Raw genomic sequence first — 54,809 nt, 5'->3', positions numbered from 1 at the left:
GCCCGCCGGTGGCGGCTACCAGGGCGCTCCCGTGGGTGGCGGGCACCAGGCCCCGCCCGTCCAGGGCGGCTACCAGAACGCGCCTGTGGCCGGTGGGCACCAGAATCCGCCTGTGGTCGGTGGCGGGCACCAGAACCCGCCCGTCTCCGGTGGCTACCAGGCTCCGCCCGCCGTTGGCGGCTACGAGGCCCCGCCCGTCTCCGGCGGCTACCAGGCCCCGCCCGCCGTTGGCGGCTACGAGGCCCCGCCCGTCGCCGGTGGCTACCAGAACCCGCCTGCCGGTGGCGGTCACCAGCCCCCGCCCGCCGCAGGCGGCTACGCTCAGCCGCCCGTCGGTGCCGGCTACCCCGACCAGCCCGCCGACGACGGCTACGACTACCCGCACGACTCGCACGACCCCCACGACCCGCCGAACCACCGGGGCCGGCACGCTCGTCGCTGAGCCGGCGGGCCGCAGGCCTGGGTGGCACGCTCGCCGTTGAACCAGCCGGCCGCAGGCCTGCATGGCACGCTCGCCGCTGAAGCGGCCGGCCCCCTTCCCCCCGCCCGTCAGGGCGCACGGCAGTCCCACGGCTCTCCGCCGCAGGGGCTGCCGTTTCGCATGGGTGGCCGTTTCGCTGGGGGCCGTTTTCTCTTGGGCGGCCCCCGTTGCGCACCCCTACGGGGCATCAGGCATGGTGGCACTGAGCAGGACGGTGCGTGAGGGCCTGACGAGGAGCGTGTGGTGGCGGATCGGCAGCGGGGTGGCGGCGGACCGGACCCGGTGGACGACCCGGCCGAGGACCGCAAGCCGCGGTCCGACGAGGCGCACAGCGCCTTCACCCCGCCGCTGGGCGTGCCGCTGCCGCCCCCGCCGGAGGAAGAGCACCCGACGTCGGAGTTCGCGCTGCCGCAGGGCGTCGCTCCGGAGCCCGAGGGTGAGCCCGAGGGGTCGGCCTTCACCCGGCCGGGGGGCGCCCCGGCCCCGGCGCCCGTACCGGCCGCGTACCCCGCCTTCACCCCGCCGCACGGCATACCCAAGGTCAGCCTCGTCAAGGAGGCGCCCTGGCAGGACCGGATGCGGACCATGCTGCGCATGCCGCTCGCCGAGCGGCCCGTGCCCGACCGTCCCGTCCGTCAGGAGGAGGAGACGGGGCCGGCCGTCCCGCGCGTGCTCGACCTGACGCTGCGCATCGGCGAGCTGCTGCTCGCCGGCGGCGAGGGGGCCGAGGACGTGGAGACCGCGATGCTGGGCGTGGCGCACGCCTACGGGCTCGGGCGCTGCGAGCCGACCGTGACGTTCACCCTGCTGACCGTCAGCTATCAGGCGTCGCTCGTCGACGATCCGGTCACCGCGCACCGTACGGTACGGCGCCGGGGCACGGACTACACCCGCCTGAACGCCGTCTACCGGCTCGTCCACGACGTCGCCTCGCAGGGGCTGACCCTTGAGGAGGCGTACGGCCGGCTGGCCGAGATCCGCCGCAACCGGCACCCGTACCCCGGCTGGGCGCTGACGCTGGCCTCCGGGGTGCTCGCGGGCGCGGCGAGCATGCTGGTCGGTGGCGGGACGGTGGTCTTCGTGGCGGCCGCGGTCGGTGCGATGCTCGGCGACCGGCTGGCGTGGCTGGCGGCCGGGCGCGGGCTGCCGGAGTTCTACCAGTTCGTGGCGGCCGCGCTGCCGCCGGCGGCGATGGGCGTGGCGCTGAGCCGCACGTACCCCGACATCCAGGCGTCCGCCGTGATCACCGGTGGGCTGTTCGCGCTGATCCCCGGGCGGGCGCTGGTGGCGGGCGTGCAGGACGGGCTGACCGGCTTCTACATCACGGCGGCCGCGCGGTTGCTGGAGGTCGGCTACCTCATCGTGGGCATCGTCTGCGGCGTGCTGGTGGTCCTCTACGGGGGTGTGCACGTCGGCGGCGGGACGCTGAACCCGGAGGCGGCGTTGCAGCACCGGGAGCGGCCGGTCATCCAGATCATCGCGGCCATGCTGCTGGCGTTCGCGTTCGCCCTGCTGCTGCAACAGGAACGACACACCGTATGGGTGACCACGCTGAACGGCGGGGTCGCCTGGGTGATCTACGGGGCGCTGGCCGACACGGTGGGGGCCGACCCGGTGCCCGCCACGGCGGTGGCGGCCGGGCTCGTGGGCCTCTTCGGGCAGCTGCTGGCGCGCTACCGGCACGTCTCTGCGCTGCCGTACATCACGGCGGCCATCGGGCCGCTGCTGCCGGGTAGCGCGGTCTACTTCGCGCTGCTCAACTTCGCGAAGAACGAGCTGAACACCGGCATCTCCAGCCTCACCAAGGCGGCGGCCCTGGCGCTGGCGATCGCCATCGGGGTGAACCTGGGCTCGGAGATGGCCCGGCTCTTCCTCAAGGTACCCGGCGCGGGGGCCGGGCGGCGGGCGGCCAAGCGGACGCGCGGTTTCTAGCCCCGCGCGTCCACTCGGCGCGTCAGCGCGTCAGGCTCAGTGGTGCGAGCCGCCGGCGGCCTCGAGGCGCTTGTAGGAGGCCTCGATCTCGGCCTCGGCCTCGGCGCGGCCGACCCAGTCGGCACCCTCGACGGACTTGCCCGGCTCCAGGTCCTTGTAGACCTCGAAGAAGTGCTGGATCTCGAGGCGGTCGAACTCCGACACGTGGTGGATGTCGCGGAGGTGCTCGACGCGCGGGTCGTTCGCCGGGACGCAGAGCAGCTTGTCGTCGCCGCCGGCCTCGTCCGTCATGCGGAACATGCCGATGGCGCGGCACTTGATGAGGCAGCCGGGGAAGGTCGGCTCGTCCAGAATGACCAGCGCGTCCAGCGGGTCGCCGTCCTCGCCGAGGGTGTTCTCGACGAAGCCGTAGTCGGCCGGGTAGGAGGTCGAGGTGAAGAGTCGGCGGTCCAGACGGATGCGACCGGTCTCGTGGTCCACCTCGTACTTGTTCCGCGAACCCTTCGGGATCTCGATGGTGACGTCGAACTCCACGGGTGGCTCCTTCATGATCAACACATACGTCTGGTGATTAAGTGTCCCCCACGCAGGTGTGTGGTGGCGAAAGGGGCTGGTCCGTCGTGCCTGAAGCCGGACGCTGGCAGGTCGGCCGCTGGCGGGACATGCCCGTGGCGCGGCGTCGGACCGTACGGTTCACCGCCGCGTCCGCCGTGGCCGGCGTGGTCGCCGCGAGCGTCGCGGTGGCGGCCGCCGGGCCCTGGGACGGAGGTCAGCGTAAGGCCGAACGGGCCAGGGCCGCCGCCGGGCTCCACTCCGGGGGTGACGGTGCCGGGCGCGCGGGCGCGGTCACGGCACCGCCGGTGCTGGGCGCGCTGCGGGCCGCCGCCGCGGCCCGGGGCGGCGAGGGCCGCGACGGCCTCGCCGGTGAGCTGGAGCCGCTGTTGCGGGACCCGGCGCTGGGGTCGGAGCCGTCGGCGTCCGTCATCGACGCCGCCACCGGCGAGCAGTTGTACGGGGCCGGGGAGGACACCGCGTACACGCCGGCTTCGACGATCAAGATCGTCACGGCGGCGGCCGCGCTCGCCGCGCTCGGGCCCGAGCACCGCGTCGAGACCACGGTGATGGCGGGGCCGGACGGGATCGTGCTGGTCGGCGGGGGAGACCCCACGCTCACGGCACGGCCGGCGAAGGCCGGGGGCGGCGGGCCGCGCCCCGCCTCGCTCGCCGACCTGGCCGACGCGACGGTCCACGCGCTCAAGGCGCGCGGTACGAGCCGGACGAAGCTCTTCTACGACGTGTCGCGCTACGCCGGACCGGTGACGCACCCCATCGGCCTCAACAACGACAACATCGCCCCCGTCAGTCCGCTCATGGTCGACGAGGGCAGGCTCGACGACTCCGACCGCGGCCCCGCCGACCGCAGCGCCGAACCGGCCGCGGACGCCGCCCGGACCTTCGCCGACCTGCTGCGCGACCGGGGCGTGGAGACCGACGGCGAACCGGTCGAGGGCCGGGCGCCCGGCGGCGCGGCACGGCTCGCCGCCGTCGCGTCGCCGCCGCTCGCCGACCTCGTCGAGCGGGCGCTCACCAACAGCGACAACGACATCGCCGAGGCGCTGGCGCGCCAGACCGCGCTCGCCTCCGGCCAACCGGCGAGCTTCGAGGGCGCGGCCCGTGCCGTCACCGACCGGCTGGCCGGGCTGGGGCTGCCGATGGCGGGCGTACGCATCGCCGACGGCAGCGGGCTGGACCGCGCCGACCAGGTGTCGGCCCGCTTCCTCGCCCGGCTGCTGGCCCGCAGCGCGGACGCGTCCGCGCCGCGGCTGCGGCCCGTGCTGACCGGGTTGCCGGTGGCGGGCTTCAGCGGGACGCTGCGGGACCGCTACCCGCGGGAGAGCGCGGGGCGGGCGACCGTGCGGGCCAAGACGGGCACGCTGACCGGGGTGAACACGCTGGCCGGGACGGCGGTGACGCGGGGTGGGCGGCTGGTGGTCTTCGCGTTCATGGCGTCGGGAACGACGGACGCCGATGCGGCGCAGCGGGCGCTGGACCGGCTGGCGGCGGCGGTGACGACGCTTCAGTGAGGGCGGTGGTGCGGCCCGGTGGTCCGGTTGTGCCCACCCTCCCCCAGCTACCGCTGGGAGGTGCCCCCAGCCCTGCGGAACGATTGCCCACAACCGGGAGCGGCGCGTGCCCACAACCGGGCTGCGGCCGTGCCCGCGACCGGGCGCCATTTCAGCCCGTCCGGCGTTTGAGGACCGGGGTTCGGGGCGGAGCCCCGGTGCGGGGCCGACTGCGGCCGGAAGCCCTCTACGGGAGCTGTGCGCAGCACGTACGGTGAAGGCATGACGAGCGTCGGTGGCACGGAGATGGTCGACTGGAAGCTCGCGGTCGCGACAGCGACCCGGCTCGTACGGCCGGGGCCCGAGGTGAGCCGGGACGAGGCGCGGCAGGTGGTGGCGGAGCTGCGCCGGCACGCCAGGGCGTCGGAGGGGCATGTGCGGGGGTTCACCCGCATGGGGGCGGACCCGGGGGAGGCGAACGGCACGCCGGTGCTGATCGTCGACCGGGCCGGGTGGGTCGAGGCCAATGTCGCCGGGTTCCGGGCGGTGCTGGGGCCGCTGCTGGCGAAGATGCAGGACCGCCGGTCGGGGCTGCCGGGCGGCTCGGTGCTGGGGACGGTCGGCGGCAAGGTGACCGGCGTGGAGCTGGGGATGCTGTTGTCGTTCCTGGCGTCCCGGGTGCTGGGCCAGTACGAGACGTTCGCCCCGGTCTCGCGGGGGCGGCTGCTGCTGGTGGCGCCGAACATCGTGCACGTCGAGCGGGAGCTGGACGTGGATCCGCACGACTTCCGTCTGTGGGTGTGCCTGCACGAGGAGACGCACCGTACGCAGTTCACGGCGGTGCCCTGGCTGCGGGACCACCTGGAGGGGGAGATCCAGACCTTCCTGAGCGAGACGGAGGTGGACCCGGCGACCCTGCTGGAGCGGGTGCGGGAGGCCGCGCAGTCGCTGGCCGGGGGGCGTCCGCCGGAGGAGGGGCGCAGCATCGTGGAGCTGGTGCAGACGCCGGCGCAGCGGGAGGTGCTGGCCCGGCTGACGGCGGTGATGTCGCTGTTGGAGGGGCACGCGGATTATGTGATGGACGGGGTGGGCCCGCACGTGGTGCCGTCCGTGGCCGAGATCCGGGAGAAGTTCCAGAAGCGCCGGGCCAGCGGCGCCGGCCGGTTGGACGCGGCGCTGCGCAGGCTGCTGGGTCTGGACGCGAAGCTGCGGCAGTACCGTGATGGCGAGCGGTTCGTCCGGGCCGTGGTCGACGAGGTCGGCATGGAGGGCTTCAACCGGGTGTGGACGTCGCCGAACACCCTGCCCACCAAGGCCGAGATCGCCAAACCGGCGGACTGGGTCGCACGGGTGCACGGCCGGACCGAGGGGTGACCCGGGTTCGCGCCACGCCGGATGAACGCTCCCGCTATCACCCGTCCGAGGGACCGTGTGCCAAGGGTGGGCGTGCGATGCTCGGGTAAAGGCTCGTCTCTGTCACCATCGACGCACACAGCGTGACGGAAGCGGGCTGATACTCGGAGTCGGCAGGCCCCGGGACCGTCTCCGGCACCCCCCTTCGAATGGAACGATTGGACACACGGACATGGGTCCACACCCCGCGGTCGCGGCGATACGCCTGGCGGTCCGCCGCGTTCTCCACGACGTTCTCACCCTCGCTCCGCCCGCATCCGTCCCCAGCGCGGCCGGCGACCGCCCGCCGCTCGTCCTCGTCGCCTGCTCCGGCGGCGCCGACTCCATGGCCCTCGCCTCCGCCCTCGCCTTCGAGGGCCCCCGCCTCGGGGTCAGGGCCGGTGGTGTGACGGTGGACCACGGCCTGCAGCCGGGTTCCGACCTGCGCGCCGCCGAGGTCGTCAACCGCCTCACCGCCTTCGGTCTCGATCCCGTGGAGGCCGTGCGCGTCGACGTCGGCCGCGAGGGCGGTCCCGAGGCCGCCGCCCGGGACGCCCGCTACGCCGCCCTGGACGCCGTCGCCGACCGGCACGGCGCCGCCGCGATCCTCCTCGGCCACACCCGTGACGACCAGGCGGAGACGGTGCTGCTCGGGCTCGCCCGCGGCTCCGGGATCCGCTCGCTGTCCGGCATGGCCACCGCCTCCGGCGCCGGCGGCCGCTACCGCCGCCCCTTCCTCGGCCTGGACCGCCAGACCGCGCGCAAGGCCTGCATGGTCCAGTCCCTGCCCGTCTGGGACGACCCGCACAACGCCGACCCCGCCTACACCCGCTCCCGGGTCCGCCACGAAGCCCTGCCCGTCCTGGAGAAGGCGCTGGGCAAGGGCGTGGTCGAGGCCCTCGCCCGGACCGCGCAGCTCTCCCGCGACGACGCCGACGCCCTCGACTCCTGGGCCGCCGCCGTGGAGCCCTCCGTCCGTGACGACGCGGGCGACCTGGAGGTCGCCAAGCTCTACGCCCTGCCGCCCGCCGTCCGCCGCCGGGTGCTGCGCCGCGCGGCCATCGAGGCGGGCTCCCCGGCCGGTTCCCTCTTCGCCCGGCATCTGGAGGAGGTCGACCGCCTGATCACCGGCTGGCGCGGTCAGGGGGCGATCAACCTGCCCGGGCGCGTCGCGGTCCGCAGGCAGGGTGGCAGACTGGTCCTCCGGCAATCGTGAACGAGCGAGAGTGGCGCGGGTGGACGACAAGGACATGGGCACCGACCTGAAGTCGGTGCTCATCACCAAGGAAGAGATCGACGCGAAGCTGGCCGAGCTGGCGGCGAAGATCGACGCGGAGTACGCGGGCAAGGACCTTCTCATTATCGGCGTCCTCAAGGGCGCCGTGATGGTGATGGCGGACCTGGCGCGTGCGCTGTCCAACCCCGTCACCATGGACTGGATGGCCGTGTCGTCGTACGGCGCGGGCACCCAGTCCTCGGGTGTGGTCCGGATTCTCAAGGACCTGGACACCGACATCAAGGGCAAGCACGTCCTGATCGTCGAGGACATCATCGACTCGGGCCTGACGCTGTCCTGGCTGCTGTCGAACCTGGGCTCGCGCGAGCCGGCGTCGCTCAATGTCGTGACGCTGCTGCGCAAGCCGGAGGCGGCCAAGGTCGCGATCGACGTGAAGTGGGTCGGCTTCGACATTCCGAACGAGTTCGTCGTCGGTTATGGTCTCGACTTCGCGGAGAAGTACCGCAATCTGCCCTTCGTGGGCACGCTCGCGCCGCACGTCTACGGCGGCTGAGTTCATCCCCGGCCCCGGGAGACGGGGCCGTCCGGCGGGCGGGAACCGATATCGGCTTCCCGCCGTTGGAGCAGGGGAGGGCGGGTGTGTTGACCGTCCTTGGCGGCGTCGGGTGACAATGCTGGGGTACCGTCCGAAGGTCAGTCTTTTCAATCTTTATCAAGGTCGAGTACGACACCGCACGCACAGGCACCCCGTCCGGGGGTGACCGTGCCTCACTGTGGCAGGAGGGACGGGGCGCGAGCGCCCCGTATGGATGGACGTGAAGCGCTACTTCCGTGGGCCGGTCATGTGGATCGTGCTGGCCGTCCTCGCCGTGGTCGTGTTGATGCAGGTCGTCGGCTCGTCCGGCGGCTACAAGTCGGTGGACACCAGCCAGGTCGTACACGCGATCGACAAGAACCAGGTGAAGTCGGCCGAGCTGACCACCGGCGACGAGAACAAGATCAAGGTCGAGCTCAAGAGCGGCGTCAAGATCAAGGGCTCGAGCAAGGTCCAGGCGAACTACATCGGCGACCAGGGCGTCGAGATCTCCAAGGATCTCCAGGCCAAGGCCGATGACGACGACACGAGCACGCTGCCCGACGGGTACAACGTCTCGACGTCGAAGCAGAACCCGTTCCTCGGTGTCCTGCTCTCGCTGCTGCCCTTCGTTCTGATCGTCGTCGTGTTCCTGTTCCTGATGAACCAGATGCAGGGCGGCGGCTCCCGAGTGATGAACTTCGGGAAGTCGAAGGCCAAGCTGATCACCAAGGACACGCCGAAGACGACGTTCGCCGATGTGGCGGGCTCGGACGAGGCCGTCGAGGAGCTCCACGAGATCAAGGAGTTCCTCCAGGAGCCGGCGAAGTTCCAGGCCGTCGGCGCCAAGATCCCCAAGGGTGTGCTGCTGTACGGCCCGCCCGGTACGGGCAAGACGCTGCTCGCGCGCGCCGTCGCAGGCGAGGCGGGCGTGCCGTTCTACTCGATCTCCGGCTCCGACTTCGTCGAGATGTTCGTGGGTGTCGGTGCCTCCCGGGTCCGTGACCTCTTCGAGCAGGCCAAGGCCAACGCGCCGGCCATCGTCTTCGTCGACGAGATCGACGCCGTCGGCCGCCACCGCGGCGCCGGCCTGGGCGGCGGTCACGACGAGCGCGAGCAGACGCTGAACCAGCTGCTCGTCGAGATGGACGGCTTCGACGTCAAGGGCGGCGTCATCCTGATCGCCGCCACCAACCGCCCGGACATCCTCGACCCGGCGCTGCTGCGCCCGGGCCGTTTCGACCGGCAGATCGCCGTCGACCGTCCGGACATGCAGGGCCGTCTGGAGATCCTCAAGGTCCACCAGAAGGGCAAGCCGGTCGCGCCCGACGTCGACCTGGCCGCCGTCGCCCGCCGCACCCCCGGCTTCACGGGTGCCGATCTGTCGAACGTCCTGAACGAGGCCGCCCTGCTGACGGCCCGCAGCGACCGCAAGCTGATCGACAACCACATGCTGGACGAGGCGATCGACCGTGTCGTGGCCGGACCGCAGAAGCGGACCCGGATCATGAGCGACAAGGAGAAGAAGATCACCGCGTACCACGAGGGCGGACACGCCCTGGTCGCGGCGGCCTCCCCGAACTCTGACCCGGTCCACAAGATCACGATCCTGTCCCGGGGCCGCGCGCTCGGCTACACCATGGTCCTCCCCGACGAGGACAAGTACTCCACCACGCGCAACGAGATGCTCGACCAGCTGGCCTACATGCTGGGCGGCCGCGCGGCCGAGGAGCTGGTCTTCCACGACCCGACCACGGGCGCCGCGAACGACATCGAGAAGGCCACCGCCACGGCCCGCGCGATGGTGACGCAGTACGGCATGACCGAGCGCCTGGGCGCGATCAAGTTCGGCTCCGACAATTCCGAGCCGTTCCTGGGCCGCGAGATGGCGCACCAGCGCGACTACTCCGAAGAGGTCGCCGCGCTGGTCGACGAAGAGGTCAAGAAGCTCATCGAGACCGCGCACAACGAGGCGTGGGAGATCCTCGTCGAGAACCGCGACATCCTCGACAACCTCGTTCTGGCCCTCCTGGAGAAGGAGACGCTGAACAAGGAGGAGATCGCCGAGATCTTCAAGCACGTCGTGAAGCGCCCGGCCCGCCCCGCGTGGACCGGCTCCTCGCGCCGTACGCCCTCCAGCCGCCCGCCGGTGCTCTCCCCCAAGGAGCTCGCGCCGACCAACAACACGGCGGCCGGCAACGGCTCCGCCGCCTCGGCCGACTCCCTCGACCTGTCGAAGGACGTGCCGGGCACTCCGGAGGCCTGACACCCCTCCCACCAGCGGATACCGGCCCCGCACAGGGCCCGGAATGGATGCCGCGCCCCCCAGGTTCTAGCCTTGGGGGCGCGGCATCGCGCATTTCCGACCCGCCGGCCGGACGGACGCGCCGCCGACGCACGAGTGAACCGAGAGAACGAGGCAAGCCCATGACCGACCCGGTGACGCTGGACGCCGAGGGCTCCATCGGCGTGTTCGACGAGAAGCGGGCCGAGAACGCCGTCCGCGAGCTGCTGCTGGCCGTCGGCGAGGACCCGGACCGGGAAGGCCTGCGGGAGACCCCGGCGCGGGTGGCGCGGGCGTACAAGGAGATATTCGCCGGCCTGTGGCAGGAGCCCCAGGACGTGCTGACCACGACCTTCGACCTGGGCCACGACGAGATGGTGCTGGTCCGCGACATCGAGGTGTACAGCACCTGCGAGCACCACCTGGTCCCGTTCCACGGCGTGGCCCACGTCGGCTACATCCCCTCCACCACCGGGAAGATCACCGGCCTGTCGAAGCTGGCCCGGCTGGTGGACGTCTACGCCCGCCGTCCGCAGGTGCAGGAGCGGCTGACGACCCAGATCGCGGACTCCCTGATGGAGATCCTGGAGCCGCGCGGCGTGGTCGTGGTCATCGAGTGCGAGCACATGTGCATGTCCATGCGCGGTATCCGCAAGCCGGGCGCCAAGACGCTGACCTCCGCCGTGCGCGGTCAGCTGCGCGACCCCGCCACGCGGGCCGAGGCCATGAGCCTCATCATGGCGCGCTGAGAGAGGGCTCGGTGAGCGTGCCGGCCCGGGCACGGGAAAGGGCCCGCACGACGGCGGGCCCCGGGGGTGCGGTGGCGGCTAGGCGCTCAGCCGGCTGCTCATCCACTTCAGGGTGGGGTTCAGCTCGCGGCGCCAGGTGTTGAAGTTGTGCCCGCCGCTCTCCAGGATGATCGAGGAGACCCGGGTGGGGGACTTCGCGGCCATGTCGATGAACTTCAGGGTGTCCTTGTAGTTGTGCTCGCCCTTCTTGCTGGAGGTCACCAGCAGCGAGACGGGCGGCAGCTCCTTGTTCTTCAGCCGCCACAGCAGGTCGTTGTCCCGCTCCAGCGCCTTGCTGCCGCCGAAGAGGGAACCGGTGGTGGCGTCCTGCGGGGCCTTGTAGTAGCCGGACAGGGAGGCGGCGGCGGAGTACGCGTCGGGGTGGCGCATGGCGAACTTCAGGGCGCAGTAGCCGCCGGTGGAGTCGCCGATGATGCCCCAGTTCTTCGCCTGGGTACCGACGCGGTAGTGCTCGGAGACGGCCTTGCGCAGGTCCTTCGTGAAGAAGGTCTCGGTCTGGGGGCCGTTGGGTATGTCGATGCACTCGGTGTCGCGCGGCGGCGCGACGGTGGGCCGCATCATCACGAGGATGGTGGGCTGCATCTTCTTGTCCTTGGCCAGCTTGTGGGCGCGGACCGGGTAGTCCAGGCCCTTGACCAGGGCCTCGGCGGTGCCCGGGTAGCCGGTCAGGGCGACGGAGGCCGGAAAGTTCTTGTTCGCGTACTGCGGCTGGAAGTACTCCGGCGGCAGGTAGACGTAGGCCGGGCTGGTGATCTTCGACTCGGGGCCGACGATGTTGATCTTCTCGATCTTGCCGCCGACCCGGGGGACGTCACCGCGCGGGACCTTGACGGCCTGGGCGCTGACCACCTGGACGCGCTTGGCGCCGGCGCTGTGGTCGACGACCACGCCCTCGTTCTTGACCTGGCCGAAGAGGTCGGCCCAGGAGCCGTAGAAGCCGAAGGACTGGTTCGCCCACAGGCCGATCGCGGCGAACAGCGACAGCTGTGTGGCCAGCATCATGCCCACGCGGGCCAGGACGGACCCGACGCCCTTCTTGCCCAGCCGGGGCCAGAGCCAGATGGTCAACGCGAAGAGGACTATCGCAGCCACGATGGCCAGTAGCAGTACTGGCATGCTGGTGAGACCCATGAGGTGCTTTCTGCCGAGGCGACCCGGCGCCGAGTCGCGGAATGGTTACTTCTTTCCGGGCTCGGCCCCCCACGGAACCTCAACCCCGAAACCGTCGTCCTACAGGGCGCACATTGTCCGGGCGCTGCCGCCGAACGGCGCAGGTCCACTCGACATGGACGACGGGAAGAGATGTCTGTCAGGGTAGATGCCAAAAAGTCCGATGGGGTTCCTTCGGGGCCCAAGTGGCTGTCGGGGCTTGCGCGTATCGCCAAGGGACCCAAGCCGGAGAACGTTCCGGCCGTCGTGGGCACGGTCGCTGCCCTCATCGGACTCGCCGACATCGCCGCCGGCGTCATCCCCCGGTTCCGCTGGAGCAAGGTCCACTCCCTCGCCGAGGTGCTGCCCGGCACCGTGACCCAGCTGGCCGCGGCGGGCTCCATCATCGTCGGCATCCTGCTGCTCATGATCGCTCATGGCCTCAAGCGGGCCAAGAAGCGGACCTGGCTCATCGCCGTGGTGCTGCTGCCCATCGGTGCCGCGGCCCAGCTGATCTACCGCCACTCCTTCCCCGGAGCGGTGCTCTCGCTGCTGCTCTTCATCTACCTGGTGGCGCACAGCAAGTCCTTCTACGCGCTGCCGGACCCGCGCAGCCGCTGGAAGGCGCTGGCCAACTTCGTCCTGATGGGTGCCTTCAGCTTCGGCCTCGGCTGGGTGATCGTCGGCTCGCACCCCAAGCAGATGGTCGGCGACCCGCCGGTCCTGGAGCAGATCGAGCACGTCATCTGGGGCCTCTTCGGCTTCGAGGGCTCCATCCGCTACACCGGTGGCGTCGACTACACCGTCGGCTACTCCCTGGGCGCCCTCGGTCTGCTGACCGTGGCCACCACCGCCTACCTGGCCTTCCTCCCCGCCTACCCGGCGCCCGTGCTCACCGAGCAGGACGAGGACAAGCTGCGCGAGCTGCTGGCCAAGCACGGTGAGCGCGACTCGCTGGGCCACTTCGCGCTGCGCCGCGACAAGAGCGTCGTCTTCTCCCCCTCCGGCAAGGCCGCCGTCTCGTACCGCGTGGTCTCCGGCGTGATGCTCGCCAGCGGTGACCCGATCGGCGACGTCGAGGCCTGGCCGGGCGCCATCGAGAAGTTCATGGAGCTGGCCAAGCGCCACTCCTGGACCCCCGCCGTCGCCGGCTGCAGCGAGACCGGTGGCGAGGTGTGGACCCGCGAGACCGGTCTGGACGCCCTGGAGATGGGCGACGAGGCCATCGTCGACGTGGCCGACTTCAGCCTGACCGGCCGCTCCATGCGCAACGTCCGCCAGATGGTCAAGCGCATCGAGCGCAACGGCTACAGCACCAAGGTGCGCCGCGTCGGGGACCTGAACGCCGAGGAGCTGGAGGCCGTCCAGAAGGCCGCCAACGCCTGGCGCGACACCGAGGACGAGCGCGGCTTCTCCATGGCCCTGGGCCGCATCGGTGACCCCAAGGACCTGGACGCGATCATCGCGACCGCCCACAAGGACCCGGAGGAGGGCGAGGACCTCCCCTTCGGCGACCTCCGCGCCATGCAGCACTACGTGCCGTGGGGCAAGGACGGCAGCTCGCTGGAGCTCATGCGCCGCGACCGCAGCGCCGACCCGGGCATGAACGAGCTGCTGATCGTCGCCTTCCTGCAGGCCGCCCCCGAGCTGAAGATCAAGCGCCTGTCGCTGAACTTCGCGTTCTTCCGCTCCGCCCTGGAGCGCGGCGGCAAGCTGGGCGCCGGCCCGGTCGTGCGCATCCAGCGCGCGGTGCTGATCTTCCTCTCGCGCTGGTTCCAGATCGAGTCGCTGTACAAGTTCAACGAGAAGTTCCGCCCCCGCTGGGAGCCGCGCTTCATCGTCTTCCCGACCAGCCGCGACCTGCCCCGCATCGGCTTCGCGATGATGCAGGCCGAGGGCTTCCTGGAGCTGCCCCGCCTGCTGCGCCGCCGCCCGCAGGAGCAGCAGCCCGAGATGGCCGAGGAGACCAACCTCTCCGAGCAGGAGGTCACGCGCGCCGCGTGATCCCGGCGCGCGCCCGCTGACCGCGTGGCGCGCACGGCGACGACAGGCCCTCCCGGACCCTTCCGGGAGGGCCTTCGCGCTGCCGGGGCCCGTACCGACCCGGCGGACACCCCCTAGGCTGGTCGGTATGAGTACGTTGCGCGGCCGTATCGGGCCGGTGGGACTGCCCGCGTGGGACCGGTGTGCGGTGATGGGCGTCGTGAACGTCACCCCCGACTCGTTCTCCGACGGCGGGCACTGGTTCGACACCGCCCTCGCCGTCAAGCACGGCCTGGAGCTCGTCGCCGCCGGCGCCGACCTGGTCGACGTGGGCGGGGAGTCCACCCGCCCGGGCGCGGTCCGCGTGGACGAGGACGAGGAGCTGCGCCGGGTGATCCCGGTGGTCCGCGAGCTGGCCGGCGAGGGCGTGGTGGTGTCGGTGGACACCATGCGCGCCTCGGTCGCCGAGGCCGCCGTCACGGCGGGCGCGGTGCTGGTCAACGACGTCAGCGGCGGTCTGGCCGACCCGGCGATGGTGCCCGTGGTGGCGGCCGCCGGGGTGCCCTTCGTGGTCATGCACTGGCGCGGCTTCAGCGCCGACATGAACAGCCGCGCGGTCTACGGCCCCGATGTGACCGGCGAGGTCGCCGGCGAGCTGCGGCGGCGGATCGAGGACGTGGTCGACGGCGGCATCGCCCCGGACCGGCTGGTCGTCGACCCCGGCCTGGGCTTCGCCAAGAACGCCGAGCACGACCTGGCCCTGGTGGCGGGGATGGCCCGCCTCCGCCGCGAGCTGGAGCTGCCCATGCTGGTCGCCGCCTCCCGCAAGCGCTTCCTGGGCCGGGTGCTGGCCGGCCCCGAGGCCGACCCCCCGCCCGCCCGGGAGCGGGACGCCGCCACGGCCGCCGTGTCGGTCCTCGCGGCCCGCGAGGGCGCCTGGGCGGTACGGGTGCACGAGGTGCGGGCCAGCGCGGACGCCGTACGGGTCGTCCGGGCCGTCGAGGCGGCCGCCGAGGGGGCCGAGTGAGCGCCGCCCGTACGGACAGCGAGCGGGTCGAGCGGGCGAACACGGCCCTGTACGAGGCGGTCGAGCGCGGGGACACCGCGGCCATGGACCGGCTGTGGCTGAACGACCCGGACACCGACGTCTCGTGCGTCCACCCCGGCTGGCCGGTGCTGCGCGGGCGGAGCGAGGTGCTGCGCTCGTACGCGCTGATCATGGCCAGCACGGACTACATCCAGTTCTTCCTGACCGACGTCGAGGTGTCGGTCCAGGGCGACACCGCCTTGGTGACCTGTACGGAGAACATCCTCAGCGGCGCCCCCGCGGAGAACGAGGGCGAGCTGGGCCCGCTGGTGGGCCAGCTGGTGGTGGCCACGAACGTCTTCCGGCGGGACGGCGACGAGTGGAAGGTCTGGTCGCACCACGGGTCGCCGGTGCTGGCGGGGCGCGAGGACGAGGACGAGGAGGACGAGGAGTCCGGCCCGGCCGAGCCGACGGGCTGATCCCTCGGGCTGATCCCTCGGGCTGATTCCGTGGGCTGATCCGACCGGGTGACCGGCTGGTGCGACACGCCGGCGTGAAGGGTATGTGACCACTCGTTCGAGCTGCTTGCGGCCCGGGTAGGGGTGGATCGCGGGGCTCCGGGTAAGCGCGGCGGGAGCCCGTCCGCACCGCCGGGACGCGCTGCCCGGGGCCCCCGTGGGCGGGCCCTGTCGGTGCTCGCAGGTAGATTCGAGTGTGGGCGACCCGGTCGGAGGCCGGGTCCGGGCGCCGCGCCGGCCAGGGCCGGTGCGCTCTCCCACCGGCCCATACCGACAACCAGCAGGAGTGATTCGTGTGGATCGTGTCGCGCTGCGCGGCTTGAAGGCTCGCGGCCACCACGGGGTTTTCCCCCGGGAACGCGAAGAGGGCCAGACCTTCATCGTGGACCTCGTGCTGAGCCTGGACACGCGGGCTGCCGCGGCCGACGACGACCTCGCGAAGACCGTGCACTACGGCATCGTGGCGGAGGAGGTCGTGGGCATCGTCGAGGGCGAGCCGGTCGACCTCATCGAGACGCTCGCGGAGCGGATCGCCCAGCAGTGCCTCAAGCACGACGCCGTGCGCGAGGTCGAGGTCGTGGTCCACAAGCCCGACGCCCCGATCACCGTCCCGTTCGACGATGTGACCATCACCATCACCCGGAGCCGAGTATGAGCAGCAGCGACCCGACCGTGCAGCCGGTGCCCGCCTCCGTCGTGGAGCGGGTGGACGCGGCCGACGTGACCCTGAGCAACCCCAAGCGCGCCGTGATCTCCATCGGCAGCAATCTGGGCAACCGCCTGGAGATCCTCCAGGGCGCGGTCGACGCGCTGGAGGACACGCCCGGCCTGCGGGTCAAGGCGGTCTCCCCGGTCTACGAGACCGAGCCCTGGGGCGTCGAGGCGGGCTCCCAGCCGTCGTACTTCAACGCGGTGGTGCTGGTGAAGACCACCCTGCCGCCGGACTCCCTGCTGGAGCGCGGGCACGCGATCGAGGAGGCCTTCGAGCGGGTGCGCGAGCAGCGCTGGGGCGCCCGCACGCTGGACGTGGACATCGTCGCGTACCAGGACGTCGTCTCCGACGACCCGGTGCTCACGCTGCCGCACCCGAGGGCGCACGAGCGTGCCTTCGTGCTCGTGCCGTGGTACGACGTGGACCCGGAGGCCGAGGTTCCGGGCCGGGGTCCGGTGGTGGAGCTGCTGGCCGAGATCGGCAGCGCCGGTGTGGAGCCCCGGGCCGACCTGGAACTCCGGCTGCCCGAGTAACCGTTCGGTGGGTGGAGTGCAGGGCGAGGGAGAACGACGATGAGGGGCGACGGCTCGGTGAAGCAACTGCGGATCGGATTGCTGGCCGGGCTGTTCGCCGTGGCCGGGGTGCTGTCCTGGGCCGGGGCCCGGCTGTGGGACTCCTTCGGCACGCTGCCGAGCGTGCCGGTGGCGGCGCCCATCGTGCTGGCGGTCATCGCCGTCGTCCTCTTCGCGACGGCCCTGTCGCTGCGGGCCCGGCTGCGCGCCCAGCGCGAGCGACGGCCCGGCGCGAAGGGCGTCGACCCGCTGCTCGCGGCCCGCGCGGTGGTCTTCGGCCAGGCCAGTGCCCTGGTCGCGGCCCTGGTGGCGGGCATGTACGGCGGCGTGGGCGTCTTCCACGCCCTCGCCGACCTGGACGTCCCCGTCCACCGGGATCAGGCCATCTACGCCGGTGCCGCCGTCCTGGCGGCCGCCGGTGTGGTGGCCGCCGCATTCTTCATGGAGCGCGTCTGCAAGCTCCCGGAGGACGAGGACGAGGGCGGCGCCCGGGCGTAGAGCGCCTAGAAGCCCGAGACCGTCTCCACGTCCGCGTCCCGGCGCAGGCCGCCGCGCGCGTCGGCGTCGATCGACCGCCGCAGCGCCTCGTGCAGCTTCGCCGGGGTCAGCACGCCCATGAAGCGGTCGCCCCCCTCCCCGTCCAGCACCGCGATCCACCCGGCGTCGTGCTGGAGCATCGTGCTGAACGCCGTCTTCAGTGACGCGCCCAGCGGCAGCCAGGCGTCCATGCGCCGCGCCCGCTCCCGCACCCGGCCGCCGGGACCGCCGCCGGCGACGGCGTCGGCCGAGACCCAGCCGTGGAGGCGGCCCGAGTCGTCCAGGACCACGGCCCAGCGCGCGTCGTCGGCCGCGAGCCGGTCCGCCGCCGAGGACAGCGGGTCGTCCAGGCGGACCACCGGCGGCTGTTCCAGGTCGCCGGCCTCGATCGGGGTCACCGACAGCCGCTTCAGGCCCCGGTCGGCCCCCACGAAGTCGGCGACGTAGGGCGTGGCGGGGGCGCCCAGCACGGCCGCCGGCGCGTCGAACTGTTCGATGCGCCCGTTCCCGTAGACCGCGATGCGGTCCCCGAGGCGGACGGCCTCCTCGATGTCGTGGGTGACGAACAGCACGGTCTTGCGCACCTGCGACTGGAGCCGCAGGAACTCGTTCTGCAGGCGCTCGCGCACCACGGGGTCGACCGCGCCGAACGGTTCGTCCATCAGGAGGACGGGCGGGTCGGCGGCGAGCGCGCGGGCCACGCCGACGCGCTGGCGCTGACCGCCCGACAGCTGGTGGGGGTAGCGGTCGCCGTGGACGGACGGGTCGAGGCCCACGAGGTCCAGCAGTTCGGCGGCCCGGGCGCGGGCGCGTTTGCGCTGCCAGCCCAGCAGGTGCGGGACGGTGGCCGTGTTGTCGAGCACCGTCTTGTGGGGGAAGAGCCCGACCTGCTGGATGACGTAGCCGATGCGGCGGCGCAGCTGGACCGGGTCGACGGCCGAGATGTCCTCGCCGTCGACCAGGATGCGGCCCTCGGTGGGCTCGATGAGCCGGTTGACCATCTTCATCGTGGTGGTCTTGCCGCAGCCCGACGGTCCGACGAGCGTGACCAGCTCGCCCTCCGCCACCTCGAAGGACAGGTCGTCCACCGCGGTGGTGCCGTCGGCGTAGCGCTTGGTGACATGCTCGAAACGGATCATGGCTCCCCATTGTGGCCGTACTCCCGCTCGAACACATGGTGCCGTCATGCACCGGCCGGAGGCGAATGTCAGTGCACCGGGTTAGGGTCGCCAGTGACAGACCGTGAAGGCCGAGGGGGAGGTGAGGCACGGATGGCGGACCGCAACTGCTTGATCGCCAATGACTGGGTCTGCGGCGAGTACGTGCGCACGCGCGGCCAGGAGCTGACGGACGCGACCCTTCAGCACATCGGCATCACCCTGGCCTCGGTCGCCATAGGACTGCTCGTGGCCTTCCCGCTGGCCCTGCTGGCCCGCCGGTGGCGGCGCGTGGCGGGGCCCGTCCTCGGCATGACCACGATCCTCTACACCGTGCCCTCGCTGGCCATGTTCTCGCTGCTGGTGCCCGTGTTCGGGCTGTCGGCCGCGGTCGTGGTCACGGGCCTGGTGCTCTATTCGCTGACGATCCTCGTGCGGAACATCCTGGCGGGCCTCGCGGCGGTGCCGACGGAGGCCCGGGAGGCCGCGCGCGGCATGGGGTACGGCCCGGTGCGCCTGCTGTTCGGGGTCGAACTGCCGCTGGCGCTGCCCGCCCTGATGGCCGGTCTGCGGATCGCCACGGTCTCGACCGTCTCGCTGACCACGGTCGGCGCGATCATCGGCTACGGCGGCCTGGGCAATCTCGTCTACGAAGGCATGCGCAGCTACTTCAAGGCCCAGGTGCTCACCGCTTCGGTGCTGTGCGTGGTGCTGGCCGTCCTCGCCGACCTCGGGCTGCTGCTGGTGCAGCGGCTCCTGACGCCCTGGACGCGCTCACCGCGCCGGACGGCCGCGCGGCGCCCGGCGGCCGGACGGCCCGCGGCCGGAGAGGCGGTGGCGTGATGGGTGTCGTCGAGCGGACGTGGGACTGGCTGGCGACGGCGTCCCACTGGAGCGGCACGGACGGCGTGTGGCACCGGCTGGGGGAGCACCTCTTCCTGACCGTGGTCTGCCTGCTGGTGTCGTGCGCGATCGCCCTGCCCGTCGCGGTGGTGCTGGGGCATCTGGGCAAGGGCGGCGCCCTCGCGGTGAACATCGCGAACGCCGGGCGGGCGGTGCCGACCTTCGCCGTGCTGGTGCTGTTGCTGCTCAGCCCCCTGGGGACGTACGGCTCCTGGCCCACCGTCATCGCGCTGGTCCTCTTCGCGATACCCCCGCTGCTGACGAACGCCTACGTGGGGATGCGCGGGGTCGACCGGGACATGGTCGAGGCCGCCCGGGGGATGGGCATGACGGGCACCCAGGTCGTCGCCCGGGTCGAGCTCCCGCTGGCCTTCCCGCTGATCGTCACCGGCGTACGGTCCGCCGCCGTGCAGGTGGTGGCGACGACCACGCTCGCCGCGCTGCCCGGCGGCGGCGGTCTGGGCCGGATCATCACGGCCGGCTTCCGGCTCACCGACACCGCGCAGGTGGTCGCCGGAGCGCTGCTGGTGGCGGTGCTCGCGCTGCTCGTCGAGGGCGGCTTCGTGCTGCTCCAGCGGTTTCTGGACCCGGTGCGCGGGCATGTGACGTCTGTTCAAGATCGACTCGCCTGAGCGTGAGCCCGATCCACCCGACTGGATGGAGAAACCGTATGGCCAGGACCTCGCGCCGGACCCGGACGGCCCGCGCCCTGCCGGCGGCGGTCGCCGTGGCCGCCCTGACGGCGGGGCTCGCCGGGTGCGGCGGCGACAGCCTGGAGAAGTCGGGCGGCGGGGCGGGGGGCGCCGGGAAGCAGGGGCGGGATTCCCTGGTCATCGGCTCCGCCTCCTTCACGGAATCGAAGATTCTTGCGGAGATATACGCGCTGCTGCTCAAGGACGCCGGATATTCCACGACGATCAAGACGGCGGACGCCCGAGAGCTCTATGAACCGGAGCTGGAGAAGGGCGAGATCGACGTCGTTCCGGAGTACGCCGCCACGCTCACCGAATTCCTGAACAAGAAGAAGAACGGCAAGGACGCACCCCAGATCGCCTCCGCCGATGCCGAGGCCACGGTGAAGGCCCTGCGCGAACTCGCCGGGCCGCGCGGTCTGAAGGTGCTCGACCCGGGCCGCGCCGTCGACCAGAACGCCTTCGCGGTGACCGCCGACTTCGCCAAGGAACACCAGCTCAAGACCCTTTCCGACCTGGGCGGATCCGGGCAGTCGGTCAGGATCGCGGCCGGCGACGAATGCGGCCAGCGGCCCTTCTGCAAGCCCGGTCTGGAGAAGACCTACGGCATCAAGGTCAGCGGTATCGACCCGCTGGAGGTCGGCAGCACCCAGGCCAAGCAGGCGGTCAAGGAAGGCAAGGACCAGCTCCTGCTGACGACCACCACGGACGCCACCCTCGGACAGTTCGGACTCGTTCTCCTGGAGGACGACAAGAAGCTCCAGAACTCCGACAACGTCCTCCCGGTCGTGAATGCGAAGAAGGCCGGCTCGCAGAAGATCGCCAATGCCCTCGGGAGGCTCACCCGGGTGCTGACCACGGCCGATCTCACCGAACTCAACAAGAAGGTCGACGCGGAGCGCCTCAAGCCCGCCGATGTGGCCGCCCGCTACGTCAAGGAGAAGGGCCTTCTGGCGAAGTGACCGCGTAGGGGAGAAGTAAGATCAAGGGAAGAGTTTGGTGGTCGGCTCCCACATGAGTGGCGACGCACGGTAAGTTTCAGGCCATGCCACGAGGACGCCACCGCCATTCCGCACCCCTGCACCGGCTTCTTCCTCCGTTGGCGGTCGCCGCGACATCCGTCGCCTGCGCCGCCGGCGCCCTGGTGGTGGGGGAGACCCTTGTCGTCCGCGGCCTCGCCGTGGCCGCGGCGGCCGCCACCGTCGTCGGCTCGGTGATGATGCGCCGCTGGGACCGCGCGGCCGGCAAGCGCGTCGCGCAGCTCACCGCCGCCCGCACGCGCGAGGAGTGGAAGACCGAGGAGCGCGTCGCCGAGCTGGAGACGGACCTCGAGGAGACCCGGCTCGCGCGCACCCGCCTGGCGTCCAGGCTGCGCGTCAAGCGCGCCGAGCTCGCCCGCCTCCGCACCGAGCACGCCGACCTGCTGCGCCGCTACGCCGCCGCCGAGACCGGCCGCGCCAGCGCGCTGGAGGGCCGCCGCCTGCTGGAGAAGGACAAGACCGCTCCCGGGAAGCCTGGGAAGACGGCCGCTCCCGCCCTGGAGGCGGGCCGCTCCGACCGTACGGACGCCACCGACGCCACCGACGCCGCCGCGCCGGGCATCGAGGCGGCCCTGTACCGCCAGGCCGCCGACGCGCTGCGCGACCTCGGGCGCCGGGCCGCCGCGGAGCCGGCCGCCGACCGGCCCGCGACCGCCGCGCCGCGGCCGGCCACGGCGGACGCGCCCAAGGCCGCTCCCGCCGGTCCCGACGCCGGTCCCGCGAAGTCCGCTCCCGTGAAGAGCGGTCAGCCCGTGAAGGCCGGTGAGTCCGTGCCGCCCACCGGGGCCGCGGGAGCCGCCTCCCCCGCGAGCGCCCTCACGCCCGCGCGTCCCGTCGCGCCCGCGCCCGCGCCCGGTCCCGCGCAGCCGGCGGCGTCCACCGCCGCGCTGCCCCCCGCGCGACGCCCGGCGTCCCGCGCCCAGGGCGGCTTCGACTTCTTCGGAAACGCCAAGAAGCCGGCCGCGAAGCCGGTCGAGGAGGAGGACCTCGCGGACGTCGTCGGCGAGGAGGTCCTCGCCGGCGCGCGGGAGGCCGGGGCTGCCGGCCTCGAGGACGCCGTCGACACCGATGACGTCACCGAGGACGCCATCGAGGACGTCATCGACCTGACCGCCCACGACGAGACCGAGCAGATCGACCTCGCCGAGCTCCGCAGCGCCATCTCCTAGGGCGTGCCCTAGAGGGTGTCGGCGGGTGTCGTCAAGGGGCCGAACGGTCCTGTCCGGCAGGTCCGTTCGGGACCCGTGATGACCAGGTAAAAAGACTGTTTGGCACAGCCACATACCTGCCCACCTTCTGGTAAAAATCCCCCTGGGGGGCTGGGTCGCCACGTTCCCCGGAGCCGGGGGGCAGGGGGGCTGAGCCCATGAAACTTTCGCAATTAGCCGCCTTCGTGACGGTGACGGACACGGGGAGCTTCACCAAGGCGGCCCGTGTCCTGGGGGTCACCCAGTCGGCCGTCAGCCATGCCATCGCGGGCCTGGAGGCGGAGATCGGCGTGGGCATCATGAAACGGGACCGGGGCGGTGTCGACCTCACCGACGCCGGTCGCCGCATCATCGAGCACGCCCGTACGGTGCTGGCCCACACGGACCGCATACGGCGGGAGGCGGTGGCCGCGCCCGACAGCGTCACCGGGAAGATCACCGTCGGGACGAGCCAGAGCTTCTCCCTCCAGCTCCTGCCCCAGCTCCTCTCCCGGCTGCGCACGTGCTTCCCGCGCCTGGAGATCGAGCTCCGCGAGGGCAACGACCAGAAGATCGCCGAGCTGCTGCACGAGCGGGCGATCGACGTCGGCATCGTGACCCTCCCCAAGAGCAACCTCCGCACCTACCCCCTGCTCAAGGACGAGATGTGCGTGGTGCTGCACCACGAGCATCCGCTGGCGCAGCACGCGAGCCTGCCGGTCTGGCGCCTCGCCGAGGAGAACCTGATGCTGCCCGCCGACGGGGTGGAGCCGACGCTCCGCCTGCTGTTCGAGGCCGCCGGGGCCCGGTTGAAGGTCGCCTACCGCATCCACGACCCGCAGGTGCTGCTGTCGCTGGTGGCCGAGGGGCTGGGCGCGACGGTGCTGCCGTCGCTGGCGCTGCCGGCGGGCCGGCCCGACCTGAGGGCGATCCCCTTCGAGCCCTCCGTCGAGCGGCACCTCGCCATCGGGGTGCCGCGCACCCCCGAGGAGTCGTCGCCGGCCGTCGCCGCGTTCGTGGCGGCCGCGCAGCAGCTCGCCCGCACCGGCCGCTGGCACGAGCGCGGCGGACCGGAGCGGCCCGAGCACGGGCAGGAACCCGGACACGGGCCCGGACCGGAGCACGCGGCGGCCTGAAGCACCGGCCGCCCGCCCCGGAGCACCGGCGCCCGGCCCGAACCACCGGGCCGCCACGTACGGGAGCGCCCGCCCCGCGAGGACGCGGGACGGGCGCGGCGGGCGCGGGGCGGGCCCGCGCCGGGCGGCTCAGTCGCCGACGCGGCCGCGGATGCCGTCGACCCAGCGGTCGGAGAAGCGGTCGGCGGCGGCCTCGTCCCGGAAGGCGTAGGTCTTCAGCAGCCAGCGCTGCCGGGCCCGCTCCGGGTCGTTGATCTCCATCTTGTCGCGGCTGTGGAGGCCGTCCTGGTTGGCGAAGGTGAACAGGTCGCCGTCCAGCACACGGTGGCGCGTCTTGTGGGCCTTGATCAGGGCGTCCTTGAGGGCGAGGAGCGCGTCCTTGGCCTTCTCCGGGGAGCCCTCGGCGACGGTGGTGCTGGTGTCGAGGTAGCGGATGGTGTGCTGGTTCTCCAGGATCGCGTGGACGCCGGAGTCCGTCAGGTCGCCGTTGTTGTCGCGCGAGAGCACGTCGAACGGCGTGATGAACCACGGCTCGCGCAGCGACGCCTGCTCCTCCTCGGTGAGGTGCTTGAGGAGGTCGCGGCCATCGACGAAGCCGGTGTAGATGTAGTCGCCCTCCGGGCAGCGCATGCCGAGCAGGGTGATGAAGTCGGCGCGGACCGGGTGGGCGGTGCGGTCGTTGTGGAAGACGAGCTCGCTGTCGCTGAAGCCGGTCTGCTTGCCGCTGTAGCGGTTGATGGCGATGACGTCGGTGAAGAAGTCGCCGTTGAAGCGGGTGGCGTAGGACAGCAGCGGGGTGCCGACGAGCTGCGCGAAGAGCTCCAGGAAGATCTCGCCGGTGAACGTCTTCTTCTTGGCGTGCTTGTCCACGATCGGGTCGTCGAGGTCGAGGACCGGGATCTCCCGGTCCACCGGGCAGTTGCGCAGGGCGTGCGCCTGGGTCACGCCGGTCGCGCGGTCCTCGCGGATGCGGGCGCACACCTGCTGGAAGAAGGCGGGCACCTCGCCGCGGTCGACGACGTCGCGCACGGCGCGGGAGAACGAGGGGTAGTCCTCGTAGGGGTGCTTCGCGACCGAGTCCAGGACCGCGTAGAGCTCGTCACGTTCGGCGTCGGTGAAGACGTGGACGGGTTCCATGATGCGTATTCGCTTTCCGTGAAAGGGCCTGCGGGGCAGGAGGCGAGGTGGGTCAGAGGGCGGCGACGGTGCGGGGCAGCGCGGGACGGCGGCCGCGCTCGAAGGCGGCGATCTCGTCCTCGTGCCGCAGGGTCGCGGCGATCAGGTCGTCCCCGGACAGCAGCCGGGCGCGGACGTCGGGGTCGAGGTCGAAGGGCTGGGTGAGGTCGCCGCAGCGCACTTCCAGGCGCTCGAGGTCGACGGTGACCCCGACGGCCGGGTCGGCCTCCACGAGCTCCCACAGGCGCTCGACGACCGCCTCCGGGGCCACGACGGTGAGCAGGCCGTTGAGCAGGGAGTTGCCGCGGAAGATGTCGCCGTAGCGGGGGGCGATCACGGCCCGGAAGCCGTAGTCCTTCAGCGCCCAGACCGCGTACTCGCGCGAGGAGCCGGTGCCGAAGTCGTTGCCCGCGATCAGGACGGTCGCGCCCCGGTGGGCGGGCTGTTCGAGGACGAACGACGGGTCCTCGCGCCAGTCCGCGAACAGCGCGTCGGCGTGCCCGGTCCGGCTGGCGCTGACGCAGAAGCGCGCCGGGATGATCTGGTCGGTGTCGACGTCGCTGCGGCGCAGCGGGACCGCCGTGCCGGTGTGGACGGTGAACTTCTCCATGTGCTCGGACCTCACAAGTCGGCGGGAGCGGCGAGGCGGCCGGCCACGGCGGTGGCGGCGGCGACCGGCGGCGAGACGATGTGGGTCCGCGACCCCTTGCCCTGCCGGCCCTCGAAATTACGGTTGTTGGTGGACGCGGCCCGCTGGCCGGGCAGCAGCCGGTCCTCGTTGACCGCCGCGCACATCGAGCAGCCCGCGCCGGCCCGGAAGTCGGCGCCGGCCTCGGCGAAGATCCGGTCCAGGCCCTCGTCCACCGCCTGCCGCCGCACCCGGGCGGAGCCCGGCACGATCATCATGTGGAGGCCGTCGGCGACCTTGCGGCCCTTGAGGACCTCGGCGGCGGCCCGGAGGTCCTCGATGCGGCCGTTGGTGCACGAGCCGAGGAAGACGGTGTCGATGGCCACGTCGCGCAGCGGGGTGCCGGGCGTGAGGTCCATGTACGCGAGGGCGTGCTCGGCGGCCGTCCGCTCGGTCTCGTCGGCGAAGTCGCCGGCGTGCGGCACCACCGCGTCCAGCGGGACGGACTGGGCGGGGTTGGTGCCCCAGGAGACGTACGGGGTGATGGCGTCCGCGTCGAGGGTGACCACCTTGTCGAAGACGGCGTCCTCGTCGGAGCGCAGCGTCCGCCAGTGGGCGACCTCCTCGTCCCAGGCGGCGCCCTCGGGCATGCCGGGCCGCTCCTTCAGGTACGCGAAGGTGGTGTCGTCGGCGGCGATCAGGCCGGCCCGCGAACCGGCCTCGACCGACATGTTGCACAGCGTCATGCGCGCCTCCATCGAGAGCGCGGTGACGGCCTCGCCGCGGTACTCGATGATGTGGCCCTGGCCGCCCGCGGTACCGATCCGCGCGATGAGGGCCAGGATCAGGTCCTTGGCCGTGACGCCCGGCGCGAGGGTGCCGGTGATCTCGACCAGCATGCTCTTCAGCCGCCGCATCGGCAGCGTCTGGGTGGCCAGCACATGCTCGACCTGGCTGGCGCCGATGCCGAAGGCCAGGGCGCCGAACGCGCCGAGTGTCGTGGTGTGCGAGTCGCAGCAGACGATCGTCATACCGGGCCGGGTCAGGCCCAGTTCGGGGCCGATGACGTGCACGATGCCCTGGTCGGGGTCGCCGAGGCGGTGCAGCGGGATGCCGAACTCGGCGCAGTTCGCCCGCATCAGCCGGGCCTGCTCGCGGCCGAGCGGGTCCTTGATCATGCGGTCGAGGGCGAGGGTGGGGGTGTTGTGGTCCTCGGTGCCGAGGGTGAGGTCGGGCCTGCGCACCGTGCGTCCCGCCGCCCGCAGGGCGTCGAACGCCTGGGGCGTGTTGACCTCGTGCAGGAGCTGGAGGTCGATGTACAGCAGGTCGTCGCCGCCCTCCGACCGCCGTACGACGTGCGCGTCCCACAGCTTCTGCGCCAGTGTCGAGCCCATGGACTGCCTGCTCCTCGTGTCGATCGTGTGCGATGTCGTTCGGGTGCGATGCCGGTGATACGGGTGGCTCAGCGGCGCTTTGCGAGGGCGGTGCCCATGCGGTGCAGCGCCTCCTCGATCACGTCCCGGGAGGTCGCGAAGGCGAGCCGGACGTGGCCCTCGCCGCCGGGGCCGAAGGCCGACCCGGGGGTCACCGCGACGCCCGTCTCGGCCAGCAGCCACTCGGCGAACGCGGCGGAGGTGTCGAATCCGGTGCCCCGGACGTCGGCGAAGGCGTAGAAGGCGCCCTCGGGCACGGCGCAGCTGACGCCCGGCAGGGCGTCGAGGCCCTCGGCGATCAGCGCGGCGCGCGCCGCGTACTCGTCCGCCATGGCCCGGACGTCGTCCTGGGGGCCGGTGAGCGCGGCGACGGCGCCGCGCTGGACGAAGGAGCCGGCGCAGCCGACGGTGTGCTGCTGGGTCTTGAGGAGCTCGCCGATGACGTCGGACGGGCCGCTGACCCAGCCGAGCCGCCAGCCGGTCATGGCGTAGCCCTTGGAGAAGCCGTTGACGGTGAGGGTGCGGTCGCCGCAGCCGGGGACGGCGGCGAGGCTGAGGTGCCGGCCGGTGCCGTGGACGATCTTCTCGTAGATCTCGTCGGCGATGACGAAGAGGTCGTGCGCCTCGGCGAACTCCGCGATCGCGTGCGCCTCCTCGGGGCTGAGGACGCGGCCGGTGGGGTTGTTCGGCGAGTTGACCAGGACGGCCTTGGTGCGGTCGGTGGCGTGCCGCTCCAGCACCTCGCGGGTGATGCGGAAGCCGTCCGCCGGGCTCAGCTCGGCGGCGACCGCGCGGGCGCCGGCCAGGCGGGCCATGGAGTCGTAGCTGACCCAGCTGGGCGTGGGGACGACCATCTCGTCGCCCGGGTCCAGGACGCTCAGCACGGAGATGAAGAGGGCGTGTTTCGCCGACGGCGTGACAATGATGTCGCGGGCCGGGTCGGCGATGATTCCGTTGTCCTTCTCCAGTTTCGCGGAAATCGCCGAAAGGAGTTCGGGAATTCCGCGGCTGGGGGTGTAGTGGGTGAATCCGTCGCGCAGTGCCGTCGTGGCCCCGGCCGTGATGTGCGCCGGAGTGTCGAAGTCGGGCTCGCCGCCGCCGAGGTCGAGCACCCGGACGCCTTCGGCGCGCAGCTTCTGGACGAGGTCGAAAATCGCGAAGGTTGCGGATTTCTCTATTCCGGTGACCCGGGCCGCCGCGGTGCGGCGCCTCACCGGGCGTCCTTCGCGTCCGTGCCGAGCGCCTCGGCCACGGTGGTGACCGTCGCGGTGCGCGCCAGGACCTTCAGGGCCGCCGCGTGGAGGTCGTCGTCCGAGGTGGCGGTGGCGTCCTCCAGGACCTCGACGAGGTAGTCGCGGTCGTGCGCCTCGCGGGCGGTGGACAGCACCACCAGGTCGGTGGTCACACCCGTGAGCAGCAGGGTGTTCACGTTCCACGCCCGCAGGAGGTTGTCCAGGGCGGTGCCGTGGAAGGGGCTCAGCCGGTGCTTGGCCACGACCGGTTCGCCGGCCTCCGGCTTCAGCGCGTCGTGCACCTGGGTGCCCCACGAGCCGAGGACGATCCGGCCGTCCTCGCGGGCCTCCTTGAAGACGGGGGAGTTCTCGGGGAACTCGGCGTAGTCCGGCGAGAAGCCCACGACGACGTACGCCACCGGGACGCCCTGGGCGCGGGCCAGCGCGATGGCCTCCGCGGCCCGGTCGATGACGCCTCGGCGGGTGACCTGCTCCAGATAGCCGTCGCCCGCGTACTTTCCGTCGGGATGCACGATCTCGTTGATGAGGTCCATCACCAGAAGAGCCGGGCGCCGTTCCATTCTTTTCCTCCCCTAGGGCGGTCGCGGTGGCCACACCATAAACCAGGAAGTCGCCGCCCAGCTACTTTCGAAAATGCATGAGAAAGATTCATGGCAAGCATGAACGGACCCCCGTTGAACAGGGCGTACGGGCGTCCCTAAGCTCTCCCTGGCATGGCGTGGAATCTCCGCATGCAGAATTATTCCGCCGGGATTTATTGACGAAATATGAACCGGCGGCAATTCCGAGGGACACGAGAGACAGGGTCTTGATGTACTCCGTTGCTGACCGCACTGCCAGGACTGTCGTCGAAGCAGGCCCGCTCGGGGCCGAGGAGCCCTACCGGATCGCGGTGGTCGGCAGCGGCCCACGGGGGCTGTCCGTTCTGGAGCGGTTGGCGGCCAGACTCGCCGAGGGGCCCGCCGAGCGGGAGGTGCACCTCCACCTCATCGACGCGACGCACATGGGCACGGGCCGGGTCTGGGACGCGAACCAGCCGGAGTGGTTCCTGATGAACACCGTGGCGGACGAGGTCTCCTCGTTCTCCGGCCCCCCGGACGGCGGCCCCACCCGGCCCGGCGCCGGCCCGTCCCTCGCCCAGTGGTGGGCCGCGACCGACCCCGCCTACCCGGGACCCAACGGCTACGCCTCGCGTGCCCTCCACGGCCGCTACATGCTCCACGTGCTGGAGGCCATCGAGGCCGGCCTGCCGTCGCACGTCACGCTGCACCGGACCGTGGGCACGGTCGAGGACCTCGAACCCCTCGCCGAGGGCGGCGGCTTCCGGCTGACGATGGCGGACGGCACGGAGCTCACCGCCGACCGGGCCGTCCTGGTCACCGGGCACGCCCGCCCCGAGCTGACGGGCCACCAGAAGGAGCTCGCCACCTTCGCCGCCGACCGCTCCGGCCTGCGCTACATCGCCGGCGACTCGGCCGCCGACATGCCACTGGACACCCTGCCGGCCGGCTCCATGGTGGGCGTCATCGGCCTCGGCCTGTCCTTCTACGACGTCATGGCCGCGCTCACCCTGGGCCGCGGCGGGCGGTTCGAGGAGACGGGGGACGGGCGGACGCTGCGCTACATCCCCAGCGGTGAGGAGCCCCTGCTGGTGGCCGGCTCCCGCAGCGGCATGCCGCTGCCGGCCCGCGGCCGCAATCAGAAGGACGCCAACCACGTCTACACGACGGTCCTGTGCACCGACGAGCGCGTCCGGGCCGGCCGCCCGGCGGGCGTCCCCCTCGACTTCCGGGCCGACGTCCTGCCCTGGCTCCAGGCCGAGGCCGAACTCGTCTACTACGCCACCGCGCTGCGCGTGCGGAAGGGCGCCGAGGTGGCCGACGAGTTCGTCGCGGAGGCCGCGGCCGCCGCGACGGCCGGGGTGCCGGACGTCCTCGGCATCGCCGACCGGTACGGCGTCACCGACCTGCCTGTCCTGGACCTGGACCGGATCGCCCGGCCGTTCGAGGGGCAGGAGTACACCGGCCCGGACGACTTCACCGAGGCCGTCCTGGCCGCCGTCCGGGCGGACCTCGACGAGGCGGAGCGCGGCAACGTCGACTCCCCGCTCAAGGCCGCGCTGGACGTCCTGCGCGACACCCGCGCCCTCGTCCGGGGATTCGTCGACTTCGCCGGCCTGACCCCCGCCTCGCACCGCGACGACTTCATCGGCTGGTACGCGCACCGCGCCGCCTTCCTGGCCGCCGGCCCGCCCCGGTCCCGGCTGCGCCAGGTGGCCGCGCTGGTCGACTGCGGCCTGCTGCGCCTGGTGGGACCGCACGCGCGGTTCGAGGGCGACGCCGCCACCGGGCGGTTCGTGCTCTCCTCGCCGCAGGTGGCCGGCTCCGAGGTGCCCGTCGACAGCGTGATCGACGCCCGCGTCCCCACCCCCGACCTGTACCGCGACCCCGCGCCGCTGACCCGCCGGCTCATCGAGCGGGGGCTGTGGACCGGCTTCGTCAATGGCACCGGCCCCGACGCGTTCGACACCGGCGGCGTCGCCGTGACCGGCAGCCCGTACCACCCGCTGGGCCGCGACGGGCGACCTGAGACCGGCCTGTACGTCCTGGGCATCCCGACCGAGCACACCCGCTGGTTCATGCAGGGCGGCAGCAGCCGGCCCGGCTTCTGGACCGACTTCGTGCGCGACGCCGACGCGATCGCCGCCGACGCCCTGGCCGGGGTCCCGGCCGTCACCGGGCGCTGAGTCCTCCCCCCGTTGTTCCACGGCCCGCCGCCGATGGCGCCGGCGGGCCGTCGCACGCACCGCTCCTCCCTTATCCGTTCTTCGAGTTCTACGAGTAGGGACGATATGCAGCACACTTCCGAGGCCCGCAGAATCTCCTTCTTCGACACCACGCTGCGCGACGGAGAGCAGGCCCCCGGCAACGCGATGACCCCCCAGCAGAAGCTGGACGTCGCCCTGCGCATCGAGGCACTGGGCGTCGACTACATCGAGGCGGGCTTCCCGGCCTCCTCCTCCAGCGAGTTCCGGGCCACGCAGCTGATCTCCCAGAACCTCACCACCGCCAGGTTCACGACCTTCTGCCGAGCCGTCCGCCAGGACATCGCGACGGCCGTGGAGGCCGGCGGCACCGCCAACCACCAGGTCCAGATCATGGCCACCGGCAGTGACATGCACCTGGAGCACAAGCGGGGCATCACCCGCGAGGAGGCCGTCGCCGAGGTCGTCGACTCCGTCCACTACGCCCGCTCGCTGGGTGTGGAGTCCGTCTCCATCGGCATCGAGGACGCCAGCCGGGGCGAGCACGACCTGCTCCGCGCCATCACCGAGCGTTCGATCGAGGCGGGCGCCACCTGCTTCGTCGTCGCGGACACCTCGGGCTGCAACACCCCGGAGCAGTACGCCGACCTCATCCGCGCCTTCCGCTCCTGGGCCCCGGCGCCGATCCGGATCGCCACCCACTGCCACGAGGACTTCGGCCTCTCCACCGCCAACGCGCTGGCCGGCCTGCGCGCCGGGGCCGACGAGGTCCAGGCCACGCTGGGCGGCATCGGCGAGCGCGCCGGCAACACCGCCCTGGAGGAGATCGCCGCCCTCCTCGCCTACAAGCGCGACGACATCGGCCTCTACAGCGACATCGACCTCGAGTCCATGTACGAGGCCTACACCGCGCTGCGCCGGGTGATCCGCCTGGAGGAGCCGCGCAACAAGGCGATCTTCGGCACCTACGCGTTCGGCACCGCGGCCGGCATCCACCAGCAGGGCCTCCTGCGCAACCCGGCCACGTACGAGTACGTCGAGCCGGCCCGCTTCGGCCGTCAGCGCTCGCTCCTGATCGGGCGTCACTCCGGCCGCGCGGTACTCCGCCACCTGCTGGAGCAGCTGGGCCTGGAGGTCACCGAGGAGCGGCTGTCCGAGCTGTACCGGGTGCACATCTTCGAGCGCGTGGGCGGCGACTGCGAGGACATCGAGGTCCTCAAGGAGCGCCTGGCCAAGGAGCTGACCACGCCCGAGGGCGCCAAGGACGGCGAGCCCGCCCTCGTCTGACGCGGCCGCACATCCGGAAAGCGCCGGCCCCCGCGACCTGCCGCGGGGGCCGGCGTCGTCACGCCGCCGTCGTCAGGCCGAAGGTGCCCTCCAGGCCCCGCTCGCCGGCGTCCGTGAGGTGGACGACGCGCGGGCTCGCCCCGTAGCGGAGCCAGTCCAGGTCGAACAGCCGGGCCGTGATGGCCGCGCCGAGGCCGCCCGCGAGGTGGTGCTGGTGCTCGCTCCAGTCGACGCAGTAGCGGATGCTCGGCCGGCGCTTGGGCAGGTCGTCGGGGTCCACGCCGAACGCCAGCAGCTCGGCGCGCCCGGTGTCCGTCACCCGGTAGGCGACGTCGTGACCGTACGCCGACGGCCGGTCCCGGACCGCGGACGCGGGGACGTGGGAGCCGTCGTGGCCCGCCAGCAGCTCCCGTTCGAGCAGGGCGCGCATCAGGGCGACGCCGAGCTGCCCGGCGAGATGGTCGTAGCAGGTACGGGCGCGGTGGAGCGCGTTGGCGACGCTGCTCTCGCGCAGCGAGGTCACCGGCAGCGGCGGGGCGATGAGCGCGAGCGCCTCCAGGGCGGCGCTGACCTCGGGCCCGGTCAGCCGGAAGTAGCGGTGGCGGCCGTCCCGCACGGCGGTGACGAGCCCGCCGTCCATGAGCTTGTTGAGGTGGGCGCTGACGGTCGGCGCGCTGACCCCCGCCTCGGTGGCGAGCGCGCTCGCGGGCAGCGCCCGCCCGTCGCAGAGCGCCTTGAGGATGCGGGCACGGGAGGGATCGGCGATGAGGGTGGCGGCCCGGGCGACATCGGTCTGCCGGTTGAGCCGGTCGCCGGCGCGGTCGTGGGTGGCGGTGCGCATGGCCCCACCGTATCGCGCCCACACTTCGACGGCTGACGAAGCGTCCGGGATCGAGACTGGGCGCATGACCATGACCACGGGGTCCAGCACGGACCCGCGGCAGGGCCCCGCGGTGACTCCGGCGCCCGAACGCCCGCCCCTCGCCCTCATTCCCCTCATCGCGCTGAGCCTCGGCTACTTCCTGGTGATGCTGGACGTCACCGTGGTGACCGTGGCCGTGCCGGACATCCGCGACTCGCTGGACGCCGGGACGGCCGCGATCCAGTGGATCGTCGACGGCTACAGCACCGTCTTCGCCGGCCTGCTGCTGCTCGGCGGCGGCCTGGGCGACCGGCTGGGGTACCGCAGGATGTTCCTGTGGGGTCTGGCCGTCTTCACCGCCGCCTCGATCGGCTGCGGCCTCGCCTCCACGACCGAGGTGCTGGTCGTGGGCCGGCTGGCGCAGGGCGCGGGCGCCGCGTTCCTCGTGCCCGCCTCCCTCGCGCTGCTCCAGGCCACCTACCCGGACCGGGCCGTCCGGGCCCGCGCGATCGCCATCTGGGGCGCCGTCGCCTCGATCGCCTTCGGTGCCGGTCCCGTCGTCGGCGGTCTGCTGATCGCCGGTCTGGACTGGCGGGCGGTCTTCTGGCTGAACCTGCCCGTCGGCGCGCTCGCCGTCTTCCTCACCCTGCGCCACGTACCGGCCCCGGCGGCCCGGCCCGCGGCCGGCCGGATGGACCCGGCCGGTCAGATCCTCGGCGTCCTGGGCCTGATCGCCCTGGCCGGCGCGCTCAACGAGGCCGGCTCGGCCGGCTGGACGGCCCCCTCGGTGCTGACCGCCGCCGCCGTCGGCGTGGCCGCCCTCGTCGTCTTCATCCTCGTCGAGCGCCGGCTGGAGGCCGGGCTGGAGAAGAACCCCGAGGCCCGCCGGCCGCTGCTGCGGCCCTCCCTCTTCCGCCGCGGCGCGTTCTCCGCGACGGCCCTCGTCGGCCTGCTGATCAGCCTCGGCTACTACGGCATGCTCTTCCTCTCCACCCTCTACTTCCAGCAGGAGCGCGGCTACGACCCGCTGCGCACCGGCCTCGCGCTGCTGCCCTCGGTGTGCATGGGCCTCATCGCCGCCCCGGTCTTCAGCCGGGTCGCCGCCCGCACCGGCCCGTACGTCCCCATGACCTGCGGCCTCTTCCTCGGTGCGGCGGGCTTCCTCGGCTGGCTCCTCGCCGGCTCGGACACCCCCTACCCGGTGCTGCTCTTCGCGCTCGTCGCCACGGGCCTCGGCCAGACCATGACGGCGCTGGCGTCCACCGCCGCGATCATCGAGTCGGCGCCCGCCGACGGCGCGGGCGTGGCCTCGGCCGTCTTCAACGTCTCCCGCCAGGTGGGCAGCGCCGTCGGCGTCGCCCTCTTCGGCACCCTGGTCGCCACCGCCGACCACCTCACCGACGGCCTCCACCTGTCCGCGGTGCTCGCCGCCGCCGCGTTCCTCACCGGAGGACTGCTCGCCATCGTCGCCCGGCGCAAGAACGCCGCGGCCCGCGAGGCCTGACGGCCGGGTCGCTCACTTCCCCCACCCCACACCCCACACCCCACACACCCCACGCAGCACCCCGCAGACCCACCACCCGATCAAGGAGATCACCATGTCGGCTTCCGTGCGGGCCACCGAGACCGCCACCGAGCGCCACGTCACCGTGCTGCGCGGCCTGCTCTCCGCCGAGGGTCGCGAGGCCCTCGAGTGGGAGACCTGGGCCGAGCCGGGCCGCTCCGGCGTGGACGTCCACCGGATCTACGCCACCGAGGGGCCGCAGCCGGCCACCGCCCTGCTCACCCGGATGCACCCCGGGGCCCACGGCGACCTCCACGAGCACCTCGGCTACGAGCTGGTGTTCGTCCTGGAGGGCGAGCTGATCAATGACAACGGCGACCGCTACACCACCGGCGACCTGATCGTCGAGCGGCCCGGCAGCGTCCACCGGGTCAGCACCGGGACCGGCTGCGTCCTCCTCGGGGTGCGCGAGGCCCCGACCGTGCCGCGGTCCTGACGAGCCGGGCGGGTCGCGTGGCACCGTTCCCCCGACCGGCGCGTCCCGTCCTTCCCGGCCCCGCCCCGTCCGGAACCCCCGCTGGACGGGGCCGGGGCGTGTCCTCGGCCGTGCGCCGACTACTTGTCGACTACTTGTCTGCTACTTGTCGATGTCGCCGACGACGAAGAACAGCGAGCCCAGGATCGCGACCATGTCGGCGACGAGCGTCCCCGGCAGCAGCTCGGTCAGGGCCTGGATGTTGTTGAAGGACGCGGAGCGCAGCTTGAGCCGGTAGGGCGTCTTCTCGCCCTTGGAGACCAGGTAGTAACCGTTGAGGCCCAGCGGGTTCTCGGTCCACACATAGGTCGAGCCCTCGGGCGCCTTGAGGACCTTGGGGAGCCGCTGGTTGATCGGGCCCGGCGGGAGCTCGGCCATCCGGTCCAGGCAGGCGTCCGCCAGGTCCAGCGCGTTGTGCGTCTGGTCCAGCAGGCACTCGAACCGGGCCAGGCAGTCGCCCTCCTCGCGGGTGACGACCTTGAGGGTGTCGCCCAGCTCGCCGTAGGCCAGGTACGGCTCGTCGCGGCGCAGGTCGAAGTCGACGCCGGAGGCGCGGGCGATCGGGCCGCTCACCCCGTAGGCGTGCACGGCCTCGCGGGACAGGACGCCGACGCCGCGCGTCCGGCCCCGGAAGATCTCGTTCCCGAGCACCAGCCGGTCGTAGACGTCCATCCGCGAGCGCACCTGGGCCACCGCGTGGCGGGCCCGGCCGAGCCAGCCCGCGGGCAGGTCCTCCTTGAGGCCGCCCACCCGGTTGAACATGTAGTGCATCCGGCCGCCGGAGAGCTCCTCCATGACCGCCTGCAGCTCCTCGCGCTCGTGGAACGCGTGGAAGACGGGGGTGATGCCGCCGAGCTCCAGCGGGTAGGAGCCGAGGAACATCAGGTGGTTGAGCACCCGGTTCAGCTCGGCCAGCAGGGTGCGCGTCCACACCGCCCGCTCGGGGACCTCCATGCCGAGCATCCGCTCGACGGCCATGACGACGCCCAGCTCGTTGGAGAATGCCGACAGCCAGTCGTGGCGGTTGGCCAGCATGACGATCTGCCGGTAGTCGCGGGCCTCGAAGAGCTTCTCCGCGCCCCGGTGCATATAGCCGATGACCGGTTCGGCCCGCTGGACCCGCTCGCCGTCCAGGACGAGGCGCAGCCGCAGCACTCCATGGGTGGAGGGGTGCTGAGGCCCGATGTTGAGCACCATGTCCGTGCTCTCCGCCGCGCCGCCGATGCCGACTGTCGTCTCCGTCATGGGGTCCATCATGGGGCCAGTTTCTCAGCCCGCCGCCGGGTCCCCGGCCGCCCCCTCGCCCGGGGCGCCGCCCAGCAGCCCCGCGCAGGCCCCGCCGACCGGCTGCACGAGCCAGCCGAAGGAGCCCAGGCCGCCGGGGGACGTCAGCTCGGCCGCCTCGCCGGCCGCGCCCAGCGCCCGTACGTACCCGGCCGGGTCGCTCGACGCGAGCGCGAGGGGCGGCCGGGTGCCCTCCACGCCCAGGGCGTGGAGGGCGTCGCGCTGGGTGAGCACCCTTCCGCCGGGCAGCGCCGCCGCGTCCAGTGCCACGTGCGCGGTGATGTCGCAGGACCCGTCGGGCACCGGCCGCACCTCGCGGCCGCCGCGGAAGCCGGTGAGGGTGCCGAACGGGGGACGGGCCGCGCGCTCGTGGGCGTAGTCCACGGCCACCGCCAGCCCGGCGCGCAGCCCGCCGGCCGCCCGGGCCCAGGCGGTGTCGCGCGGGTGGCCGATCTCCGCGCGGGAGCCGGGCGGGCCGCCCTCCAGCGGCCACCAGCGGGCCAGCCACGCGGCGTCCTCGCCGCCGACCGGGTCGCCCGGCAGCTCCTCGCCGTCGGGCAGGACCAGCACCTGGCGGGGGACGCCCGCGCCGTCGGTCTCGGCGACGTCCACCGGCACGTTGTCCAGCCACTCGTTGGCGAACAGCAGCCCCTCGACACCCTCCGGCGGCGCGTCCAGCCAGGTGACGCGCGGATCCAGGCCGGGCGGGCGGTCCGCGAGCTCCACGGCGTACGGGCGCAGCCGCCCGGCGAGCTCCGGCGGGCACTGAGCGAGCACCCCGGCCGTCAGCTCGCCCCGGCCGGCCCCGACATCGGTGAACGCCAGCTCCGCCGGGTGGCCGAGCGCGGCGTCCACCCGGCGCAGCAGCTCCACTACGGCCCCGGCGAAGAGCGGGGAGGCGTGGACGGACGTACGGAAGTGGCCCGCGGGGCCCTCGGGGCGGCGGTAGAAGCCGCCGGGGCCGTAGAGGGCGGCCTCGGTGGCCTCCCGCCAGGTTCTCGTTCCGTTGGTTCCGCTCGCCATGTGCACACGGTATGCCGGGGAGGCGGCGGGAGGCCCTCCACCTTGGGGAGTAGACGGGAAGCGGTCGGATCGATCGCCGGGCTGACCCCGGTGCCGACCCGGCGTGCCTACGCTGGGTGACGTGCACCGCCTCTACGACTTTCTCCGCAGGCACCCGACAGGTGTGGACAGCTTCTGGGCTCTCCTGCTCCTCGGGTTCAGCGGCCTGACCGTGGCCGAGGAGGTCGGGGGCCACAGCCACCGGGCCGCGGCAGCCGTCTGCGCGCTGGCCATGTCCGCGGTGGTCGCCCTGCGGCGGCGGTGGCCCGAGAAGATGCTGCTGCTGGCGACGGCGGCCGGGCTGCTCCAGCTGGCGGCGAACGTGGGTCCCAACATCTGGGACTTCGCCATGATGGTGATCATCTATACGGTGGCGTCCGGCAACACCCGCTGGGCATCGCGCTACGCCCTCATCGGCGGTGCGCTGGCCCCCGTGATCGCCTCGACCCGCTGGCCCGACCCGATCGACACCTCGCCGGGCCGGACCGTCGTCACCATCGCCTTCCTGACCGTCCCCTTCCTCCTCGCCTGGGTGCTGGGCGACTCCATCCGCACCCGCCGCGCCTACTGGGCCCAGCTGGAGGAGCGCGCCACCCGCCTGGAGAAGGAGCGCGAGCAGCAGGCGCAGATCGCGGTCACCGCCGAGCGCGCCCGCATCGCCCGCGAACTCCACGACGTCGTCGCGCACAACGTCTCGGTGATGGTGGTCCAGGCCGACGGCGCCGCCTACGTCCTGGACTCCTCGCCCGACCAGGCCAAACAGGCCCTGGAGACGATCTCCGGCACGGGTCGCCAGGCTCTGGCCGAGATGCGGCGGCTGCTCGGCGTCCTGCGCACGGACGACAGCGCCGAGACCGGCGAGTACGTCCCCCAGCCCGACGTCGAGCAGATCGGCGAACTGGTGGAGCAGGTGCGCGGCGCGGGCCTGTCGGTCGACTTCCGGGTCGAGGGCTCACCGCGCCCGCTGCCCAGCGGCGTGGAGCTGACCGCCTACCGCATCGTCCAGGAAGCGCTGACCAACACCCGCAAGCACGGCGGCCCCGACGCGGGCGCCAGCGTGCGGCTCACCTACTTCGACGACGGGCTGGGCCTGCTCGTCGAGGACGACGGCCGGGGCGCGCAGCACGAGCTCTACGAATCGGGCGGCGCGGACGGCATGGGGCACGGCCTGATCGGGATGCGCGAGCGCGTCGGCATGGTCGGGGGCACGCTGGACGCGGGGCCCCGGCCGGGCGGCGGCTTCCGCATCAGCGTCCTGCTGCCGGCCAGGTCGGGCCGCTGAACGACTCCGTAGGCTGATCACGCCGCTCACTCCGACCCGCTCACCCCGACCGTCCCCGCCCGCTCCCTTCACCTGTCTTGAGAGGACCCCCATGTCCATCCGCGTGATGCTCGTCGACGACCAGGTGCTGCTGCGCACCGGCTTCCGCATGGTGCTGGCGGCCCAGCCCGACATGGAGGTCGTCGCCGAGGCCGGGGACGGCCAGGAGGCGCTGGAGGTGCTGGCCGGCACGGAGGTGGACGTGGTCCTGATGGACGTGCGCATGCCCCGGCTGGACGGCGTGGAGGCGACCCGCCGCATCTGCGCCCAGGACGACCCGCCGAAGGTGCTCATCCTGACCACCTTCGACCTCGACGAGTACGCCTTCTCGGCGCTCAAGGTCGGCGCCAGCGGATTCATGCTCAAGGACGTGCCGCCCGCCGAGCTGCTGGGCGCCATCCGGGCCGTCCACAGCGGCGACGCGGTGGTCGCCCCCAGCACCACCCGCCGGCTGCTGGACCGCTTCACCCCCATGCTGCCCAGCACCGCCGAGGAGCCCCCCAGCGCGGAGATCGGCCGGCTGACCGAGCGCGAGCGCGAGGTGATGCTGCTGGTGGCCCAGGGCCTGTCCAACGGCGAGATCGCGGCCCGGCTGGTGCTGTCGGAGGCGACGGTGAAGACCCACGTGGGCCGGATCCTCACCAAGCTGGGGCTGCGCGACCGGGTGCAGGTCGTGGTGCTGGCGTACGAGAGCGGTCTGGTGCGGGCCGGCGGGGGCGGCGGCGCGGCGCAGTAGCGCCCGGTTCAGCGCAGGACGCCCTCCAGGAAGTCGCTGCCCAGCCGGGCCACCACGGTCAGGTCCAGCTGATGGAGCACGTACCGCCCGCGCCGCCGGGTGGTGATCAGCCCGGCCTTCTTCAGCACCGTGATGTGGCGGGAGACCTCGGGGGAGCTGATGTCGAGGGAGGTGGCCAGCTCGCCCGTGCTGAAGGCGGCCCGGGCGAGATAGCGGCACATCCGCATCCGCATCGGGTGGGAGAGGGCCTCCAGTCTCAGCTGGAGCAGCTCCAGCGAGCCCGGGCCGGGCACCTCGGGCGCCGCCACCGGATAGTGGATCACCGGGCGCCAGCCGGGCGCGTGCAGCACCCACAGGTGAGGCCAGCCGAACGAGGACGGCACCAGGGTGACGCCCGCGGCGATCTCGGGGTCGAGCGCGGAGGTGCGGCCGCTGCCGAGCTTGTCGACGACGATGCGGGACCCGTCGTCCGTGAGCGTGATCGCCGAGGAGACCTCGGCCAGCGCCTCGGCCAGGCCCTTGCGGCGCAGCAGCTCCGTCTTGTGCCGGGCGTCGGCGGCCAGCTGGATCCGCACCCGCTGCCAGACGTCGTCGAAGAACGCCTCCGCGCAGTCCTCGAACAGGCGGCGCAGCCAGGCGCGGACCGCCGGCGGGTCCTCCAGCAGCCGCTTGGCGAAGTCCAGCTGCCGGGGGCCGCGGGCGGTGGCCCGCTCCAGGGCGTACTCACGGGCCCGGGCGTCGCGCAGCGGCGACGTCTTCTCCGTGTAGTACCGGGAGCAGGAGATCTCCAGGGCGGCGTGGGCGAACATGTCGTCGTCCATGCGGTCGAGGAGGTCCAGGTCCTCGGCGAGGGTGTCGCCCGGCAGGCCGTTGCCGTCCGCCAGCGCCGCGAACGGCATGTTGATGTCGGAGAACGTCGAGGCCCACAGGAAGTCCGCCTCGCACAGCCGGTCGGCGAGGTCCGGCTTGAGCGCCGCGTTGGTCGCGGTCGTCCAGCCGTGGAGGCCCGGGTGGTGCCCCGGCTCGGCGAGGGCGTGCAGCGCCGTGCACAGCTCGGCGAGGGGCGAGGGGCGGAACACCACCCGCTCGGGCGGCAGTCCCGCGATGTCGATCATGACGCTCATGGGCTCATCGTGCCTCTCTTCCGTGCCGACCGGCCGTGGATTGACGTTCCTCGTCAATCCACGAGCCGAAACCGGCGACCGCTCGCACCGTAGAAGACATGGACGCCACACAGCAGCATCTGCTCGACCTCTACCGTTCCTCCCAGCAGCACGTCCCCGCGCCGCCCGCTCCCGGGACCGGCGAATGGCGCCTCGTCCGCTCGCTCCGCACCCGGTGGGCCTTCCGGGCCGTCGTCGACGAGCGCGTCGCGGCCCGGCGGGCCCGCTGGGCCGCTCTCTTCCGCCGCCCCCGCCCGGCCCTCCCGCCGATGCCGGCCGCTGTCCGACCCGCCGCCCCCGTCAGGCCCGCGGCCCCTGCCGCCTCCGCGGCCCCTGCCGCCTCCGCCGCCCCCGCCGGCTCAGGCCGTGACGTCCAGCCGGTCCAGCAGTGCGCCGGCCGCCTCCCGGACGTCGGCGGCCGTCCAGGACAGTGCTGAGGCGGCGACCGTCACCTCGGTGACGGACAGCCCGGGCACCGGGCCGTCCGACCAGCGGCCGCCGAACAGCGTCGTCCGCGTCTCCTCCGCGAGCCGCACCCCCGCCCCGGTCAGCGCGTCCGCGGCGTAGGGGAGCCACACCTGGAACTCGTGGGTGTGCGGCACCTCCGGGTGCACCCGGAACCACGGCACCCCCGCCGCGCGGAACCCCTCCCGCAGCGCCTCGGCGACGACCTTCGCATGGGCCACGTACTCCGGCAGCCGGGGCAGCTCCCGCTCCAGCCCGGCCAGGGCCGTCAGCGCCGCCGGCCACTGCTGGAAGACGTTCCCGCCGTAGCGGTGCCGCCAGGCCCGCGCCTCCTCGATCAGCGTCGCAGGGCCGGCCAGCGCGGCCCCCGATATGCCGCCCAGCGACTTGTAGAAGGACACGTACACCGAGTCGGCCAGCGCGGCGATCTCCGCCAGGCCGACCCCGAGGTGCGTGGCGCACTCCCACAGCCGCGCCCCGTCGAAGTGGACCACCGCCTCCCGCTCGCGCGCGGCCTCCACCACCTCGACCAGCTCGTCCCACGTCGGCAGCAGGAAGCCCGGCTCGCGCAGCGGCAGCTCCAGCGCGAGCGTGCCGAACGGCTCCGCCAGCTCGCGCACCTCCGCCGCCGTCGGCGGCCGGGGCTCGTCGGTGACGTGCACCCCGCGCAACCCGCCGACCCGGGCGTACGCGCCGCGCTCGGATCTCTCCAGGTGCGACAGCGGATGCAGGGCCACCACATCGCCGCCCGTCCGCCCGGCCCAGCAGCGCAGCGCCACCTGCTGGGCCATCGTGCCCGTGGGGAAGAACGCGGCCGCCTCCATCCCGAGCAGCTCCGCGACCCGCTCCTCCAGGCGGCCGATCACGCTGGCGCCGTCGCCGTACACGTCCGGCCACTCGTCCATGTCGTACAGCCCGGGGGCGGCCTCGGTCAGCCCTCTCAGGAGCTCGCCCAGGGACGCTCCCGTCCGGGCGCCCGAGAGCACCCGCTCGGAGCCGCGCACCGCCGCGACCCTGCGCGCCAGGTCCACGCCCCCGCCGCCGGTGCCCGCGGCCCCGGCGCCTTCACCGGCCCCGCCGGTGCCCATGTCCTCATCGCTCATGGGCCGAGCATGCCGCACCCGCCGCCCGGCCGCGCCGGGTCATCCACAGGGCCGGTGTGCGGTCCGATCATCGGAGATCCGATCATCGGAGAAGCGCTCGACGGCTGGGGACGGCCGGGGAGGGGTGGGCGCGCCTCGCGTAGCATGACAAGGGAATCGTCCGGTACCCCCGCGGACTGGAACGGAAGGCATCCCGCCGCGTGAACGCACACCTCTCGCCCGAGCATGCGAGCCCCCAGGACCGCCCCGCCCGGCTCACCGTCGGCGTCGTCGGGGCAGGCCGGGTGGGCCCCGCCCTCGCGGCCTCCCTCCAGCTCGCCGGACACCGCCCGGTCGCCGTCTCGGGCGTCTCCGAGGCCTCCCTGCGACGCGCCGCCGCCATGCTGCCCGACGTGCCGGTCATGGCCCCCGCCGACGTCCTCGCGCACGCCGAGCTGGTGCTGCTGACCGTGCCCGACGACGCCCTGCCCGGCCTGGTCGCGGGCCTCGCCGAGACCGGCGCCGTCCGCCCCGGCCAGCTGCTCGTCCACACCTCCGGCCGGCACGGCACCGCCGTGCTCGACCCCGCCACCCGCGTCGGCGCCCTGCCGCTCGCCCTCCACCCCGCCATGACGTTCACCGGCACCCCGGTCGACGTCCAGCGCCTGGCCGGCTGCTCCTTCGGCGTCACCGCGCCCGACGAGCTGCGGCTGGCCGCCGAGGCGCTGGTCATCGAGATGGGCGGCGAGCCCGAGTGGATCGAGGAGAGCTCGCGCCCGCTCTACCACGCGGCCCTCGCCATCGGCGCCAACCACCTCGTCACCCTCGTCGCCCAGAGCATGGACCTGCTGCGCACCGCCGGGGTCGAGCACCCCGCCCGGATGCTCGGCCCGCTCCTGGGCGCAGCCCTCGACAACGCCCTGCGCAGCGGCGACGCGGCCCTGACCGGCCCCGTCGCACGCGGCGACGCGGGCACCGTCGCGGCGCACGTCGCCGAGCTGCGCGCGCACGCCCCCCAGGCCGTCGCCGGATATCTGGCCATGGCCCGTACGACCGCGGACCGCGCCCTCGCGCACGGCCTGCTCAAGCCGGAACTGGCGGAGGACCTGCTCGGCGTCCTCGCGGACGGAGGCAATCAGTGACCATCCAGCTCACCCGCACGGCCGAGGAGCTCCGCGCCCTGCCGCGCACCGGCCGCCGCGCCGTGGTGATGACCATGGGCGCCCTCCACGAGGGGCACGCCACCCTGGTCCGCACCGCCCGCGAGCTGGCCGGGCCGGAGGGCCAGGTCGTCGTCACGGTCTTCGTCAATCCGCTGCAGTTCGGCGCGGGCGAGGACCTGGACCGCTATCCGCGCACCCTCGACGCCGATGTGGAGATCGCCCGGGAGGCGGGCGCCGACGTCGTCTTCGCCCCCGCCGTCGACGAGGTCTACCCCGGTGGGGAGCCGCAGGTCCGGGTGAGCGCCGGCCCCATGGGCGAGCGGCTGGAGGGCGCCTTCCGCCCCGGCCACTTCGACGGCGTGCTCACCGTCGTCGCCAAGCTGCTCCACCTCACCGGCCCCGACCTGGCGCTGTTCGGCCGGAAGGACGCCCAGCAGCTGGCCATGATCCGCCGCATGGCGCGCGACCTGAACTTCCCGGTGGAGATCGTCGGCGTGCCCACGGTCCGCGAGGCCGACGGGCTGGCGCTCTCCAGCCGCAACCGCTATCTCTCCGAAGCCGACCGCGCCACCGCGCTCGAGCTCTCCCGCGCCCTGCTCGCCGCGCACAATGTGGTGGAGCTCGGCCCCGCCGCCGTCCGCCACGCCGCCCACGTCGTGCTGCACGAGGCGGCCGGCATGACCCCGCCCGCCGAGCTGGACTACCTGGCCCTCGTCGACCCGGCGGACTTCACCGAGGTGTCCGACGACCACACCGGACCGGCCGTGCTCGCCGTCGCCGCCCGGGTCGGCTCCACCCGCCTGATCGACAACATCCACCTGGAATTCGAGGCCCCCGGAGCGGACCGATGACCGGTATACGCCTGCACGCCCCCCGTCCCGGCTGGGCGGTCGACGCCGATGTCGTCGTCATCGGCTCCGGCGTCGCGGGGCTGACCGTGGCGCTGCGCTGCGCCGCGGCCGGCCGCAAGGTCACCGTGGTGACCAAGGCGCTCCTGGACGACGGCTCCACCCGCTGGGCCCAGGGCGGCATCGCGGCCGCCCTCGGCGAGGGCGACACCCCCGCCCAGCACCTGGACGACACCCTGGTCGCCGGGGCCGGCCTGTGCGACGAGGAGGCCGTACGGACCCTGGTCACCGAGGGCCCCGACGCCGTCCGCCGGCTGATCGCCGCCGGCGCCCGCTTCGACACCGACGCCGACTCGGGCGAGATCCTGCTGACCCGCGAGGGCGGCCACCACCGCAACCGCATCGCCCACGCGGGCGGCGACGCCACCGGCGCCGAGATATCCCGCGCCCTGGTCGACGCCGTGCGCGCGGCCGGCATCGAGACGATCGAGCACGCCCTCGTGCTGGACCTGCTCAAGGACGCCGAGGGCCGCGCGGCCGGCGTCTCGCTGCACGTCATGGGCGAGGGCCAGCACGACGGCGTCGGCTCGGTGCGGGCCGGAGCCGTGGTCCTGGCCACCGGCGGCATGGGCCAGGTGTTCTCCGCGACCACCAACCCCCCGGTCTCCACCGGCGACGGCGTGGCGCTGGCCCTGCGCGCCGGTGCCGAGGTCTCCGACCTGGAGTTCGTCCAGTTCCACCCGACGGTGCTGTGGCTGGGCCCCGACGCCGAGGGCCAGCAGCCGCTGGTGTCCGAGGCGGTGCGCGGCGAGGGCGCCCATCTGGTGGACGCCGACGGCCACCGCTTCATGGTCGGCGCCCACGAGCTGGCCGAGCTCGCCCCGCGCGACATCGTCGCCAAGGGCATCATGCGGCGCATGCGCGAGCGCGGTGCCGAGCACATGTACCTGGACGCCCGCCACTTCGGCGCCGCCATGTGGGAGCGCCGCTTCCCGACCATCCTGGCCGCCTGCCGGGCGCACGGCATCGACCCGGTCACCGAGCCGATCCCGGTCGCCCCCGCCGCGCACTACGCCTCCGGCGGCGTCCGTACGGACCTGCGCGGCCGCACCACCATCGAGGGCCTCTACGCCTGCGGCGAGGTCGCCTGCACGGGTGTCCACGGCGCGAACCGGCTGGCGTCGAATTCGCTGCTGGAGGGCCTGGTCTTCGCCGAGCGCATCGCCGCGGACATCGTCGGCGGGGTGCGGCGGGCGGGCGAGCCCGTCGCCGCCGCGGCCACGATGCCGCTGCTCGCCCCGGAGACCCGCAGGGCCGTCCAGCGCGTCATGACGCTGGGCGCCGGCGTCCTGCGCTCCCGCCACAGCCTCGAGGAGGCCGCCGCCGAGCTGGCCCGCCTCCAGGACGCCGTCGCGGAGAAGGAGGCCGTGCCCGGCACGGACTCCTGGGAGGCCACCAACCTCCTGCTCGTGGCCCAGGTGCTCGTCGCCGGCGCGCTGCGCCGGGAGGAGACCCGCGGCTGCCACTGGCGCGAGGACCGCCCCCAGCGCGACGATGCGGCCTGGCGCCGGCATCTGCTCGTGACCCTGCGCCCGGACCGTACCCTTACGGTTTCCGCCACGGAAGCGGCCGGCTTCCCGCCCCTGGCCCCGGCCTCCACAGCACCCGCAGCCCCCGCAGCACCCGAGGAGAACGCGTGAGCACCAACGACGACCGTCCGCTGCACCAGATCGAGCGGGCAGGCCAGGAGCCGGCGGCGCCGGCGGCCGGCGGCTGCGGTGACGCCTGCGGCTGCGCCGGCGGGGAGTACGACGCGGAGGCCTACGAGTGCGGGCTCGACCCCGAGCTCGTCCGCCTGATCGTCGCGGCCGGGCTGGACCCGCTGCAGATCGAGGACATCGCGCACCTGGCCATCGAGGAGGACCTCGACGGCGGCAAGGACATCACCACCTTCGCGACCGTCCCCGAGGACGCGGTGGCCACCGGCGACTTCACCGCCCGCGAGGACGGCACGGTCGCCGGCCTGCGCGTCGCCGAGGCCATCCTCTCGGTGGCCTGCACCGACGAGTTCGAGGTCGAGCGGCACGTCGAGGACGGCGACCGGGTGACGGCCGGCCAGAAGCTGCTCACGGTCCGCACCCGCACCACCGACCTGCTCACCGCCGAGCGCAGCATGCTCAACATCCTGTGCCACCTCTCCGGCATCGCCACGGCCACCCGCGCCTGGGCCGACGTCCTGGAGGGCACCGGCACCGCGGTCCGCGACACCCGCAAGACCACGGTCGGGCTGCGCGCCCTGGAGAAGTACGCGGTCCGCTGCGGCGGCGGCGTGAACCACCGGATGTCGCTGTCCGACGCCGCGCTGGTGAAGGACAACCACGTGATCGCCGCGGGCGGCGTGGCCGAGGCGTTCAAGGCCGTGCGCCAGGAGTTCCCCGAGGTGCCGATCGAGGTCGAGGTCGACCGCGTCGACCAGATCCCGCCGGTGCTCGCCGAGGGAGCCGACCTGATCATGCTGGACAACTTCACCCCCGAGCGGACGCGTGAGGCCGTCGAGCTGGTCGCGGGCCGCGCCAAGCTGGAGTCCTCGGGCCGGCTGACGCTGGCCAACGCCCGTGCCTACGCGGACACCGGCGTCGACTACCTGGCCGTCGGCGCCCTCACCCACTCCTCCCCGATCCTCGACATCGGGCTGGACCTGCGGGAGGAGAACCACTGATGCTGCTCACCATCGATGTCGGCAACACCCAGACCGTCCTCGGCCTCTTCGACGGCGAGGACATCGTCGAGCACTGGCGCATCTCCACCGACCCCCGGCGCACCGCGGACGAACTCGCGGTCCTGCTCCAGGGGCTGATGGGCCGCCATCCGCTGCTCGGCGACGAGCTGGGCGACGGCATCGATGGCATCTGCATCTGCTCGACGGTCCCCTCCGTGCTCCACGAGATGCGCGAGGTGACCCGCCGCTACTACGGCGACGTGCCCGCCATCCTGGTCGAGCCGGGCGTGAAGACCGGTGTGCCGATCCTCATGGACCAGCCCAAGGAGGTCGGCGCCGACCGCATCATCAACGCGGTCGCCGCCGTCGAGCTCTACGGCGGCCCGTGCGTCGTCGTCGACTTCGGCACGGCGACGACGTTCGACGCGGTCAGCGCGCGCGGCGAGTACGTCGGTGGCGTCATCGCCCCCGGCATCGAGATCTCCACGGAGGCGCTGGGCGTCCGGGGCGCCCAGCTCCGCAAGATCGAGCTCGCCCGCCCGCGCAGCGTCATCGGCAAGAACACCGTCGAGGCCATGCAGTCCGGCATCCTCTACGGCTTCGCGGGCCAGGTCGACGGCGTCGTCACCCGCATGGCCCGCGAGCTGGCGGACGACCCCGACGACGTCACCGTCATCGCGACGGGCGGCCTGGCGCCGCTGGTGCTGGGCGAGGCGAGCGTCATCGACGAGCACGAGCCGTGGCTGACCCTGATCGGCCTCCGGCTGGTCTACGAGCGGAACATCGCCCGGGGCTGATCCCACGGGCCCGGGGGCGTGGGCCTGACAACGCGTCACGAACCCCCGAAAACGCGTCACCCGCCCCCGCCGGCGGGCCGGTCGAGGCAACCAACCGGTGCCCAGGACTGTCCTGAGTGCTGTCAGGCGGAATTGGGCACCGATGGGCTGGGGCGTGGGCACCGTGAAGCGATCACTACGGCTGGCGGCGGCTGCCGCCCTCGCGGCGGGGGCGGCGGCCCTGACGCCGGCCGCCGTGGCCCACGCCGCCGCGTCGGCCCCGCGGCGCGCCGACTACCAGGCGATAGCCCACCCCGTCACGGGCCGCGTGGGCGAGACGGTGGACGTCGAGGTGGGCGTGCGCAAGGCCGGCCCCGGGCGGACGCTGGACGACCGGGCGTACGAGGTCACGGCCCCGGAGGGCACCACGATCGTCTCGGCCGCCGCCTGCACCCCGCGCGGCGGGGACACCCGTACGTACCTCTGCGCGCTGGGGGCCTTCCCCGCGGACGACCGCGAGACGCTGAGCTTCCAGGTCCGCATCGACGAGAAGGTCGAGGGGGCCGAGGGCCTGGTCCGGGTCGTCGACCGCGACGAGGACCCCGATCCGGACCCCGACCCGGACAACGACACCGCGCCGATCCCGGTCGAGGTGAAGGACCCCGGCGCCGCCCCGCGGTCCCGGCCGGCCACCGACCGGGGCACCTCGGGCACCCTGCTGATCGCCACCACCTCCGGCACCGCCCTCTCCGCCGGCGCCATCGCCCTGGGCGTCGCCCGCCGCCGGGACCACTGAGCCGCCGCCGGGAGCCCTGAAGCCGGGACCACTGAGGAGCCCTGTCGTCGGGACCTCTGACATGCCACGCCCGAGATGGTGTGCTAAGCGAATTTTGTCCACTTAGCACTTACAGTCGGCCCATGCCCACGCCCTATGGATCCCGCGGCGGCATGGCGTTCAGCGCGGACGAGCTGCGCGTCCTGCGCCGTGCCCTCGACATCGCACTCCGCCCCCACTCCGCCCGCACCCGGCCCGCGCCCGAACGGGACGCGGAGGTGCGGGACTGTCTCCGGCTCTCGGAGGCCATGACCGAGGCCGCCCACGAGGGAGCCCGGGTCCGCGCCTTCCTCCGCGCCGACCTCGACCGCTACCGCGCCGCCCTGCCGGGCGCCGCCCCCGGATATCTGCGGCGGCTGCGGGAGGCCCTCGCGGACGGTCACGAGCCCGCCGCCGAGGACCTCACGGCCTTGCGCGCGCTCCGCGCGGCCCCCTGTGGCACGGCGGAGACCGCCCGCCGCGAGGCCCTGCTGCGGCGCTGCGAGCGGCTCGCCGAGCACGCCGTACGGGTCCGGCCGGCGGCCCGCGTCGTGCCCGCCGTACCGGGCGCCCGGCCCCGGCCCGGACGGCTTCCCGCCGCCCCCGCGGCGGGGCCCCCGGACCGGAAGCCCGTGGAGCGGCCCGCGCGGCCGGACGAGCGGGGCACGGAACGGACGCCGCCGCCGGCCCCGGCGCCCAAGGCGCCCCGTCCGGAGAGGCCCATCCCGACGCCCGGCGAGGTCTTCCCGCCCCGCCGCAAGCCCGCCCCGCCGACGGGGAGCGTCACCCGCCCGGCCTGACCCCCGCCGGCCCGGCCGCCTGCCCGACTCGCCCCGTTCGCCCCGGCCCGACCCGGCCGGTCCGGTGGACGGGGCGGGCGCGTAATCTGGTCGGGTCGCTCAGCACGTAATCGCGCAGACCCCGATCCAGAAGGAGCCGACGGCCATGGACTATGTCGCCGCGCTGGTCCCGCCCGTGGTGATGGCGGTGGCTTTCACCGCACTGGTTGTGACGATCATCAAGAGCCAGGGTGGTGCGAACAAGGCGAAGGAAGACGCCATCGTCGACGCCGCACTGGCCCGCGCCGAGGCCGCCCAGCAGACGCCCAAGGGCACCGCGGCCTGATCCGCGGCCCGATCCACCGGGCGCCGGCCCGCACCGGGGCGCACGAGCCGAGAGCGAATTCTCGGACCGTGCGCCCTTTTTTGGTCGGCGGATTGCCGCCCCGATAAACCGGCATTCGAGACATCTCCCACTATTATTCGCGTGTGGTTCGACGCCTGGGTGATCTGGAAGACGCCGTGATGACGCGCGTGTGGGAGTGGAACCGGCCGGTCACCGTTCGAGAAGTGCTGGAAGACCTTCAGCAGGAACGGTCCATCGCCTACACCACCGTGATGACCGTAATGGACAACCTGTATCAGAAGGGCTGGCTGCGCCGGGAAGCCGAAGGCCGCGCCTATCGATATGAAGCGGTCTCCAACCGGGCCGCCTACTCGGCCGCACTGATGAACGAAGCCTGGTCGCTCAGCGACAACCCCGCCGCCGCTCTCGTGGCCTTCTTCGGCATGATGTCGGCCGAACAACGCGAAGCCCTCCGCGACGCCATCCGCGTCGCGCAACTCGACGGGCCCGACGAGCCCCCCGCCCCGCCGGGGCGATAGCGTCCGGGCATGCCCGCTCTCACTGAAATCGTCACCGTCCGCAGGGCCCGCACCAGCGATGTCCCCGCGCTGCGCCGCCTCATCAACGCGTACGCGCGCGACCGCATCCTGCTCGACAAAGCCACGGTGACGCTTTACGAGGACATCCAGGAGTTCTGGGTCGCCGAGCGGGACGAGGACGGTACGGTCATCGGGTGCGGGGCGCTCCACGTGATGTGGGAAGACCTCGCGGAGGTGCGCACTCTGGCCGTCGACCCGGATGTCCGCGGCGGCGGAGTCGGCCACCTGCTCCTGGACAAGCTGCTGCGCACGGCCGGCTGGCTGGGGGTGCGGCGCATTTTCTGCCTCACCTTCGAAGTCGACTTCTTCACGAAGCACGGCTTCGTCGAGATCGGCGAGACCCCGGTGGACGGTGATGTGTACAGCGAGCTGCTGCGTTCCTATGACGAGGGCGTTGCCGAGTTCCTCGGTCTCGAACGAGTGAAGCCGAACACCCTTGGCAACAGCCGGATGCTTCTGCATCTGTGAAGCGCGGTCCCTATGTCCGAATCGCGCCCCTATCGTGCAGGCCCGGAAGCCATCGTTCCCATGCCGAAGGCGGACTGAACCTTCCCGGGGGGTTTGTGTTTTTCCGGGAAAGGCGGTTTGCTATTCCTTCGTAATCCCTTTTACGCTGATGAAAGGAATCCCCCGTGGCGCAGAAGGTTCAGGTCCTTCTTGTCGACGACATGGACGGCGGCGAGGCCGACGAGACCGTCACGTTCGCGCTGGACGGCAAGTCCTACGAGATCGACCTCACCACGGCCAACGCGGACAAGCTCCGTGAGGCGCTCGCGGACTACGTGAAGGCCGCCCGCCGCACCGGTGGCCGCGCCTCGGCCGCCCGGGGCAAGGCGCGCACGAGCGCCGCCGCCGGCAGCCCGGACACCGCGAAGATCCGCGCCTGGGCCAAGGAGAACGGCTACAACGTCAACGACCGCGGTCGTGTCCCCGCCGAGATCCGCGAGGCGTACGAGAAGGCCAACGCCTGATCTCCGTGTGATCACCCGGCGGCTGGTCCCTGCGCGCCCCGGCGGCGCGCAGCAGCCGGTTCCGGTGGCACTCCGTGGCCGCCGCGCTCACCAGCCGGACGAGATCGGGGGCACCGCCGTCGCTCCCGAGGCCCGTCACCGGCAGGGCCGGCTCCACCCGGCCCCCGGGCTCGGGAGGCCGCACCCACACGGCCGCCGCGGCCCCCTGGGGCCCGTACGGCCACCCGGGCGCGCGGCCGGTCCCGCAGGGCGCCGGAGCCACCAGGCGGCCGCCCGGCCCCAGCGCGTCGAGCTCCAGGGCGATCCCGCCCCATTCCAGCCACGCGAGCAGCCCCGGCAGCTCGTCGGCGGTGCCCACGGCGGTCAGGAACCACATCGTCCGGGTTCGGGTGTCCAGGGCGACGGGCCCGGTCGCGGGCACCTGCCCGAGGACGGCGAACCCGGCCTCCGCGGGCATGCCCAGGGCGTCGAAGCGGACGCCCGTGACCAGCTCCACGGGCCGGCCGTCCCCGGTCGGCCAGGTGGGCCAGCCCAGGACGCACTCGTACCACTGCCGGAGCCTGCGCCGGCCGTGCGCCCCGGCCCCCGCGGCCGAGGCGGGCGGCGGGACCACGGCCGGGCCCATGGCCGGCTCCGCGGGTGAGCCCCCCGGGGGGCGGCCCGGGCACGGGAGAGCTACCGTCATGAACGGTGCAACTGTGGAAGACCCAAGAGGTTACGCTGAGTGGATACTTGGGCACGCTCCGTACAGGAATTCCGGGGCGCACAGGGGCTCCGGGCGACGCGAGGGTGTTCGCCCGTAGCGGATGGGGACGACCCGCGCGGCATGGGGCATCAGCCTCCGCGGGTAGGACTTCCCTCGTGGGAAGAGGCTGTACAGCGGGGCCCGGGCGGCCTGCCGGGGGCGGCGACGGGACCGCGGGCGGGCGTGTCGGCCCAGCCGGGCGTTCGCCATGGGCGTAGTGGTGGTGGGCGTATATGCCTGGCCTGCGGGAACATCGTCTCCCACCATCGGGTTGGAGGAGATGTCGGCTGTTCGGCAGCAGGTTTCCCCGCCGGCGCGGGGGTGATCCGGACGGGTGTCGGCAGTTGGAATGAGCTGTCCCGCCCAGCGGGACTAGCATGCGGAAGGACAGGGAGGGGACCGACCCCTAACTGCCTGACCGCTCTGAGGAGCGATTAACGATGTTCGAGAGGTTCACCGACCGTGCGCGGCGGGTTGTCGTCCTGGCTCAGGAAGAAGCCCGGATGCTCAACCACAACTACATCGGCACCGAGCACATCCTCCTGGGCCTGATCCACGAGGGTGAGGGTGTCGCCGCTAAGGCCCTGGAGAGCCTCGGGATTTCGCTCGAGGCGGTCCGCCAGCAGGTGGAGGAGATCATCGGCCAGGGCCAGCAGGCCCCGTCCGGCCACATCCCCTTCACCCCCCGTGCCAAGAAGGTCCTGGAGCTGTCGCTCCGCGAGGCCCTCCAGCTCGGCCACAACTACATCGGCACCGAGCACATCCTGCTCGGCCTGATCCGCGAGGGCGAGGGCGTCGCCGCCCAGGTCCTCGTGAAGCTGGGCGCCGACCTCAACCGGGTGCGGCAGCAGGTCATCCAGCTGCTCTCCGGCTACCAGGGCAAGGAGGCCGCCACCGCCGGCGGCCCGGCCGAGGGCACCCCCTCGACCTCGCTCGTCCTGGACCAGTTCGGCCGCAACCTGACGCAGGCCGCCCGCGAATCCAAGCTCGACCCGGTCATCGGGCGCGAGAAGGAGATCGAGCGGGTCATGCAGGTGCTGTCCCGCCGTACGAAGAACAACCCGGTCCTCATCGGCGAGCCCGGCGTCGGCAAGACCGCCGTCGTCGAGGGCCTGGCGCAGGCCATCGTCAAGGGCGAGGTGCCCGAGACCCTCAAGGACAAGCACCTCTACACCCTCGACCTGGGCGCGCTGGTCGCCGGCTCCCGCTACCGCGGTGACTTCGAGGAGCGCCTGAAGAAGGTGCTCAAGGAGATCCGCACCCGCGGCGACATCATCCTGTTCATCGACGAGCTCCACACCCTGGTCGGCGCGGGCGCCGCCGAGGGCGCGATCGACGCCGCCAGCATCCTCAAGCCGATGCTGGCCCGCGGCGAGCTGCAGACCATCGGTGCCACCACGCTCGACGAGTACCGCAAGCACCTGGAGAAGGACGCCGCCCTCGAGCGCCGCTTCCAGCCCATCCAGGTCGCCGAGCCGTCGCTGCCGCACACCATCGAGATCCTCAAGGGTCTGCGCGACCGCTACGAGGCCCACCACCGCGTCTCCATCACGGACGAGGCGCTGGTCCAGGCCGCCACGCTCGCCGACCGCTACATCTCCGACCGCTTCCTGCCGGACAAGGCGATCGACCTGATCGACGAGGCCGGCTCCCGGATGCGCATCCGCCGGATGACCGCGCCGCCGGACCTCCGCGAGTTCGACGAGAAGATCGCCGACGTGCGCCGGGAGAAGGAGTCCGCGATCGACTCGCAGGACTTCGAGAAGGCCGCCTCCCTCCGCGACAAGGAGAAGCAGCTCCTGGCCGCCAAGGCCAAGCGGGAGAAGGAGTGGAAGGCCGGCGACATGGACGTCGTCGCCGAGGTCGACGGCGAGCTGATCGCCGAGGTCCTGGCCACGGCCACGGGCATCCCGGTCTTCAAGCTCACCGAGGAGGAGTCCTCCCGCCTGCTGCGCATGGAGGACGAGCTGCACAAGCGCGTCATCGGCCAGAAGGACGCCATCAAGGCGCTCTCCCAGGCGATCCGGCGCACCCGTGCGGGCCTCAAGGACCCCAAGCGTCCGGGTGGATCGTTCATCTTCGCCGGCCCCTCGGGTGTCGGTAAGACGGAGCTGTCCAAGACGCTCGCCGAATTCCTCTTCGGCGACGAGGACGCGCTGATCTCCCTCGACATGTCGGAGTTCAGCGAGAAGCACACCGTCTCGCGTCTGTTCGGCTCCCCGCCCGGCTACGTCGGTTACGAGGAGGGCGGCCAGCTCACCGAGAAGGTGCGCCGCAAGCCGTTCTCCGTGGTCCTCTTCGACGAGGTCGAGAAGGCCCACCCGGACATCTTCAACTCGCTGCTGCAGATCCTGGAGGACGGTCGCCTGACCGACTCCCAGGGCCGCGTGGTCGACTTCAAGAACACCGTCATCATCATGACGACGAACCTCGGCACCCGGGACATCTCCAAGGGCTTCAACCTGGGCTTCGCCGCCCAGGGCGACGTCAAGACCGGGTACGAGCGGATGAAGGCGAAGGTCAACGAGGAGCTCAAGCAGCACTTCCGGCCCGAGTTCCTCAACCGTGTCGACGACACGGTGGTCTTCCACCAGCTGTCGCAGGAAGACATCATCCAGATCGTCGACCTGATGATCGCCAAGGTGGACGAGCGCCTCAAGGACCGCGACATGGGCATCGAGCTCAGCGCGGACGCCAAGATGCTGCTGGCGAAGAAGGGCTACGACCCGATCCTGGGCGCCCGCCCGCTGCGCCGCACCATTCAGCGCGAGATCGAGGACATCCTGTCCGAGAAGATCCTCTTCGGCGAGCTCCGTCCGGGCCACATCGTGGTCGTCGGCACGGAGGGCGAGGGCGAGGAGAAGAAGTTCACCTTCCGCGGCGAGGAGAAGTCCGCCCTGCCGGACACCCCGCCGGTGGAGTCCGCGACGGGCGGGGCCGGGCCCAACCTGTCGAAGGACGCGTAACACGTAGGGACACAGGGGCGTGGGGGGGGGGGGGGGGGGGGGGGGGGGGGGGGGGGGGGGGGTTTTTTTTTTTTTTTTTTTTTTTTTTTTTTTTTTTTTTTTTTTTTTTTTTTTTTTTTTTTGGGTTTCTTGTTTGGGTTTTT

The 54,809-nt window shown here is 72.6% G+C and carries 52 protein-coding genes; 38 read left to right on the top strand and 14 right to left on the bottom strand.

Features of this window, described 5'->3' with window-relative positions:
- Both AC07BS_RS13870 and AC07BS_RS13865 read left to right on the top strand, forming a co-directional pair.
- Positions 1–442 (top strand): proline-rich domain-containing protein (locus tag AC07BS_RS13870; RefSeq protein WP_478932182.1); only part of this gene is annotated, 442 nt, incomplete at its 5' end.
- A 279-nt stretch (positions 443–721) separates the two neighbouring features.
- The gene (locus AC07BS_RS13865; RefSeq protein ID WP_478932180.1) at positions 722–2,413 is read left to right on the top strand and encodes a threonine/serine exporter family protein; all 1,692 of its coding nucleotides are present in this window, start codon (positions 722–724) and stop codon (positions 2,411–2,413) included.
- Positions 2,414–2,449: 36 nt separating this feature from the next.
- On the opposite strand, the gene AC07BS_RS13860 is transcribed toward AC07BS_RS13865, so the two are convergent.
- The gene (locus AC07BS_RS13860; protein WP_045933001.1) at positions 2,450–2,947 is read right to left on the bottom strand and encodes an inorganic diphosphatase; all 498 of its coding nucleotides are present in this window, start codon (positions 2,945–2,947) and stop codon (positions 2,450–2,452) included.
- Between the two features lie 86 nt (positions 2,948–3,033).
- On the opposite strand from AC07BS_RS13860, the gene dacB reads away from it, so the two are divergent.
- The 6 genes from dacB (at position 3,034) to folE (ending at position 10,712) form a co-directional block, all read left to right on the top strand.
- Complete coding sequence (gene dacB, locus AC07BS_RS13855; RefSeq protein ID WP_478932178.1) at positions 3,034–4,497, top strand: D-alanyl-D-alanine carboxypeptidase/D-alanyl-D-alanine endopeptidase; 1,464 nt, start codon at positions 3,034–3,036, stop codon at positions 4,495–4,497.
- Between the two features lie 261 nt (positions 4,498–4,758).
- Entirely contained in the window at positions 4,759–5,850 is a 1,092-nt protein-coding gene (locus AC07BS_RS13850; RefSeq protein ID WP_478645787.1) for a zinc-dependent metalloprotease, read from the top strand.
- Positions 5,851–6,061: 211 nt separating this feature from the next.
- Positions 6,062–7,084: a tRNA lysidine(34) synthetase TilS gene (tilS, locus tag AC07BS_RS13845; RefSeq protein WP_478645789.1), complete on the top strand. Its 1,023-nt coding sequence runs from the start codon at positions 6,062–6,064 to the stop codon at positions 7,082–7,084.
- 34 nt (positions 7,085–7,118) lie between these two features.
- Complete coding sequence (gene hpt, locus AC07BS_RS13840; RefSeq protein WP_478645962.1) at positions 7,119–7,658, top strand: hypoxanthine phosphoribosyltransferase; 540 nt, start codon at positions 7,119–7,121, stop codon at positions 7,656–7,658.
- Between the two features lie 256 nt (positions 7,659–7,914).
- Complete coding sequence (ftsH, locus tag AC07BS_RS13835) at positions 7,915–9,945, top strand: ATP-dependent zinc metalloprotease FtsH (protein ID WP_478645964.1); 2,031 nt, start codon at positions 7,915–7,917, stop codon at positions 9,943–9,945.
- A gap of 161 nt (positions 9,946–10,106) precedes the next feature.
- Entirely contained in the window at positions 10,107–10,712 is a 606-nt protein-coding gene (gene folE, locus AC07BS_RS13830) for a GTP cyclohydrolase I FolE (protein WP_478645790.1), read from the top strand.
- A 78-nt stretch (positions 10,713–10,790) separates the two neighbouring features.
- On the opposite strand, the gene AC07BS_RS13825 is transcribed toward folE, so the two are convergent.
- Positions 10,791–11,903, bottom strand: coding sequence for an alpha/beta hydrolase (locus tag AC07BS_RS13825; RefSeq protein ID WP_478645793.1), 1,113 nt, complete (start codon positions 11,901–11,903; stop codon positions 10,791–10,793).
- 171 nt (positions 11,904–12,074) lie between these two features.
- Between AC07BS_RS13825 and AC07BS_RS13820 the strand changes: the two genes are divergently transcribed.
- From AC07BS_RS13820 to AC07BS_RS13795, 6 genes are all read left to right on the top strand, one after another.
- Positions 12,075–13,925, top strand: coding sequence for a phosphatidylglycerol lysyltransferase domain-containing protein (locus AC07BS_RS13820; RefSeq protein WP_478645795.1), 1,851 nt, complete (start codon positions 12,075–12,077; stop codon positions 13,923–13,925).
- 127 nt (positions 13,926–14,052) lie between these two features.
- A complete protein-coding gene (folP, locus tag AC07BS_RS13815) occupies positions 14,053–14,931 on the top strand; it encodes a dihydropteroate synthase (RefSeq protein WP_478645797.1) in 879 nt (292 codons plus the stop codon).
- Positions 14,928–15,410 carry a nuclear transport factor 2 family protein gene (locus AC07BS_RS13810; protein ID WP_478932173.1) on the top strand — a complete coding sequence of 161 codons (483 nt, stop codon included), beginning with the start codon at positions 14,928–14,930 and terminating at the stop codon, positions 15,408–15,410. Before folP ends, AC07BS_RS13810 begins: the two co-directional genes overlap by 4 nt.
- Before the next feature lie 334 nt (positions 15,411–15,744).
- On the top strand, positions 15,745–16,104 hold the full coding sequence (gene folB / locus AC07BS_RS13805; RefSeq protein WP_478645801.1) for a dihydroneopterin aldolase: 360 nt from the start codon (positions 15,745–15,747) through the stop codon (positions 16,102–16,104).
- Positions 16,101–16,694, top strand: coding sequence for a 2-amino-4-hydroxy-6-hydroxymethyldihydropteridine diphosphokinase (gene folK, locus AC07BS_RS13800; protein ID WP_478645803.1), 594 nt, complete (start codon positions 16,101–16,103; stop codon positions 16,692–16,694). The genes folB and folK overlap by 4 nt, the downstream gene beginning before the upstream one ends.
- Positions 16,695–16,751: 57 nt before the next feature.
- On the top strand, positions 16,752–17,231 hold the full coding sequence (locus tag AC07BS_RS13795) for a DUF3180 domain-containing protein (RefSeq protein ID WP_478645966.1): 480 nt from the start codon (positions 16,752–16,754) through the stop codon (positions 17,229–17,231).
- Between the two features lie 5 nt (positions 17,232–17,236).
- On the opposite strand, the gene AC07BS_RS13790 is transcribed toward AC07BS_RS13795, so the two are convergent.
- On the bottom strand, positions 17,237–18,409 hold the full coding sequence (locus tag AC07BS_RS13790; RefSeq protein ID WP_478645806.1) for an ABC transporter ATP-binding protein: 1,173 nt from the start codon (positions 18,407–18,409) through the stop codon (positions 17,237–17,239).
- A 132-nt stretch (positions 18,410–18,541) separates the two neighbouring features.
- Here AC07BS_RS13790 and AC07BS_RS13785 point away from each other — a divergent pair, with 132 nt between their 5' ends.
- The 5 genes from AC07BS_RS13785 to AC07BS_RS13765 all read left to right on the top strand — a co-directional run bounded on the left by AC07BS_RS13785 (position 18,542) and on the right by AC07BS_RS13765 (position 23,385).
- Complete coding sequence (locus AC07BS_RS13785; RefSeq protein ID WP_478932170.1) at positions 18,542–19,270, top strand: ABC transporter permease; 729 nt, start codon at positions 18,542–18,544, stop codon at positions 19,268–19,270.
- Positions 19,270–19,962, top strand: coding sequence for an ABC transporter permease (locus tag AC07BS_RS13780; protein WP_478645969.1), 693 nt, complete (start codon positions 19,270–19,272; stop codon positions 19,960–19,962). The genes AC07BS_RS13785 and AC07BS_RS13780 overlap by 1 nt, the downstream gene beginning before the upstream one ends.
- Before the next feature lie 38 nt (positions 19,963–20,000).
- The gene (locus AC07BS_RS13775; protein WP_478932168.1) at positions 20,001–20,984 is read left to right on the top strand and encodes an ABC transporter substrate-binding protein; all 984 of its coding nucleotides are present in this window, start codon (positions 20,001–20,003) and stop codon (positions 20,982–20,984) included.
- Between the two features lie 83 nt (positions 20,985–21,067).
- Entirely contained in the window at positions 21,068–22,231 is a 1,164-nt protein-coding gene (locus AC07BS_RS13770) for a hypothetical protein (RefSeq protein WP_478932166.1), read from the top strand.
- Positions 22,232–22,428: 197 nt separating this feature from the next.
- Positions 22,429–23,385 (top strand): LysR family transcriptional regulator, encoded by a 957-nt coding sequence (locus tag AC07BS_RS13765; protein WP_478645816.1) that lies wholly within the window; start codon positions 22,429–22,431, stop codon positions 23,383–23,385.
- Positions 23,386–23,514: 129 nt separating this feature from the next.
- On the opposite strand, the gene AC07BS_RS13760 is transcribed toward AC07BS_RS13765, so the two are convergent.
- The 5 genes from AC07BS_RS13760 to AC07BS_RS13740 all read right to left on the bottom strand — a co-directional run bounded on the left by AC07BS_RS13760 (position 23,515) and on the right by AC07BS_RS13740 (position 28,435).
- The gene (locus AC07BS_RS13760; RefSeq protein ID WP_478645818.1) at positions 23,515–24,522 is read right to left on the bottom strand and encodes a TauD/TfdA family dioxygenase; all 1,008 of its coding nucleotides are present in this window, start codon (positions 24,520–24,522) and stop codon (positions 23,515–23,517) included.
- A gap of 52 nt (positions 24,523–24,574) precedes the next feature.
- Positions 24,575–25,171: a 3-isopropylmalate dehydratase small subunit gene (leuD, locus tag AC07BS_RS13755; protein WP_478932163.1), complete on the bottom strand. Its 597-nt coding sequence runs from the start codon at positions 25,169–25,171 to the stop codon at positions 24,575–24,577.
- Positions 25,172–25,182: 11 nt separating this feature from the next.
- Positions 25,183–26,583, bottom strand: coding sequence for a 3-isopropylmalate dehydratase large subunit (leuC, locus tag AC07BS_RS13750; RefSeq protein WP_478645824.1), 1,401 nt, complete (start codon positions 26,581–26,583; stop codon positions 25,183–25,185).
- Between the two features lie 68 nt (positions 26,584–26,651).
- Entirely contained in the window at positions 26,652–27,836 is a 1,185-nt protein-coding gene (locus AC07BS_RS13745; protein ID WP_478932161.1) for a pyridoxal phosphate-dependent aminotransferase, read from the bottom strand.
- Positions 27,833–28,435 carry a cysteine hydrolase family protein gene (locus tag AC07BS_RS13740; protein WP_478932159.1) on the bottom strand — a complete coding sequence of 201 codons (603 nt, stop codon included), beginning with the start codon at positions 28,433–28,435 and terminating at the stop codon, positions 27,833–27,835. Before AC07BS_RS13740 ends, AC07BS_RS13745 begins: the two co-directional genes overlap by 4 nt.
- A gap of 251 nt (positions 28,436–28,686) precedes the next feature.
- Here AC07BS_RS13740 and AC07BS_RS13735 point away from each other — a divergent pair, with 251 nt between their 5' ends.
- Positions 28,687–30,621 (top strand): FAD/NAD(P)-binding protein, encoded by a 1,935-nt coding sequence (locus AC07BS_RS13735; RefSeq protein WP_478932157.1) that lies wholly within the window; start codon positions 28,687–28,689, stop codon positions 30,619–30,621.
- A gap of 105 nt (positions 30,622–30,726) precedes the next feature.
- Positions 30,727–31,926, top strand: coding sequence for a LeuA family protein (locus AC07BS_RS13730; RefSeq protein ID WP_478932155.1), 1,200 nt, complete (start codon positions 30,727–30,729; stop codon positions 31,924–31,926).
- 58 nt (positions 31,927–31,984) lie between these two features.
- Here AC07BS_RS13730 and AC07BS_RS13725 read toward each other — a convergent pair whose 3' ends face one another.
- On the bottom strand, positions 31,985–32,767 hold the full coding sequence (locus tag AC07BS_RS13725) for an ArsR/SmtB family transcription factor (RefSeq protein ID WP_478932153.1): 783 nt from the start codon (positions 32,765–32,767) through the stop codon (positions 31,985–31,987).
- Positions 32,768–32,831: 64 nt separating this feature from the next.
- Between AC07BS_RS13725 and AC07BS_RS13720 the strand changes: the two genes are divergently transcribed.
- Entirely contained in the window at positions 32,832–34,292 is a 1,461-nt protein-coding gene (locus AC07BS_RS13720) for an MFS transporter (protein ID WP_478645841.1), read from the top strand.
- Between the two features lie 94 nt (positions 34,293–34,386).
- Positions 34,387–34,788, top strand: coding sequence for a cupin domain-containing protein (locus AC07BS_RS13715; protein WP_478645844.1), 402 nt, complete (start codon positions 34,387–34,389; stop codon positions 34,786–34,788).
- Between the two features lie 141 nt (positions 34,789–34,929).
- Here AC07BS_RS13715 and AC07BS_RS13710 read toward each other — a convergent pair whose 3' ends face one another.
- Positions 34,930–36,072 carry an NADH-quinone oxidoreductase subunit D gene (locus AC07BS_RS13710; protein ID WP_478645847.1) on the bottom strand — a complete coding sequence of 381 codons (1,143 nt, stop codon included), beginning with the start codon at positions 36,070–36,072 and terminating at the stop codon, positions 34,930–34,932.
- A 24-nt stretch (positions 36,073–36,096) separates the two neighbouring features.
- On the bottom strand, positions 36,097–37,134 hold the full coding sequence (locus tag AC07BS_RS13705; RefSeq protein ID WP_478645850.1) for an SAM-dependent methyltransferase: 1,038 nt from the start codon (positions 37,132–37,134) through the stop codon (positions 36,097–36,099).
- A gap of 121 nt (positions 37,135–37,255) precedes the next feature.
- Between AC07BS_RS13705 and AC07BS_RS13700 the strand changes: the two genes are divergently transcribed.
- A complete protein-coding gene (locus AC07BS_RS13700; protein ID WP_478645853.1) occupies positions 37,256–38,455 on the top strand; it encodes a sensor histidine kinase in 1,200 nt (399 codons plus the stop codon).
- A 91-nt stretch (positions 38,456–38,546) separates the two neighbouring features.
- Positions 38,547–39,230, top strand: a complete 684-nt coding sequence (locus tag AC07BS_RS13695; protein ID WP_478645856.1) for a response regulator — start codon at positions 38,547–38,549, stop codon at positions 39,228–39,230.
- Positions 39,231–39,238: 8 nt separating this feature from the next.
- On the opposite strand, the gene AC07BS_RS13690 is transcribed toward AC07BS_RS13695, so the two are convergent.
- Entirely contained in the window at positions 39,239–40,354 is a 1,116-nt protein-coding gene (locus tag AC07BS_RS13690; RefSeq protein WP_478645859.1) for a DUF5937 family protein, read from the bottom strand.
- A gap of 98 nt (positions 40,355–40,452) precedes the next feature.
- Between AC07BS_RS13690 and AC07BS_RS13685 the strand changes: the two genes are divergently transcribed.
- On the top strand, positions 40,453–40,830 hold the full coding sequence (locus AC07BS_RS13685) for a hypothetical protein (protein ID WP_478932149.1): 378 nt from the start codon (positions 40,453–40,455) through the stop codon (positions 40,828–40,830).
- Here AC07BS_RS13685 and AC07BS_RS13680 read toward each other — a convergent pair.
- Entirely contained in the window at positions 40,753–41,961 is a 1,209-nt protein-coding gene (locus AC07BS_RS13680; RefSeq protein WP_478645864.1) for a threonine aldolase family protein, read from the bottom strand. The genes AC07BS_RS13685 and AC07BS_RS13680 overlap by 78 nt on opposite strands.
- Positions 41,962–42,161: 200 nt before the next feature.
- Between AC07BS_RS13680 and AC07BS_RS13675 the strand changes: the two genes are divergently transcribed.
- From AC07BS_RS13675 to AC07BS_RS13625, 11 genes are all read left to right on the top strand, one after another.
- A complete protein-coding gene (locus AC07BS_RS13675) occupies positions 42,162–43,082 on the top strand; it encodes a Rossmann-like and DUF2520 domain-containing protein (RefSeq protein ID WP_478645866.1) in 921 nt (306 codons plus the stop codon).
- Positions 43,079–43,954 carry a pantoate--beta-alanine ligase gene (gene panC, locus AC07BS_RS13670; RefSeq protein ID WP_478645869.1) on the top strand — a complete coding sequence of 292 codons (876 nt, stop codon included), beginning with the start codon at positions 43,079–43,081 and terminating at the stop codon, positions 43,952–43,954. The genes AC07BS_RS13675 and panC overlap by 4 nt, the downstream gene beginning before the upstream one ends.
- Positions 43,951–45,651: an L-aspartate oxidase gene (locus tag AC07BS_RS13665; RefSeq protein WP_478645872.1), complete on the top strand. Its 1,701-nt coding sequence runs from the start codon at positions 43,951–43,953 to the stop codon at positions 45,649–45,651. The genes panC and AC07BS_RS13665 overlap by 4 nt, the downstream gene beginning before the upstream one ends.
- Entirely contained in the window at positions 45,648–46,670 is a 1,023-nt protein-coding gene (gene nadC / locus AC07BS_RS13660; RefSeq protein ID WP_478645874.1) for a carboxylating nicotinate-nucleotide diphosphorylase, read from the top strand. The genes AC07BS_RS13665 and nadC overlap by 4 nt, the downstream gene beginning before the upstream one ends.
- Positions 46,670–47,467, top strand: a complete 798-nt coding sequence (locus AC07BS_RS13655; RefSeq protein WP_478645877.1) for a type III pantothenate kinase — start codon at positions 46,670–46,672, stop codon at positions 47,465–47,467. The genes nadC and AC07BS_RS13655 overlap by 1 nt, the downstream gene beginning before the upstream one ends.
- 163 nt (positions 47,468–47,630) lie before the next feature.
- The gene (locus AC07BS_RS13650) at positions 47,631–48,242 is read left to right on the top strand and encodes a hypothetical protein (protein WP_478645879.1); all 612 of its coding nucleotides are present in this window, start codon (positions 47,631–47,633) and stop codon (positions 48,240–48,242) included.
- A gap of 122 nt (positions 48,243–48,364) precedes the next feature.
- Positions 48,365–49,060 (top strand): hypothetical protein, encoded by a 696-nt coding sequence (locus tag AC07BS_RS13645; RefSeq protein ID WP_478645882.1) that lies wholly within the window; start codon positions 48,365–48,367, stop codon positions 49,058–49,060.
- 145 nt (positions 49,061–49,205) lie between these two features.
- A complete protein-coding gene (locus tag AC07BS_RS13640; RefSeq protein ID WP_478645884.1) occupies positions 49,206–49,385 on the top strand; it encodes a hypothetical protein in 180 nt (59 codons plus the stop codon).
- Positions 49,386–49,528: 143 nt separating this feature from the next.
- On the top strand, positions 49,529–49,924 hold the full coding sequence (locus tag AC07BS_RS13635) for a BlaI/MecI/CopY family transcriptional regulator (protein ID WP_478645885.1): 396 nt from the start codon (positions 49,529–49,531) through the stop codon (positions 49,922–49,924).
- Positions 49,925–49,933: 9 nt separating this feature from the next.
- Positions 49,934–50,452 (top strand): amino-acid N-acetyltransferase, encoded by a 519-nt coding sequence (locus AC07BS_RS13630; RefSeq protein WP_478645886.1) that lies wholly within the window; start codon positions 49,934–49,936, stop codon positions 50,450–50,452.
- Between the two features lie 164 nt (positions 50,453–50,616).
- Positions 50,617–50,955 carry a histone-like nucleoid-structuring protein Lsr2 gene (locus tag AC07BS_RS13625; RefSeq protein ID WP_478645887.1) on the top strand — a complete coding sequence of 113 codons (339 nt, stop codon included), beginning with the start codon at positions 50,617–50,619 and terminating at the stop codon, positions 50,953–50,955.
- Here AC07BS_RS13625 and AC07BS_RS13620 read toward each other — a convergent pair.
- The gene (locus AC07BS_RS13620) at positions 50,894–51,580 is read right to left on the bottom strand and encodes an SCO3374 family protein (RefSeq protein WP_478932144.1); all 687 of its coding nucleotides are present in this window, start codon (positions 51,578–51,580) and stop codon (positions 50,894–50,896) included. The genes AC07BS_RS13625 and AC07BS_RS13620 overlap by 62 nt on opposite strands.
- Positions 51,581–52,140: 560 nt before the next feature.
- Between AC07BS_RS13620 and AC07BS_RS13615 the strand changes: the two genes are divergently transcribed.
- Complete coding sequence (locus tag AC07BS_RS13615) at positions 52,141–54,666, top strand: ATP-dependent Clp protease ATP-binding subunit (RefSeq protein WP_478645890.1); 2,526 nt, start codon at positions 52,141–52,143, stop codon at positions 54,664–54,666.
- Positions 54,667–54,809: the final 143 nt, after the last annotated feature.

It is taken from the genome of Streptomyces sp. NPDC044063, from assembly GCF_056434285.1.
Note: the sequence above shows the minus strand (reverse complement) of the source record. Positions and strands in the feature narration are given on the sequence as shown.

Coding starts and splice junctions, on each gene's coding strand:
- AC07BS_RS13850 (WP_478645787.1), top strand. CDS start 4,759: ATGACGAGCGTCGGTGGCACGGAGATGGTCGACTGGAAGCTCGCGGTC.
- tilS (WP_478645789.1), top strand. CDS start 6,062: ATGGGTCCACACCCCGCGGTCGCGGCGATACGCCTGGCGGTCCGCCGC.
- hpt (WP_478645962.1), top strand. CDS start 7,119: ATGGGCACCGACCTGAAGTCGGTGCTCATCACCAAGGAAGAGATCGAC.
- ftsH (WP_478645964.1), top strand. CDS start 7,915: ATGGACGTGAAGCGCTACTTCCGTGGGCCGGTCATGTGGATCGTGCTG.
- folE (WP_478645790.1), top strand. CDS start 10,107: ATGACCGACCCGGTGACGCTGGACGCCGAGGGCTCCATCGGCGTGTTC.
- AC07BS_RS13825 (WP_478645793.1), bottom strand. CDS start 11,903: ATGGGTCTCACCAGCATGCCAGTACTGCTACTGGCCATCGTGGCTGCG.
- AC07BS_RS13820 (WP_478645795.1), top strand. CDS start 12,075: ATGTCTGTCAGGGTAGATGCCAAAAAGTCCGATGGGGTTCCTTCGGGG.
- folP (WP_478645797.1), top strand. CDS start 14,053: ATGAGTACGTTGCGCGGCCGTATCGGGCCGGTGGGACTGCCCGCGTGG.
- folK (WP_478645803.1), top strand. CDS start 16,101: ATGAGCAGCAGCGACCCGACCGTGCAGCCGGTGCCCGCCTCCGTCGTG.
- AC07BS_RS13790 (WP_478645806.1), bottom strand. CDS start 18,409: ATGATCCGTTTCGAGCATGTCACCAAGCGCTACGCCGACGGCACCACC.
- AC07BS_RS13785 (WP_478932170.1), top strand. CDS start 18,542: ATGGCGGACCGCAACTGCTTGATCGCCAATGACTGGGTCTGCGGCGAG.
- AC07BS_RS13780 (WP_478645969.1), top strand. CDS start 19,270: ATGGGTGTCGTCGAGCGGACGTGGGACTGGCTGGCGACGGCGTCCCAC.
- AC07BS_RS13775 (WP_478932168.1), top strand. CDS start 20,001: ATGGCCAGGACCTCGCGCCGGACCCGGACGGCCCGCGCCCTGCCGGCG.
- AC07BS_RS13770 (WP_478932166.1), top strand. CDS start 21,068: ATGCCACGAGGACGCCACCGCCATTCCGCACCCCTGCACCGGCTTCTT.
- AC07BS_RS13765 (WP_478645816.1), top strand. CDS start 22,429: ATGAAACTTTCGCAATTAGCCGCCTTCGTGACGGTGACGGACACGGGG.
- AC07BS_RS13760 (WP_478645818.1), bottom strand. CDS start 24,522: ATGGAACCCGTCCACGTCTTCACCGACGCCGAACGTGACGAGCTCTAC.
- leuD (WP_478932163.1), bottom strand. CDS start 25,171: ATGGAGAAGTTCACCGTCCACACCGGCACGGCGGTCCCGCTGCGCCGC.
- leuC (WP_478645824.1), bottom strand. CDS start 26,583: ATGGGCTCGACACTGGCGCAGAAGCTGTGGGACGCGCACGTCGTACGG.
- AC07BS_RS13740 (WP_478932159.1), bottom strand. CDS start 28,435: ATGGAACGGCGCCCGGCTCTTCTGGTGATGGACCTCATCAACGAGATC.
- AC07BS_RS13735 (WP_478932157.1), top strand. CDS start 28,687: ATGTACTCCGTTGCTGACCGCACTGCCAGGACTGTCGTCGAAGCAGGC.
- AC07BS_RS13730 (WP_478932155.1), top strand. CDS start 30,727: ATGCAGCACACTTCCGAGGCCCGCAGAATCTCCTTCTTCGACACCACG.
- AC07BS_RS13725 (WP_478932153.1), bottom strand. CDS start 32,767: ATGCGCACCGCCACCCACGACCGCGCCGGCGACCGGCTCAACCGGCAG.
- AC07BS_RS13720 (WP_478645841.1), top strand. CDS start 32,832: ATGACCATGACCACGGGGTCCAGCACGGACCCGCGGCAGGGCCCCGCG.
- AC07BS_RS13715 (WP_478645844.1), top strand. CDS start 34,387: ATGTCGGCTTCCGTGCGGGCCACCGAGACCGCCACCGAGCGCCACGTC.
- AC07BS_RS13710 (WP_478645847.1), bottom strand. CDS start 36,072: ATGACGGAGACGACAGTCGGCATCGGCGGCGCGGCGGAGAGCACGGAC.
- AC07BS_RS13705 (WP_478645850.1), bottom strand. CDS start 37,134: ATGGCGAGCGGAACCAACGGAACGAGAACCTGGCGGGAGGCCACCGAG.
- AC07BS_RS13695 (WP_478645856.1), top strand. CDS start 38,547: ATGTCCATCCGCGTGATGCTCGTCGACGACCAGGTGCTGCTGCGCACC.
- AC07BS_RS13690 (WP_478645859.1), bottom strand. CDS start 40,354: ATGAGCGTCATGATCGACATCGCGGGACTGCCGCCCGAGCGGGTGGTG.
- AC07BS_RS13685 (WP_478932149.1), top strand. CDS start 40,453: ATGGACGCCACACAGCAGCATCTGCTCGACCTCTACCGTTCCTCCCAG.
- AC07BS_RS13680 (WP_478645864.1), bottom strand. CDS start 41,961: ATGAGCGATGAGGACATGGGCACCGGCGGGGCCGGTGAAGGCGCCGGG.
- AC07BS_RS13665 (WP_478645872.1), top strand. CDS start 43,951: ATGACCGGTATACGCCTGCACGCCCCCCGTCCCGGCTGGGCGGTCGAC.
- AC07BS_RS13655 (WP_478645877.1), top strand. CDS start 46,670: ATGCTGCTCACCATCGATGTCGGCAACACCCAGACCGTCCTCGGCCTC.
- AC07BS_RS13645 (WP_478645882.1), top strand. CDS start 48,365: ATGCCCACGCCCTATGGATCCCGCGGCGGCATGGCGTTCAGCGCGGAC.
- AC07BS_RS13640 (WP_478645884.1), top strand. CDS start 49,206: ATGGACTATGTCGCCGCGCTGGTCCCGCCCGTGGTGATGGCGGTGGCT.
- AC07BS_RS13630 (WP_478645886.1), top strand. CDS start 49,934: ATGCCCGCTCTCACTGAAATCGTCACCGTCCGCAGGGCCCGCACCAGC.
- AC07BS_RS13620 (WP_478932144.1), bottom strand. CDS start 51,580: ATGGGCCCGGCCGTGGTCCCGCCGCCCGCCTCGGCCGCGGGGGCCGGG.
- AC07BS_RS13615 (WP_478645890.1), top strand. CDS start 52,141: ATGTTCGAGAGGTTCACCGACCGTGCGCGGCGGGTTGTCGTCCTGGCT.